42 protein-coding genes are annotated in these 57671 nt (G+C 41.9%); 17 read left to right on the top strand and 25 right to left on the bottom strand.

Annotation, left to right across the window (positions count from 1 at the left end; translation table 11 throughout):
• Positions 1–289: 289 nt before the first annotated feature.
• Positions 290–1195 carry a Cof-type HAD-IIB family hydrolase gene (locus tag F7734_RS21130; RefSeq protein WP_155746506.1) on the bottom strand — a complete coding sequence of 302 codons (906 nt, stop codon included), beginning with the start codon at positions 1193–1195 and terminating at the stop codon, positions 290–292.
• A 235-nt stretch (positions 1196–1430) separates the two neighbouring features.
• Here F7734_RS21130 and F7734_RS21125 point away from each other — a divergent pair, with 235 nt between their 5' ends.
• Both F7734_RS21125 and F7734_RS21120 read left to right on the top strand, forming a co-directional pair.
• Positions 1431–2300 carry a DUF4114 domain-containing protein gene (locus tag F7734_RS21125; protein WP_155746505.1) on the top strand — a complete coding sequence of 290 codons (870 nt, stop codon included), beginning with the start codon at positions 1431–1433 and terminating at the stop codon, positions 2298–2300.
• Between the two features lie 232 nt (positions 2301–2532).
• Entirely contained in the window at positions 2533–3105 is a 573-nt protein-coding gene (locus F7734_RS21120; protein ID WP_155746504.1) for a hypothetical protein, read from the top strand.
• Positions 3106–3246: 141 nt separating this feature from the next.
• Here the strand turns inward: F7734_RS21120 and F7734_RS66190 are convergent, their stop codons facing one another.
• The 4 genes from F7734_RS66190 to F7734_RS21105 form a co-directional block, all read right to left on the bottom strand.
• Positions 3247–4725 (bottom strand): IS200/IS605 family accessory protein TnpB-related protein, encoded by a 1479-nt coding sequence (locus F7734_RS66190; RefSeq protein ID WP_166481775.1) that lies wholly within the window; start codon positions 4723–4725, stop codon positions 3247–3249.
• A gap of 319 nt (positions 4726–5044) precedes the next feature.
• A complete protein-coding gene (locus F7734_RS21110) occupies positions 5045–5263 on the bottom strand; it encodes a hypothetical protein (protein ID WP_155746503.1) in 219 nt (72 codons plus the stop codon).
• 43 nt (positions 5264–5306) lie between these two features.
• Positions 5307–5438: a hypothetical protein gene (locus tag F7734_RS65440; RefSeq protein WP_279239747.1), complete on the bottom strand. Its 132-nt coding sequence runs from the start codon at positions 5436–5438 to the stop codon at positions 5307–5309.
• Positions 5439–5504: 66 nt separating this feature from the next.
• Positions 5505–6176: a hypothetical protein gene (locus F7734_RS21105; RefSeq protein WP_155746502.1), complete on the bottom strand. Its 672-nt coding sequence runs from the start codon at positions 6174–6176 to the stop codon at positions 5505–5507.
• Positions 6177–6731: 555 nt separating this feature from the next.
• Between F7734_RS21105 and F7734_RS21100 the strand changes: the two genes are divergently transcribed.
• Complete coding sequence (locus F7734_RS21100) at positions 6732–7535, top strand: DUF4114 domain-containing protein (protein WP_243146998.1); 804 nt, start codon at positions 6732–6734, stop codon at positions 7533–7535.
• A 79-nt stretch (positions 7536–7614) separates the two neighbouring features.
• Positions 7615–10614: a DNA polymerase I gene (gene polA, locus F7734_RS21095; RefSeq protein WP_155746501.1), complete on the top strand. Its 3000-nt coding sequence runs from the start codon at positions 7615–7617 to the stop codon at positions 10612–10614.
• Positions 10615–10744: 130 nt separating this feature from the next.
• Here polA and F7734_RS21090 read toward each other — a convergent pair whose 3' ends face one another.
• Positions 10745–11338 carry a class I SAM-dependent methyltransferase gene (locus F7734_RS21090; protein ID WP_155746500.1) on the bottom strand — a complete coding sequence of 198 codons (594 nt, stop codon included), beginning with the start codon at positions 11336–11338 and terminating at the stop codon, positions 10745–10747.
• A gap of 288 nt (positions 11339–11626) precedes the next feature.
• On the opposite strand from F7734_RS21090, the gene F7734_RS66185 reads away from it, so the two are divergent.
• Positions 11627–11800 carry a hypothetical protein gene (locus F7734_RS66185; protein WP_347566253.1) on the top strand — a complete coding sequence of 58 codons (174 nt, stop codon included), beginning with the start codon at positions 11627–11629 and terminating at the stop codon, positions 11798–11800.
• Between the two features lie 75 nt (positions 11801–11875).
• On the opposite strand, the gene F7734_RS21080 is transcribed toward F7734_RS66185, so the two are convergent.
• A complete protein-coding gene (locus tag F7734_RS21080; protein WP_155746499.1) occupies positions 11876–12151 on the bottom strand; it encodes a LapA family protein in 276 nt (91 codons plus the stop codon).
• Positions 12152–12469: 318 nt separating this feature from the next.
• Here F7734_RS21080 and F7734_RS21075 point away from each other — a divergent pair, with 318 nt between their 5' ends.
• Positions 12470–13297: a PD-(D/E)XK nuclease family protein gene (locus tag F7734_RS21075; RefSeq protein ID WP_155746498.1), complete on the top strand. Its 828-nt coding sequence runs from the start codon at positions 12470–12472 to the stop codon at positions 13295–13297.
• A 266-nt stretch (positions 13298–13563) separates the two neighbouring features.
• On the opposite strand, the gene F7734_RS21070 is transcribed toward F7734_RS21075, so the two are convergent.
• A complete protein-coding gene (locus F7734_RS21070; protein ID WP_155746497.1) occupies positions 13564–13905 on the bottom strand; it encodes a hypothetical protein in 342 nt (113 codons plus the stop codon).
• Positions 13906–14141: 236 nt separating this feature from the next.
• A complete protein-coding gene (locus F7734_RS21065; RefSeq protein ID WP_155746496.1) occupies positions 14142–14408 on the bottom strand; it encodes a hypothetical protein in 267 nt (88 codons plus the stop codon).
• A gap of 22 nt (positions 14409–14430) precedes the next feature.
• Between F7734_RS21065 and F7734_RS21060 the strand changes: the two genes are divergently transcribed.
• Complete coding sequence (locus tag F7734_RS21060; protein ID WP_155746495.1) at positions 14431–14634, top strand: hypothetical protein; 204 nt, start codon at positions 14431–14433, stop codon at positions 14632–14634.
• Between the two features lie 146 nt (positions 14635–14780).
• Here the strand turns inward: F7734_RS21060 and F7734_RS21055 are convergent, their stop codons facing one another.
• Positions 14781–16460, bottom strand: coding sequence for a transglutaminase domain-containing protein (locus tag F7734_RS21055; RefSeq protein ID WP_155746494.1), 1680 nt, complete (start codon positions 16458–16460; stop codon positions 14781–14783).
• A 239-nt stretch (positions 16461–16699) separates the two neighbouring features.
• Here F7734_RS21055 and F7734_RS21050 point away from each other — a divergent pair, with 239 nt between their 5' ends.
• Positions 16700–19639 (top strand): cation-transporting P-type ATPase, encoded by a 2940-nt coding sequence (locus tag F7734_RS21050; protein ID WP_155746521.1) that lies wholly within the window; start codon positions 16700–16702, stop codon positions 19637–19639.
• A gap of 159 nt (positions 19640–19798) precedes the next feature.
• Here the strand turns inward: F7734_RS21050 and F7734_RS21045 are convergent, their stop codons facing one another.
• Positions 19799–20068, bottom strand: a complete 270-nt coding sequence (locus tag F7734_RS21045; RefSeq protein WP_155746493.1) for a hypothetical protein — start codon at positions 20066–20068, stop codon at positions 19799–19801.
• Positions 20069–20140: 72 nt separating this feature from the next.
• On the opposite strand from F7734_RS21045, the gene recF reads away from it, so the two are divergent.
• Entirely contained in the window at positions 20141–21259 is a 1119-nt protein-coding gene (gene recF, locus F7734_RS21040) for a DNA replication/repair protein RecF (RefSeq protein WP_155746492.1), read from the top strand.
• 96 nt (positions 21260–21355) lie between these two features.
• Here recF and F7734_RS21035 read toward each other — a convergent pair whose 3' ends face one another.
• Positions 21356–21808: an MgtC/SapB family protein gene (locus tag F7734_RS21035; RefSeq protein ID WP_155746491.1), complete on the bottom strand. Its 453-nt coding sequence runs from the start codon at positions 21806–21808 to the stop codon at positions 21356–21358.
• A 159-nt stretch (positions 21809–21967) separates the two neighbouring features.
• On the opposite strand from F7734_RS21035, the gene F7734_RS21030 reads away from it, so the two are divergent.
• A complete protein-coding gene (locus tag F7734_RS21030) occupies positions 21968–24307 on the top strand; it encodes a putative PEP-binding protein (protein ID WP_166482043.1) in 2340 nt (779 codons plus the stop codon).
• A 57-nt stretch (positions 24308–24364) separates the two neighbouring features.
• Here the strand turns inward: F7734_RS21030 and F7734_RS21025 are convergent, their stop codons facing one another.
• From F7734_RS21025 to F7734_RS21015, 3 genes are all read right to left on the bottom strand, one after another.
• On the bottom strand, positions 24365–25045 hold the full coding sequence (locus tag F7734_RS21025; protein WP_155746490.1) for an Rpn family recombination-promoting nuclease/putative transposase: 681 nt from the start codon (positions 25043–25045) through the stop codon (positions 24365–24367).
• A 51-nt stretch (positions 25046–25096) separates the two neighbouring features.
• Positions 25097–25639, bottom strand: a complete 543-nt coding sequence (locus F7734_RS21020) for an ATP synthase subunit I (protein ID WP_155746489.1) — start codon at positions 25637–25639, stop codon at positions 25097–25099.
• 87 nt (positions 25640–25726) lie between these two features.
• Positions 25727–26548 carry a GDSL-type esterase/lipase family protein gene (locus F7734_RS21015; protein WP_155746488.1) on the bottom strand — a complete coding sequence of 274 codons (822 nt, stop codon included), beginning with the start codon at positions 26546–26548 and terminating at the stop codon, positions 25727–25729.
• Between the two features lie 618 nt (positions 26549–27166).
• Between F7734_RS21015 and F7734_RS21010 the strand changes: the two genes are divergently transcribed.
• Both F7734_RS21010 and F7734_RS21005 read left to right on the top strand, forming a co-directional pair.
• Positions 27167–27916 (top strand): hypothetical protein, encoded by a 750-nt coding sequence (locus F7734_RS21010; RefSeq protein WP_155746487.1) that lies wholly within the window; start codon positions 27167–27169, stop codon positions 27914–27916.
• 334 nt (positions 27917–28250) lie between these two features.
• On the top strand, positions 28251–44825 hold the full coding sequence (locus F7734_RS21005; RefSeq protein ID WP_155746486.1) for a DUF4347 domain-containing protein: 16575 nt from the start codon (positions 28251–28253) through the stop codon (positions 44823–44825).
• A 306-nt stretch (positions 44826–45131) separates the two neighbouring features.
• On the opposite strand, the gene F7734_RS21000 is transcribed toward F7734_RS21005, so the two are convergent.
• Positions 45132–46763 carry a 2-isopropylmalate synthase gene (locus F7734_RS21000; RefSeq protein ID WP_155746485.1) on the bottom strand — a complete coding sequence of 544 codons (1632 nt, stop codon included), beginning with the start codon at positions 46761–46763 and terminating at the stop codon, positions 45132–45134.
• 78 nt (positions 46764–46841) lie between these two features.
• Here F7734_RS21000 and F7734_RS20995 point away from each other — a divergent pair, with 78 nt between their 5' ends.
• Positions 46842–47501 (top strand): GntR family transcriptional regulator, encoded by a 660-nt coding sequence (locus tag F7734_RS20995; RefSeq protein ID WP_155746484.1) that lies wholly within the window; start codon positions 46842–46844, stop codon positions 47499–47501.
• Positions 47502–47583: 82 nt separating this feature from the next.
• Here F7734_RS20995 and F7734_RS20990 read toward each other — a convergent pair whose 3' ends face one another.
• From F7734_RS20990 to F7734_RS20955, 8 genes are all read right to left on the bottom strand, one after another.
• Positions 47584–47931 (bottom strand): hypothetical protein, encoded by a 348-nt coding sequence (locus F7734_RS20990; RefSeq protein WP_155746483.1) that lies wholly within the window; start codon positions 47929–47931, stop codon positions 47584–47586.
• A 167-nt stretch (positions 47932–48098) separates the two neighbouring features.
• Positions 48099–48356, bottom strand: a complete 258-nt coding sequence (locus F7734_RS20985; protein ID WP_155746482.1) for a hypothetical protein — start codon at positions 48354–48356, stop codon at positions 48099–48101.
• A gap of 111 nt (positions 48357–48467) precedes the next feature.
• Entirely contained in the window at positions 48468–48737 is a 270-nt protein-coding gene (locus F7734_RS20980; protein ID WP_155746481.1) for a hypothetical protein, read from the bottom strand.
• A 292-nt stretch (positions 48738–49029) separates the two neighbouring features.
• Positions 49030–49464, bottom strand: a complete 435-nt coding sequence (locus tag F7734_RS20975; protein ID WP_155746480.1) for a hypothetical protein — start codon at positions 49462–49464, stop codon at positions 49030–49032.
• Between the two features lie 49 nt (positions 49465–49513).
• A complete protein-coding gene (locus F7734_RS20970) occupies positions 49514–50686 on the bottom strand; it encodes a hypothetical protein (RefSeq protein WP_155746479.1) in 1173 nt (390 codons plus the stop codon).
• Between the two features lie 302 nt (positions 50687–50988).
• The gene (locus F7734_RS20965; protein ID WP_155746478.1) at positions 50989–51657 is read right to left on the bottom strand and encodes a DUF1361 domain-containing protein; all 669 of its coding nucleotides are present in this window, start codon (positions 51655–51657) and stop codon (positions 50989–50991) included.
• A gap of 288 nt (positions 51658–51945) precedes the next feature.
• A complete protein-coding gene (locus F7734_RS20960; protein ID WP_243147000.1) occupies positions 51946–53223 on the bottom strand; it encodes a hypothetical protein in 1278 nt (425 codons plus the stop codon).
• Between the two features lie 146 nt (positions 53224–53369).
• Positions 53370–55277, bottom strand: a complete 1908-nt coding sequence (locus F7734_RS20955) for an iron uptake porin (protein WP_155746477.1) — start codon at positions 55275–55277, stop codon at positions 53370–53372.
• Between the two features lie 270 nt (positions 55278–55547).
• Here F7734_RS20955 and F7734_RS20950 point away from each other — a divergent pair, with 270 nt between their 5' ends.
• The 4 genes from F7734_RS20950 (at position 55548) to F7734_RS62155 (ending at position 57012) form a co-directional block, all read left to right on the top strand.
• Positions 55548–55715 (top strand): hypothetical protein, encoded by a 168-nt coding sequence (locus F7734_RS20950; RefSeq protein ID WP_155746476.1) that lies wholly within the window; start codon positions 55548–55550, stop codon positions 55713–55715.
• 107 nt (positions 55716–55822) lie between these two features.
• Positions 55823–56239, top strand: a complete 417-nt coding sequence (locus tag F7734_RS20945; RefSeq protein ID WP_155746475.1) for a XisH family protein — start codon at positions 55823–55825, stop codon at positions 56237–56239.
• Positions 56227–56562 carry a XisI protein gene (locus F7734_RS20940; RefSeq protein WP_155746474.1) on the top strand — a complete coding sequence of 112 codons (336 nt, stop codon included), beginning with the start codon at positions 56227–56229 and terminating at the stop codon, positions 56560–56562. Before F7734_RS20945 ends, F7734_RS20940 begins: the two co-directional genes overlap by 13 nt.
• 144 nt (positions 56563–56706) lie before the next feature.
• Positions 56707–57012, top strand: coding sequence for a hypothetical protein (locus tag F7734_RS62155; protein WP_207714163.1), 306 nt, complete (start codon positions 56707–56709; stop codon positions 57010–57012).
• A gap of 33 nt (positions 57013–57045) precedes the next feature.
• Here the strand turns inward: F7734_RS62155 and F7734_RS20935 are convergent, their stop codons facing one another.
• Positions 57046–57522 (bottom strand): hypothetical protein, encoded by a 477-nt coding sequence (locus F7734_RS20935; RefSeq protein WP_155746473.1) that lies wholly within the window; start codon positions 57520–57522, stop codon positions 57046–57048.
• Between the last annotated feature and the right edge of the window lie 149 nt (positions 57523–57671).

The following is a 57671-nucleotide window of genomic DNA, read 5'->3' as shown; positions in this document are numbered from 1 at the left end:
TCCTCGTTTCCTTTTTTTAGGAAAAATATAAAACTTCTCAAAAGACTATTGACACACCAAGAAACATAGTGTATATTTCTTGATGTGTGAGGAGCGAACCAGCGAGAGCACCGAGACGAAACACGGCCAGTCGTCGGTGCTCTTTCTGATTTTTAGTTAGTGGTTAGTGGTTAGTGGTTAGTGGTTAGTGTTAGTGTTAGTGGTTAGTGGTTAGTGGTTAGTGGTTAGTAGGTAGTAGTAAAAACAACTAGCAACTAACAACCAACAACCAACAACTAACAACCAACAACTAACAACCAACAACAACAACCAACAACCAACACCAACAACCAACCTTTTTAAAAAAGTAAAAATTTTCAATGGCAACAGCTACGCCATCTTCCTCTACATCAGGAGCTACCCATTGAGCTAAACGTTGTACTCCTGCTGGCGCATTACCCATAGCGATACCAATGCCAGCATACTCTAACATTTCCGCATCGTTAAAATTGTCACCAACACTCATCACGTTTGCTCTTTGCAGCCCTAGCAGTTCTTCAGCTAAATAACGCACTCCAAGTCCCTTATTGGCAAGCGGATGAGTTGCTTCAAAGAATGTAGCAACAGAAGTGGTGAGATACAGTTCTGCAGGCGTGTACTGACGGCGTAAATTTCCCAATAACTGCTCGATGACACTTTTGTCATCGCACAAAGCTAAGACTTTTGTAGGTTTATGGTGACAAAAGAGGCGTAAATCGCCTACAGCGATAGGAGTTATACCCGAACGTTGAGCGTAAAGTTTCGTTTCCTCTGTTACCTCTCTAACATAAAGTTGGTCATCAATGTAGAAATGTACGGATAAAAGTTGGCGTAGTTCGGGTTGTTCAAAATAATCTAGAAGTTTGAGTGCAGTGTGTTCGGAAACAGGCAAATGACTGTGAAGGTGTTGGGTAACGGGATCTTGAATCCAAGCGCCTTGGTAAGCTATTAATGGTAGGTCAGAACAAATTTCTTGATGAAATCGCAAAGCCGAACGATACATACGTCCTGTTGCGATCGCGACTTGAATTCCCCGCGCTTGCACTGCAAAAATTGCCTGCTTGACTCTTTCGCTGATTGTATTAGATTTTCCTGCAATGGTGCCATCAACGTCTAAGACAAGCAGTCGAATATCAGAAGCAGCAGAAGACTCAGTGCTAGGTGATGCTAAATCCATAACTGATAAAGTCTGAAATATAAAGGATAAAGTATAAAGTAAACTCCACTTAGATATATTTAGGGAGTAGAATAATATTTTCTTGAAACATTTTATCCTTCATCCTTGATACTTGTTACTTTTTATAGATACTGAAATCAAAGTGATTAATTAACGTAAGATACTGGAGTCAAAGTTAGCGCTCCAATTAAGCGAACAACTTTGTTACCTTGTTGCAAAACACAAAAGGGGTTTCATGAAAAAAAATTGCTTAACAGAGGTTTTTGCTGCTATAGCTACTGCACTTCCTATCTTTTCCGTGGTAGCGCCCGTCAGTGCAGCCTCATTGAACAATACTTCGGAATGGAATAACTTGGTAGCAAATCAGGTTCAACCAAGAGCAACCGACGTATCAGGCTTTCAAACGCTCATTCCGCAATTTCAGCAATTTGTGCAACCAGAAGGAATGTCGATACCCGACAATCAAGTCAGAAGGTTAGACCCCTCTAGATTACAACTAAAATCGGACAGTAATGTTCGTGTTTGGTTTCTCAACGAAGGTGCTTTTTATCGCAATCAATTGGCTTACGAAGCTATTCAAGGTTCAAATTATCAAGCAGAGTTGGTTTTTCAAGATGCTTCATGTATTAGTGGAAACAACAATAACTGCGAAAAGCCTGAGAGCAATGGGACTTTAAACGTTGGGGATTATGTTGATTTGGGAACAGTCGCTGGAGGTTCGCATCTCAATTTTTGGTTAAGAACAAATGGAGCTAATCCGCAAGACACAGGTGGTACGAACCCAGTCACAAATGTCAAAAATATTTACGGTGAAGATGCGACTCAGAATCCGGATGGTTTGAATCATATAGTTGCTTATGAGTATAACAATTACCTTTTAGTCGGATTTGAGGATCTGTTTGGACCGCAGGGTTCTTTAGCGGGAGGAAATGGTACTATTGCCAGCGATCGCGATTTCAATGACGTGGTGTTTGTCGTTGATGTAGGTAAAAACAATCTAGATGATAAAGCTTATATACCAGAACCCACAAGTGCTCTTGCTCTTTTGGGCGTAGGAGCAGTGGGATTGCTAAAACTAAAGCGTCGCGTTAACAGTGAGCAGTGACCAGTGAGCAGTGACCAGTAATAAAATTTACTTATATAGGGGTGCTTCTACACTTATAAATAGTTAAGTAAAAAAAACTTTGTGAAACTTTAGGAAAACAATACTGAAATTTGTGTAAAACTTCTATCAAAATATGATAATGAGGTTTACAAAACTACTGCAATGCTTGGGGGAAAAATGTCTGGTTTGAACAAGACTTGGACTGGCTGGTTCTTACGCATTGCAGTAGGGAGTGAGTGTTCCCATTGGTTTGCAGTATGGGAAGAATCCAGAAAGCATACTCAATCAATCTCAAGCAAAGAATAGCAGTGGTGAAATTGTTGGTTTACAGGTGCAGCCTGGGAACACATTAGCACTCGTAGGCGGTGATGTCAGGCTTGATGGTGCAAGATTACGGGCTGCGGGTGGAAGAGTGGAGTTGGGCGGCTTGGCAGAATTGGGAATAGTGGGGCTGTTTGTCGATGGCAATAATTTGAGTTTAAGTTATCCTGCATCCGTACACAGAGCAGATGTATTACTTTCCAATGGAGCACAAGTCGATGTCAGCGCGTCTGGTGGAGGTAGTATTGCTGTCAACAGTAGAAAGATAGATATTGTAGGAGGAAGTGGTCTTTTAGCTGGGGTCAGAGAAGATAGAGGAGCCGTTGACAACACAGCAGGAGATGTTACGCTCAATGCGACTGATGCGATCGCTCTTAAGCTGTCGAGCGCGATCCAAAATTTAGTTAATAATAATACAAAGGGGAATAGTGGCAATATTAAGATCGCGGCTCAGTCTCTAGATATTAGCGATCGCTCCACTTGATAAGTGCTGTAAAAATACCTAACAAAGTTGACAAACCTTATCAAATATTTCATCTTAATTGGCCTTTCTGATACACCCAAGCATAGACGACCGAACTGGCGGCTACTATATTGATTGGGTATCTAGTAGCAATTAGCTAGACTACAGCGCACACCAACTGGGAATCAGCACAGTTCCCTTGGCATCAGGCAACGGCAACCACGCCACACAACCCGATGCCAAACCAGGGTGTTTTAGTACCACAGGCTTTTTAAACTTGCCGACTAGATATTTTAAGGCGATGTTTCTAGCGGCGTTATCCCCAGAGTCATAAATTTTCCCCTCTGGAGTCTTGACCAACTTTCCTAAACCTCTCTCGCTCCACAAATATAAGTTTAAACTTCCGACTTGAGAACCACGTAGGCATTTCCCACCCAGAAACGCATCAGTGATTGAAGTGTAAGCAGGGTTAATGCGTGTTGTATAAATCGAATAACGTGCCAGCGCTTTGTGTTCAGTTCGTTTTTGAATTTTCTTTGCTATCCAGTTTGAACGCTTGATATTACTCCGATGTGAGTATTTACCTTTGAGAGCTTTTAAACTTTTTAAGTTTTCAAAAACGATTAACTGACACTGATATTTTAGAGCGAACTCTACAAGAGTATTTGAGATTTTTTCAATCAAATCTTTCTCAAGATTTTTGATTCGCTCCCACAAAGTCGCACACATTCGCTTTGGCGGTGAATTCCCTAACTCTGTATGCGTATTCGTGAGCTTTTTAGCTTTGGCAATTAGTCCTAGGTAGCGCTTCCTAAGATGAGATAAGCGATTGTTTCCTTGAAGGCGAAGAGTGGTTATTTCTTCAACAACGCCCGTATCTTCGTACCCTTCTAGCACCTTGGCAACGACGATTGGGTCGGATAAATTTAAATCGATGCTGAGAACTCGGAGTTTGCCATAAGCTTGAATTTGCTCATCTAATTTCCCCTGACTTGGAGTGAGTTTTTGAATCACCCAACATATGTTAAGTTTCCCATTTGATATCATCAGTGACATTGTACTTTTTTGATACCCCGATGGTAATTCTCGACACTTGTAGAGGAATTTTTCTTTCACCCAACTTGATCCAGTCCACAGCTTTACAACTATAGAGTCGCCTGTATCTTGCCCAAACATCGAAGAGTAAAACTGTGTCGGGAAGTTAGTTGATGTCGGTAATGTTGGCGGTTTTCCTGCTTTCTTTTTGAGTCGAGTTTTTTTCTTGAGTGTTTTAGCTTGATTTGCTCTCTCAATGCGTTGTTGCCAACGTTTTAAATTACTATCATGAGATTTAACAATGCCGAACGCTTTTTTGATGGCAGCACGTCTGAAATCTTTGGGAACATCTTTAAAAGGTATCGGATGTGGCACCTCAGCCCGTTTTTTATTTGTAATAGTTAGAGATTCATAGACTTGGTATAAATCTGATACGGATACACTCAGGCATTTTTCTACATCTACTCCCATCACCTTCACATAAAACATCACAACTGAATTAAATAGCTTTTGTGTTGCCTCTACATAACCAGGGTGTTTTGTTTCAATTACACCGACCATGGCTTCATTAATCAAGAAATGTCCCTTCTGTTTTCTGAGTGCCACGCTATTATCACCTCCTGTGTTCATACTGCTTTGACTGTAGAAATTTGATTTTTTGTAATGAATCTATCTCATTTTACACCGATTAGCAAAGAAAACATAATGGATATTTACAATTCCATCATCATCTCAAATATTTTACTACCTCAACTTAGTCATGCTTCTGTTTTACATTTAAGATTTCTCAGAGCTTTAATGTCATTTATTTAAAGCTCAACTAGAAATTAATTATATACAAATCATACCGCACTCCACGTAGATTTCACAAAAATGACATGATTTGTACTGAAAGTGCCGTTTGAGACGGCAATATCCACAGAACTTAACGCTCGTAAGAAGGAAGAGGGAAGAGGGAAGAAGTATCCCCATCAATAAATTGAGGGGATTTGAAATGGCAAGAACAAAATCTTACTTTTCCATCAATAAATTGAGGGGCTTCTACCTTAGGAAGGAGGAAGAGAGAAAGAGAATCAGGAAAATTCTTTCCAACTTCGGTCTTTCTTCTTCCTCCTTCCTTATTTTCGGTGACATGATTTCCCATAATTTGAAAGCTTTATAGATGTTTGTGAGGTTTAATAAACAATTTAGCCACTTGGTAACACCTCCGCTAACACTTCTCCTCCTGAAATTGTGGAAGCCAAAGGTTGGATAATTGATGCCAACAATAATGTAACTTTGGTAGCGGCTGCACCCACTGTGACGTCTGATAGTGCCAATTTCAACCCGACTTCTTGCGACGCTTATTCAGCAAGCTTTCATCGATAATTTTTTGCTAGCAAAAGCTAAGCCACAGTGAGAACCGTCTGCTGAAATTTCTCTGCTAGTAACAAAACTGCCTCTTCCATGACAAAACGTCGCGGCGTCCCATTTTGTTTGCTCAGTTGTTCCACAACCAAGCCCGCGTTTTCAGAAATTCTGGGAGGTTGGTATTCTCTACCTTGACCCACGTATCTCCATGGCGTTGGCTCTTTTTTGGGTTGGTTATCTTTATATTTCTTAGTTTCAACTTGAATATCTTTCTTCGATACCGCTTGGGTATATGCTTTTTCCAGCACCGACTTGATAACATCAATCGGTGTGCGACCTGTTGCTAACTTATAGAGTGCTGAGAGGGAGAGGTTGTGATTGATTTTATCCAGTTGTTTAGTCGTGAAGCTTCCAAGTATGGGTGCTAGCTTCAACAAGTGGTTGGCAATACCCGCTATCCATCCCAAAGAGTCAGCTAAAGCTTCTTCATACTGTTTGGGTTTGAGTTTTTCTTGAAGAAAAAGCAACAATTGACCAACTTTGGCGGCTCCAAGTAATGTAACGGGGTTTGTGTAGCCAATCTCGCTGATAACTTCCTTTATCAAGTTTTTCCCCGGTTTAGCGAGTCTACGGATGAGATATTGAACTTCTTGTGCAACTGTTTCAGAAAAATTCCCATCAGGAGCTGTTGCTGGCGCTTTAGTCATGCTAAGATTACTCCAGTAATTAATGTTTTTATTAATTTTACTAGGAAGTGCTCCTGAGCAAGATGAGCGCTTCCTTGTTTATTCATAATACAATAATCCGGAAATTTTTCTTGTAAATTTTCTATAGAATTTTTCGACTTTTTCAGAGAAAAAATTGGTTGCGATTGAGTCCACCTCGTTGCCTTATCCACCTCGTTCCCAGCTCAAACTGGGAATGCCTTACGGGAGGCTCCGCCGACTGTACTCTACTATAGAGTGCGAGGCGGAGCCTCGCTGTCTGCATTCCCAAGCGGAGCCTGGGAACGAGAGTAGGGGTTGCCTTAACTTCACGTAAGACAGTTTTAATTTCGGAAATCTACACTCAGTTTACATAATTTTTTCAGTAAAACCCCTAGGGATAAAGACTTAGCGAAGATAAATTTTAAGTGTAGACATAGAAAAACACGGGCGTAATAATAATAAGTAACGCTTAAACATTAAGTAGAAATCAGTAGCCCAAAAGCTTAAATTTATAGTTCCTTAACCCAATTCTAAATAAATTATCAAGGAAGTTTTATGATGAAGAAAAATCAGCTAAAGAGACTTATAGCCACCGCCGCCACAGTTACTGGTGTCTTTTCTGCTGTTGCTCCTGCAAGTGCTAGCACATTCACTTGGGGTGATTGGACAAAAACTTATGAAGTACAAGATAAGTCCACTGACACCTCAGGATTTCAATCTCTGATTTCTGAGTATCAAAAGTACGTACAGCCAGAAACTCTTGCTATTCCAGAAGATAAATTAAATAAACTAGACCCTACAAAGCTTCGTCTGAAAAATGACACCAATGTTCGTATTTGGTTTCTCAATGAAGGTGCTGGTTTTAGAAATCAACTTGCCTATGAAGCGCTAAAAGGTAATGATTATCAAAAAGGGTTGCTTTTTAATGATGTATCCTGTGACATTTCTCAAGCAGCTAATTCAGCATGTCAGGTTGGCGAAAACCCAGGGACATTAGATATTGGAGATTATGTTGAGATAGGTAAAGTAGCAGGTGGTTCGCAACTCAACTTTTTTATTAAAGCAGATGGATCGAGCCATCCTGATGGACCCATTTACGGTGCAGATCCAACAAAAAATCCAGATTTATTAGAGCATTTGGTTGCTTATGAAATCGACGATCGCGTGTTATTAGGTTTTGAAGATTTACCCGGACCGGAAGGAGTTTCTTCCGATCGCGATTTCAATGATGTTATGTTCGTTGTTGATGTTGGCAAAGACAACATCGAATCCGTACCCGAACCTGCAACTGCGATGGCATTGTTAGCGGCAGCAGCTGCAGGTGTGATGACATTGCGCCGTCGGGAATCAGCTGACTAATGACCAATGACGTTCCTTGTAGAAGCAACTGGTTAGAATAGATGTATCACTCAAACATCAGTTCGCTTCCAAACCTTTGATGAAAACACACCCCACATTCATTCTTGTAGATGGGCATTCCCTAGCCTTTCGTTCCTACTACGCCTTTGCCAAAGGAAAAGACGGTGGCGGATTGAGGACGAAGACAGGGATACCCACGAGTGTGTGTTTCGGCTTTCTGAAATCTCTGTTAGAGGTTATGGCAACGGAACAACCCCAAGCAATGGCAATAGCCTTTGACTTGGGGTTGCCAACTTTTCGTCATGAAGCTGACGACACATATAAAGCAGATCGTCCGGGGACGCCAGAAGACTTTATTCCTGACCTGAAAAACCTGCAAGAATTACTGGATGCGTTGAATCTCAAAATAGTCACCGCCCCTGGTTATGAAGCAGATGACGTGTTGGGAACTTTAGCACAAAAGGCAGCAGCATCGGGGTATAAAGTCAAAATTTTGACAGGCGATCGCGATTTATATCAACTTATTGACCCCAACAAAGACATTAGCGTTTTGTATTTTAGCCCAGATGCGCTCAAACGCAACACCAACGCTGGTATTAGCGAGTTTGGTGTAGAACAAGTCAAAGAGAAATTGGGAATTGAACCATCCCAAGTTGTGGATTACAAAGCCCTTTGCGGTGATAAATCAGACAATATTCCTGGAGTCAGAGGAATTGGGGAAAAAACAGCAGTTCAATTGCTCAAGGAATATGGTTCTCTTGAAAAAATTTATGCTTCATTAGGACAAATCAAAGGTGCAACTCAGAAAAAACTAGAAGCAGGTAAAGAAGATGCAGAAAAATCCCACTATTTAGCAGCAATTGTTCTAAACGTTCCCTTAGAAATTAATTTAGAGGAATGCATTCTCAAAGGATTTGATACCAAAAATATCATCCCAATTTTAGAAAAGCTAGAATTTAAAACTTTTTTAGGCAAAGTTAACGAACTCCAACAAAAGTTTGGCGGAACAGTTGAAGAAGCACCAGAAGCCACAGAGGAACCAGAAGAAACAACTTCGCCACTCCCTACTCCTGTAGAGATCGAGTATGATGCGTCTCTACCACTCCCCACCTACGAAGGAGATGATGTGTGGTTTTTTAGTCCTGAAGATACAGAAGCATTTCAACAAAATCCGACAAATTCTCTAATTCAGCCCAGAATTGTAGATACTCCAGCAAAACTGACAGAATTAGTCAATCTGCTGCAAAACTTTACCGATGCAAAATATCCTGTTGCATGGGATACAGAAACCAGCGATTTAGAACCAAGAGATGCATTTTTAGTAGGAATTGGTTGTTGTTGGGGAACCGAACCAGATGAAGTCGCCTACATTCCCCTCGGTCATAAAACTGGAGAAAATTTAGATCGAGAAATTGCTTTAGAAGCACTCCGCCCAATTCTTGAAAGTGCAAATTACCCTAAAACTTTGCAAAATGCTAAGTTTGACCGTTTAGTCTTGCGCTGTCAAGGAATAAAACTTGCAGGAGTTGTCTTTGACCCCATGTTAGCAAGTTATGTTTTAAACCCAGACGGAAACCACAATCTTAGTAGCTTAGCTCAACGTTATTTAGGTTTAATAGCAACAAGTTACTCCGAACTAGTTCCCAAGGGAAAAACTATCGCGGATTTAGATATCCCTTCCGTAGCAGATTACTGCGGTATGGATGTTTACACCACATTTCAATTAGTACCAAAATTGCGTGAGGAACTAGAAAAAATTGATGAAAAAAATAGCCATGTAGAGGCGAGAAGGAGCAAGTCTTTACAAAAATTATTATTAGAAATAGAACAACCCCTAGAACCAGTTTTAGCAGAGATGGAGTATCAGGGAATTCGTATAGATACTGCTTATTTGCAAGAACTATCTCATATATTAGAAACAGATTTAGCCAAGTTTGAACAACAGGCTTACGAATTTGCAGGAGAGAAATTTAATTTAGGTTCTCCAAAACAATTGAGTCAAATACTATTTGACAAATTGAAGTTAAGCACCAAACATTCCCGTAAAATCCAAACAGGTTATTCGACTGATGCAGCAACACTAGAAAAATTGCGAGAAGTTGATACAACTGGAATAGTTGATGCCATTGTTGAGTATCGTACCTTATCTAAATTGAAATCTACTTACGTAGATGCATTACCAGAACTCGTTCGTTCGGATACTAAACGAGTACACACTAGCTTCAACCAGACAGCAACATCTACGGGACGGTTGTCTTCTTCCAATCCAAATTTACAGAATATACCAATTCGTACCGCTTTTAGCCGTCAGATTCGCAAAGCCTTCATACCGGAATCTGGTTACTTAATGGTAGCTGCTGATTATTCACAGATTGAGTTGCGAATATTAGCCCATTTGAGTCAAGAACCCATATTAGTTGAAGCTTACCAGAATAATGAGGATATCCACAAAGTTACAGCAAAGCTAATTTTTGAAAAAGAAAATGTGACACCAGATGAGCGAAGGTTGGCTAAAACTATCAACTTTGGTGTAATTTATGGAATGGGTTCTCAGAGATTTTCCCGTTCCACTGGAGTAGAGAAAACTGATGCTAACGAATTTATCAAACGATTTAACAACCGCTATCCTAAAATCTTTGAATATCTAGAGTTTGTGAAAAAGCAAGCTGTCACCCAAGGGTATGTAGAAACTATCTTTGGGCGGCGGAGATACTTTGACTTTACCAGTCATAGTCTGCGTAATCTTAAAGGTAGCAATCCTGTAGATATCGAGCTCAGCAAATTTAAAAATCTAGGTGCATATGATGCAGGATTGCTACGTGCTGCAGCCAACGCACCAATTCAAGGTTCTAGCGCCGATCTTATTAAAGTTGCAATGGTAAAACTGCACGAAATTTTGCAGAATTACAAAGCACGCTTGTTGCTACAAGTTCATGATGAACTTGTATTTGAAGTTCCACCAGATGAATGGGAAGAACTGCAACCCCATATTAAATCTACAATGGAAAGTGCAGTATCTTTGACTGTGCCATTGCTTGTAGATGTACGTGCAGGTGAAAATTGGATGGAGACGAAGTAAGTTGGATAGTGGATAGTGGATAGTGGATAGTTGTTAGTGGATAGTGGATAGTGGATAGTTGTTACTATGGACAACCAACAACTAACAACCAACAACTAACAACTAACAACTAACAACTAACAACTATCCACTAACCCTTAACATAAAAATTATATGTATGCTTGTCTGATTCGTCGGTCAAGTTGATGTAAGATGTATTAGAGAGCGGGGGAAAATAATAAGGTTGAAACTGCTTTAAGCTTTCACAAGTTTCTAGTGGAAACGGTTTTCTCTCTGGAACGTCATTCCAACCAATAATTAAAACACCACCTTTTCGTAAAGATTGATAGCAACCTGCAAATGCTTTTTCTACTTCTTCTCGCTCGTTTAATCCCCACCCAAAAACACCATTGCAGAAGATAACATCCAAATCGTTTTCAGTGAAATGGTTGCTTAGTTCACTCATGGAACTAACAATGTGGTTTTTCGCTCCATATATTGTCTTCACTGGGTTAATATCAATTGTCCAGTATTCTTTGTTTTTAAACCATTTTTCATAATGTTTTGTATAGGGAGCGCATCCTACAAATAAAATTTTTGCGAACTCTTCTCTTTCAAGAAAATAAGGAATTATTTTCTGCTCTAAGATATAGCGATCGTGAGTTTCTAGAGGCATTTCTTTACCAAGAACTGTGTTGGTAACAACCTGCAAGCGTTTCAAAATCATTTGGGGGTTAGTCAACATAACGGAATACACTACTGATATGAGAGTGAGTTTGTAAAGTATGTAACCACTTACGTAGCCCGTACACGTACATTAGACACGAGGAACTTAAAGTTTCTCGTAAGAAAAGATTAATGTTTGTTTAAAAATCTAAAAAATATAAGATAAATCGTGTTTTTAATCTTATAATAAGAAAGTTTATAGAATATATGGTTTATACTCAGTAAACTTAATTCCGTCAGTCTTACGGTTTGACAGATAGTCGGCTAGCACTGTTTGGAGTCAGTATGGGAGTTTTACAAGCTGGCTATGCTTTTACTTTTACGGCGATTGGAGATCGATTGCTGGGAACAATTGGTCATACTAACTTACAGTCTTTTGGCAAAAGCTCGCATCGTTTGCGTTCAAGATGCACGTGCTTGCGCGCAACGTTTTCCCGATGGAGCTTGTTATGTTGTTCTGTGGATTGGGACACAGCTATAGAAATGATGGGCAAACATTTGTTGACCATGTGCGTTATTTTTTGATGACACAACTAGAAGATTGGCGGGGATAATTTCAATAATCTTCATCAGCAAAAAATTCAGCATCATCTTCCGAGTCAGAATTCCTTTGCCTAGAAGCTGCAAGACCCCATAAAGGTTGCAGTAGTGCCGTACCGATTATTCCCACAACAGCGCAGAAAGCCAGAACTAGACCAACTGGAATTTGAACAGACCTAAAATTAAGAAATCTTAATGATACAGGTTCGGCGTTTTGTACCGAAAGGATTGCTATACTCATGACCCAGGCAGCTACAATAATTGATGTCAATAAATTTGCTAGAGTTTTCATAGTGCTATTTGTGTATTAATGTAAAGTTAGCAGTGGGCATTCACTACATTTAACTAAGTCTTTATTTATCGTAATAACTTTTAATGCACTGCTCTCGATTCGGCAAGAAGCACGTCAGTTACACATACTCTGGGTTAGGAGAGAACATAGAAATGGAGTCAGAAAGGTTACTAGATCCTGACACAGCATCTGATACCTCTCTAATAATTTGCCACAATAGTATCAGTAATTTCTGAACTCACAGAATCCGCATGGTTAGCGAGGGATTTTATCTCGCTTGACCTTGTTAGATTTTTGCTTACAGCCCAAGCCAAAGCAATGTTAATCTCAGAGCAGCCTTTTGCCAGCTATCACCTTTGGTCTTTAATTGCCCCAGCTGTGGGGCAACGTTCCCATTGCCAAATGAGACGCGGTTTTATTAAAGCACGGCACCACGAACCTCAAGTCAAAGTTCTGATGGCAAAAGCAACGGCTTCTCAACGCATTGGCTTGCTTGCACAGAAAGGTGTTTATGAATTTCATCACCAGATACATTTGTTAAAGCAAACAGATGGCGTACAAAAAGTTGCTCAACTGCTGAAATTAAGTCACTTTACAGATGAAGTTAAGCAACGAGTCCTGCAAATTTTGAACAAATATCACAGTACGCCTTTGCTTTCAGGCAAACGTATTATTTTATTAACGCGTGGTGATGAAGGTTTTCCCAAACCAATTTTTGTGAAACAGCAGCATTATTGTTTCCGCTTGTATGCTGCTATGGATTGCGTATTTATTGAGTCCGATCGCACTTTACATATTGTAGACTTTAAAACCGGAAAATCTGCCTTTGACCGTCGGCAGGCACTAGTCTATCTAGTAGCAGCTCGTTATCTTTATCCTCAGTATGAAGCGATCGCCTCATTTTACAATTTAGAACTTTGTAAAACCTCTGAGATTATCAGTGTGTCTAAGAGAGAGTTAGACGTTATTGAACGTGAATTATCAGAAGTCGCTAGAAAACACCAAAAAGATTTGCAAAAATATCAAGAAAAACACAGTAAGTTTAGCGATATTTTCCCACCTACTCCGGGTTATCACTGTCGGTTTTGCCCGTTTAACTCAATTTGTGAATTTTCTGCAGTAAAACCTTTGGAAACTAGGGATTAGGGGTGAGTGGTGAGGGGTTATTCCCTAACCCCTCACCCCTCACCTCGTTCCCAGCCTCAGGCTCTGACCCCCCACCTCGTTCCCAGCCTCAGGCTGGGAATGCCGTCTTTGGAGGCTCCGCCTCCAGTGTGCAACTAGTACAGCTCGGCAGAGCCTCTTGTTATGCATTCTGTGGTAGAACCACCGGAACAAGAGAGTAGTGAATGAGGGGCGTCATTCCCCATTGACCACCTGTAGCCTTTAAAAAGTCGGGTATCTAGCGGTTACTAAAGAAATCTCCCTTCATCAAGGAGTTTATATCCTACAGATAAAGCTGAGAAAGCAACAAAAAAATTCCATAAACTTGTAGTTTTGAATATTACTCCTCCACTTAACAAAGCTAGCACTATAGCTATTCCCAATAAAATCCATCCTAAATTATCGGTATGCTTGGGAAAGAAAATTAATGTAAAAATACCAGAAATCAGTGCTAACATTGAACCAGTCGCAGGGATGCTTTTAAAAAAATATCCATAGTATCTACTAGCAAATATAATATTTTGACTGAGATAGTAAATGCAAACTAGTAGTAGAATCAATCCTGTAAGTTTGATAAACGCTCTACTCATATATTTAGTGGTTAAACAAGCTAATTTTGATATTATTTAGCTTCAACCCGTATATGCCTGCGAAATTGTACGTATCTTTTCCTGAAGCTCCCTCGACGAATAAAATTCGCAACTATACAAACAAAGTCTACCTACGTGGAATTTATTAAAATAACCTGCGTAGGCAAGTCAGCACGCGATCGCTTTTACTACCGTGATGATAATTTTTTGTGACAAAGAAGATTGCTTTACTCTCTTCAATATTCACTGTTTTTCCTAGGTTCTATCTCTTCAATTTCTAGTTCTGGAAACTCCCCACGTCTCATGCGTGTTATGTATTCCTGAGCATCCATCCCTCCTAAGTGATTTGGTGCGATTCCGGCAAATTCCATCACATTATGGCGTGGTTTAGATGTAATTTCACAAAGACTTAGTTTTTGTAACAAATATGAGATTAAACGCAACTGCTCATCAGGTGTTAGTGTTTCCACTTGTTTCTTTAAATCGTTTAATTTTTGGGACATTTTGGACTATCCTCACTTTTTTGTGCTTTTTCTTTTAGCAATCAATCCAGGAATCTGGGGAAAAGGCGAACCAATTCTCGAAATTTCAAGGCGTTTATCGTACTACATTAGGACAAATAATTTTCATCTGCCAGTGAAAGTAGAAAATATGACAAATAGCATTGTTTTGACTACCGTAAATATCAGCATCAAGATGAAAACAGCGATCGCTGCTAGTGATTGCTAGCCCAACTTCTTCAAATAAAACAAAGCGGACCGAAATTAAGTCAAGCCAACCGATTGCTGCAAGGCTGCCTACGAGGATAACAGACAGTCCTCACATAATCCATCACGTGATGCGAGTAACTGCGATCGTGAGTCACTAGTCACTGGTTACTGCTCACTGAAAGGAGGTAATTCTCCCAAAATTGTAAAGCGAATGTGATTGATAGCCAACTCCCCAATAGAAACATCTTCTTTTGTCAGCTTTGCACCTTTACTCGTCAAAGTTTCAAAAGAAATACCTTTGCCAATTTCAACATGATACCAGCCCAAACCCATAAAAAAGCGGGTGGGATAAGGTCCGCCATAACCCATATCATCAGGATTGGATTCCATTGGTAACCAACCAAAACCGGGTACGTAGAACTCCAGCCAAACATGATTGTACTGAGGCTGCATGGGAACTTGCTGGTATTCAGCATAACTTGGGCATTTATACCGACCTACAGTACGGCAGAGAATACCGTTTAATCGGCACAAGGCAAGCAAAACACCTACGTATTCACCACAGGAACCTACACCCCTTTCTAAAACAATATCTGGTGTATCTATATGAGGTTTAATACCATAAGACAACTCATCATAAACGTAGTTGCGAATGCTATACATTTTTCGCAGCAAGTTGGTTTCCGTACCTACGGCTTCACGGGCGGAGCGACGGACAATATTGGTATCCATTGCCAAATCGTCATTGTCTACCAGATAACGCTCTTGTAATTCAGGCGTTGGTTCGGCAATATCTTCTACATCTGACGGGGTGAGGCGATACTTAATTCCGCGTACTTCTAAGATTGCCTTCCAGCCAAATAAGTGTCGTTCGCCCGGAGTGAGAGCATCAAATTTAAAAACTGCAACTCTTTGCCCATCCACTATCTCTTCTGTAAAAGGTAAACCAATAGGTTCGACGTGTTTCACCTTTTGGCGTTCGGTTTCTGATGGCAAAGCAATGCGCCATTCTACCTCTGGTACGTAGACTTCATCTAAAGGCGCGATTTCCTCTACATAAGACATCTCTAGGAGATAGCCGTTAGAGAGGGCATAGCGTTTTTCTGGATTGTAATGGTAATGTAAAGGATGAATAAAAGTCCGATCGCGATATGATAGCTCGTGACTTGGGTCAGCATTTGGATTATCTCGGACATAAGGTTCCTCAGAAGCATAGGCGACGTAAAGCCTTTTCTCCCCTGTTTCCGGATTTTTGTAAATTGCTATACCTGAAGGCTCATCAAACGGCGTCAGTACGCTAAATTGAACTTTCCCAGTTGCTCGATCGATGGAGTAGACAGTTTGCTCGGTGCGATCGCAAACCCAAAGCGTTTCTTCATCCACTGCCAAATTTTCCACTCCCACCCCAGGTGCGTAAAACTTAGTAATTTGTTTGCGCGTATTGCGGTCAAAAATCAATATATCCCCCTGCTTTTGAGAACTGACATAGATAGTGGATTCCCAAACAGCAATGCCATCAGCTGTATACGGCAAAGTGACAAAGTGCTCCAATCCCAACGATGACAATTTACACAAATACACACTATTGTCCCGAGTCACCCAAAGAGTATCATCCCATACTGCTAAACCTGTAACTCCCGTAAATTCACGATTTTGGTGGGGATTGAGAATTTTTGTATTATCGGAGCGGGGGTCAATTGAGAGCAAATGACCTTTGGCAGTATCAATAGCAATGAGTGTATCCTGGATAAAGGTGATGCCACAGAGGGCTGCAGCGCTATGGGGTCGAATTGTCCTTTGCCCAATCATTTGATTAGTAAAAAAACTGGGGAGTGCAAAAGTCATATTAAACTAATTTATTCAAATGTTTAACATCTTAGGAATGAAATTGTTATGAGTAGGTGGTATGAAAATAGGGGGTAGAGGGTAGGGAGTAGGGAAAATAACTTAACGCCCTTTTGCCCAATTCCCAATTCCCAATTCCCAATCCCCAAAGGCTAACCCAATGTAACTTTATGTTGATGGTTTTCCAGCCCTTGCTCATCTATGATCGAAGTTTGTAACCATTTCCTGTGACCAAGACGATGTCCGCTCATTCTCTATCTGAAAAACCCGCCGCTTGGCATAGTTTAGAAGTTGATAAGTCGCTAGAACTGCTGAAAACCAGCTCGGAGACTGGTTTATCTCCCCAAGAAGTACAGCAGCGATTGGAACAATATGGTCCAAATGAACTAGAGGAAACTGGTGGACGCAGTGCTTGGCAGATTCTGATAGATCAGTTCACAAACATCATGTTGTTGATGCTGATTGCTGTAGCCATTATTTCTGGGGTGCTAGATCTAATAGCTTGGCAACAAGGCACATTGAAACCAGGGGAGTTACCATTTAAAGACACAATCGCCATTCTAGCGATTGTTGTACTCAACGGCATACTTGGTTACGTTCAAGAAAGTCGTGCGGAAAAAGCCCTAGCAGCGTTGAAAAAACTAGCATCACCCAACGTGCGAGTCCTGCGGGACGGTAGACTAGTAGAGGTGCCAGCTCAAGAGTTAGTCCCAGGAGATGTGATGCTAGTAGAGGCTGGTGTTCACGTGGCTGCAGATGGTCGTTTGATAGAAGAGTCAAACCTGCAAATACGGGAATCGGCACTGACAGGTGAAGCGGAAGCAGTAAACAAGCAGGCAAAAGTTACACTGCCAGAAGAAACCTCCTTAGGCGATCGCGTTAATCTAGTCTTTCAAGGGACTGAAATTGTCCAAGGACGTGGCAAAATTCTAGTGACTAACACTGGAATGCAAACCGAGTTGGGAAAAATTGCTGCCATGTTGCAAGCAGTAGAAAGCGAACCGACTCCCTTGCAACAGAGGATGACTCAACTCGGTAATGTCCTGGTAACGGGTTCTTTAATTCTAGTTGTCATCGTTATTGGAATTGGTCTTCTCCGTGGAGGTAACTTACAAGAATTATTGGAAGTTTCTCTCAGTATGGCAGTTGCTGTAGTGCCAGAAAGCTTACCCGCCGTTATTACCGTTACCCTGGCACTGGGAACTCAAAGAATGGTACGCCGCAACGCCTTAATTCGGAAACTACCTGCGGTAGAAACTTTAGGTTCCGTCACAACCATCTGTTCCGATAAAACTGGGACTCTTACACAAAACAAGATGGTGGTACAGTCAATTTACACAAATGTTTCTGCTCCAAGTTCAAGCCCCAGTAACAATTTGATTTTTGAAGATGGAAACCGCCCACCTCAATCTCAAGAAAATACAAATAACCAATTTTTGAGCGTTACAGGTTCTGGTTACGATCCTGTGGGAGAGTTTCAACTTCAAGGTCAAAAAACTGAACCACAAGAGTATCCAGCACTCCAAGCACTACTTGTTGCCTGTAGCTCATGTAATGATTCCTTTTTACAACAAGATAAAGGACAGTGGAAGATTTTAGGCGATCCAACAGAAGGTGCTTTAGTGACACTGGCGGCAAAAGGAGGAATCGAAAAAGATCAATGGGACAGCAAGTTACCTCGTGTTGCTGAGTTTCCCTTCTCCTCAGAACGCAAGCGCATGAGTGTAATTTGTAAAGTCGAGCCAGTAGAAACAGGAGTATCTGCCATCAATGAAGTTGACCCCATCATCAGCCACTTGGTGCAACCGTCAGAACGTTACTTAATGTTTACTAAAGGCTCACCAGAGTTAATACTTGCACGTTGTACTCATATTTACCAAGGAACTAGCGCAACCCCAATCAATGAGGGGCAACGCAGTGAAATTCTGGCAGAAAATGACACAATGGCAAGTAAAGGTCTGCGGGTTTTGGGTTTTGCTTACAAACCTCTTGCCGAAATCCCAGTAGAAGGTTCAGATGAAGAATCCGAGCAAGAATTGGTATGGCTGGGGTTGGTAGGAATGCTTGATGCACCCCGTCCAGAAGTTAGGGCTGCAGTGCAAGAATGTCGAGATGCGGGAATCCGTCCCGTTATGATTACTGGAGACCACCAACTCACCGCACGCGCCATTGCTGTGGATTTGGGTATCGCTCAAGAAAGCGATCGCGCCCTGACAGGTCAAGAATTGCAGCGCATGAGCGACAAAGAACTAGAAGAACAAGTCGATTTGGTAAGCATCTACGCTCGAGTCGCCCCCGAACACAAACTGCGGATTGTTCAAGCACTGCAACGCCGGGGTCGATTCGTCGCCATGACAGGCGATGGTGTCAACGATGCACCAGCTCTCAAACAAGCTGACATTGGTATTGCCATGGGTATCACCGGTACCGATGTCAGTAAAGAAGCGAGTGACATGGTACTCCTTGACGACAACTTTGCGACAATTGTCGCCGCTACAAAGGAAGGTAGAGTAGTATACACCAACATCCGCCGCTTTATCAAGTACATACTTGGTAGTAATATTGGCGAGGTCATCACAATTGCTGCAGCACCCATTATGGGATTGGGAGGAGTACCTCTCACACCACTGCAAATTCTGTGGATGAACCTTGTAACAGACGGGTTACCAGCTCTGGCGTTAGCTGTGGAACCCGCAGAACCTGATGTGATGAAACGCCCGCCCTTCAGTCCCCGTGAAAGCATTTTTGCCAGAGGCTTGGGTTCTTACATGATTCGGATTGGTATTGTCTTTGCCATCATTTCTATTATTCTCATGGCATGGGCTTACAATCACGTTAAAGTCGTGACTGGTGACGATCTCAGTCCAGAGCGGTGGAAGACGATGGTATTTACTGCATTATGTATTGCTCAAATGGGTCATGCATTAGCAATTCGCTCTAACTCCCAACTAACTATTGAAATGAACCCCTTCTCAAATCCATACGTATTAGCAGCCGTTGTTGTGACATCCATTCTGCAACTGTTGCTAGTTTACGTACCACCTCTCCAAGCTTTCTTTGGAACTCACTACTTAACTTTGCAAGAGTTAGGAATTTGTCTTGGCTTTAGTGCCTTGATGTTTGTATGGATTGAAGCAGAGAAACTTTTCTTCCGATTAACGGGTAAGAAAATTGTTTAGGGGAGTATATTGCTAACAACTTTCTTCGCGAGCTTCGTGTCTTTGTGGTTCTAAAAATAATTTTTAACCGCAAAGACGCAAAGCTCGCGAAGGTACAAAGGCAAACAAAGAACATGAAAGGGAGAAGTTTATTTAAGTATTGTAAAGTTCCTAATATAATTATGAGTTGAGCAATTTCTTTTGAACTAAGAGATCTTCCAGTTGTTTTATAGTATTCCAGTCAATGGCAGCAACCCATAAATTTTCTTCTGTTAAGTATTGCACTACCCCATCAACTTCTAAATCCTCACTATATAGCGTAAGCAAGCGACCATCTTGCAACTCAATGTTTTGACTAGCTAAGTCCTCAATTGTGCCAATACAATTGAGGCGCAGGCGACCCTGAAGGTCAGCGTTATGAAAATCTGCAAAAACTCGATCGCGGTTCATTTGTTGGCTCCCATAATTAATTTTGATAGTAAATGTTACCCAGTGTAAAAGTGAACCAATAACCCATTCCTCATGTATTTGAAAACTCTTCTCCTCCGACATTTCCGCAACTACAAAGAACAGCAGGTTGAATTTACGGCTCCTAAAACAATACTAGTAGGTAATAATGCTCAGGGAAAATCAAATTTGTTGGAGGCGGTGGAATTACTGGCAACATTACGATCGCACCGCATGGCACGCGATCGCGATTTAATTCGAGATGGGGAGGAAATATCTGTACTTGTAGCATCTTTAGAGCGACAAGCTGGGGTCAGCGATTTGAGTATAATCCTACGCCGGAATGGTCGTCGTACTGTTTCCCTCAATGGTGAGAATCTCAGACGTCACATGGACTTTCTTGGTGTTCTGAATGCAGTACAGTTTTCTAGTTTGGATTTGGATTTAGTTCGTGGAGGACCTGAAGTTCGCCGTCATTGGCTAGATACGCTTTTAATTCAACTTGAACCTGTCTACGCTCATATCTTACAACAGTACAATCAAGTGTTGCGCCAGCGCAATGCTTTTTTAAAACGCGTTCAGCAGCAAGCGATTAGTCATCAACCAAAAGAGTTAGCTCTTTGGGATGCACAGTTAGCAACCACAGGTACGCGGGTCATAAGACGACGCGATCGCGCCTTAACACGACTTGCTCCCATAGCGATCGCATGGCATTCTAGTATTAGCGGTAGTACGGAAATTTTACAACTTAAATACTCGCCTAATGTTCCTTTAGAGCAAAATAATTTAGAAGAAGTACAGCAAGCTTTTTTAAACAAAATTCAACAGAAAACTGTAGCCGAGTTAAATCAAGGGACTACCCTTGTCGGTCCCCATCGCGACGAAGTAGAGTTAACAATCAACCATACACCAGCCCGTCAATACGGTTCTCAAGGGCAGCAGAGAACATTAGTTCTAGCGCTAAAACTAGCAGAATTGCAACTGATAGAGGAAGTTGTTGGAGAAGCGCCTTTACTTTTGCTTGATGATGTTTTAGCTGAGTTAGATTTATCTCGACAAAACCAACTTCTAGATGCCATTCAAGATCGTTTTCAAACTCTAATTACCACCACTCACTTGGGTTCTTTCGATTCACAATGGTTAAATTCTTCCCAAATTCTTTCTGTAAATGCGGGTGTAATCAAAAGTTGTTAGTGGTTAGTTGTTAGTGGTTAGTTGTTAGTGGTTAGTTGTTAGTGGTTAGTTGTTGGTTGTTAGTTGTTGGTTGTTAAACTGGTCACTGGTCACTGGTCACTGTCTTTCAAATCGTTTAAAAACATTTAAAACTAACAAACACAAGAACGCTCCGATTAATCCAAACTGCCACAAACCACAAGCCGCAGCAATTCCAAGAGCGGCGGAAACCCAAATAGCAGCTGCTGAAGTTAGCCCTTGGATTTCAGTTTGGGTTGATTCGTGAGGAGATTGACGCAAGATTTCTCCTGCACCAATAAATCCTACACCAGCTGCAATGCCCTGAATGACTCGTGATATAGGTTCAGCATTTGGAGACACATTGAACTGTAGAACTATTAAACTGAACAGAGCAGCACCAAAACTCACCAACATATGAGTTCTCAAACCTGCAGGTTTATTGCTCAGTTGACGTTCTATCCCAACAATTCCCCCGACTAGCAAAGCAAGGCAGAGCCTGAAGGTTAAGTTTAACCAATCATTTGGTGCGACGTAGTAAGCAGTGGGCAATCGTAGAATCCTTTTTAATCCTTGCTCAGAATTTAGTATACTACAATGACCCCCGCACCTAGTGGTAATATCCTGATAGATACTTTTCAGCTTGAAAGTACTTTCATCACCATCGTTCCTATTGTCCTTAACAGATCTATCAATAAATTACGTAATTGAGTGGACAAACTCTATTGGCTTAATCAAATTAAACTGCAAGACCGCACCAAAGTTGGTGATAAAGCATTTCAGTTGAGCAAATTAATACAGCGGGGATATCCAGTGGTTCCCGGTTTTGCAATCCCAGCAGGGATTCTACAGGAATTTTTGGAAACTCTCAATAGTTCAGAAGCGCTCGTTGCTGACTTACCTCACTCTTCCTTTCACCTAGATGTTGCTAACTGGCGTCAACTTCAACAAGTAGCTAGGCGCTTTCGTCAAGAAATTACTCAAGCCAATTTACCTCCACGTTTGCTTCGCTCTATCTTGGAAGCGGTGAGAGAACAAGAAGGTACAAACGTTAATCTCATTTTGAGACCCTCTGTTTTCGCACCAACTGCAAAACAGAGATTGAGTAATATATCTGGACTGCTTGAATCCCATGTTTGTTCGTATGACGAACAAGCTATCGCATTTGCTTTGAAGCAAACTTGGAGCCAAATGTTTCGCGCAAAGAGTTTACTTTACTGGCAGTGGGCGGGAGTCGATCTCAGACAAATCAATTTAGGAGTTTTGGTACAACCTTTCAGAAATGCGATCGCTAGTGGCGTACTTAATGCTACTGCTTCAGAATGGGAGATTCTAGCGACTTGGGGGTTGGGAATGTCCATCTCTCAAGGAGAAGTTCTACCAGATGCTTTCTACATCCAACCAGATACTGGCAATGTACGAGAACGGGAAATAGGTAATAAAACCATAGCTTACCGAACTTCTAATACAGCATCAATTATGATGTCTTATTCTTCCTACATTGTAACCGATCTGTTAGCAGAAGAGCAACAAAAACAATATGCACTGACAGAGGAATATTTACAGCAACTCGTTCATTTAGCGAGTCAGCTAGTGAAAGAAATCGGTGCAAACTTCACAATAGAATGGACGATTTCTAATGAAACTCCAACAGGAGTGCTGTACATAACTCAAATTAGCACCCCTCAATCTGCTATTGCCAATGTCTCCTCAATCAAAGGACTGGGCGCTGCAACAGGACACGTGTCCGCAAATGCTCATGTTATTGCTCATTCACAACCAAAACCAGAAAAAATACCAAAAGGAGCAATTCTTGTTTTACCAAATATAACGCCCGATTGGTTATCGCTTCTACAACATGTTGCAGGTATTGTCACAGAACAAGGAGGGTTAACCAGTCATGCTGCTATTCTTGCGAGGGAATTAAGTATTCCTGCAGTTGTTAGTGTAAAAGATGCGACAAAAATCATTCAAAGTGGGGAACGATTGCAGATAGACGGTGATAAGGGAGAAATTTATCACGTTGCACGCCCAGAAGAAGAGGTAAAACAAGAGGACGCATCAGTTCAAAATTCAAAATTGAGCATTGCTCAGACACTCCCTCACTCTCTCACTCCTTCACTCTCCCCTCACCTACCCATTATTGCGACTCAACTGCTTGTGAACGTGAGTCAGCCAAGCGCGCTCGCAAAAGTGCATTTTTTGCCTGTGGATGGTGTAGGGTTATTAAGATCGGAACTGATGGTTCTCAACATATTGGAAGGAAAGCATCCTAGTGTTTGGATAAGGGAAGGAGAACGCGTACAATTACTGGAACGGTGGTACGATGCGATCGCGCAGTTTGCCAGTGCTTTTGAACCAAAACCTGTTTTTTATCGCTCTTTGGATTGGCGGGCGCATGAACTGCGATCTCTGGAAAACAGTTCAGCGACTGCTGTACAATCTGTATTGGGAGAACGTGGCACCTATAGCTACCTGACAAACCCTACAGTTTTTGAGTTAGAGCTAGCAGCGTTAGCAAAGGTACAGAAAGCGGGTTACAGCAATATTCATCTTTTGTTACCTTTTGTTCGGACAGTCGAAGAGTTTTCATTTTGCCGCCAAAAAGTAGAGCAGGCGAAGTTAACCGAAGTCAGGCAGTTTCAACTGTGGATTATGGCGGAAGTCCCAAGCATTCTTTTCTTGGTACCAGAATATGTGAAAGCAGGCGTGCAAGGAATTTCTATTGGTACAAATGACCTAACCCAACTTCTACTGGGAGTCGATAGAGAACAAGGACATTTAGCAAAAGCGTTTAACGAAAGCCACCCAGTTGTCATGGATGCAATAGCTCAACTGATTCAAATGGCACAAAAGGCAAACATTCCGTGTTCGCTGTGCGGACAGGCACCAGTATTGTATCCGGAAATTATTGAGCAACTGGTGCGATGGGGTATTACTTCCATCTCTGTAGAACCGGAAGCAGTAGAACGGACATGTAGAGCGATCGCACGGGCTGAGCAAAAGGTGATTTTGGAAGCAGCACGGCGCTGGCTGAAGGATAAAGGATGAAGTAGAGGCAGTTTGTTCAAAAGCGCCTTTTATGAACAGCTTATTATCAAGCAATTTTTACTGTTGAGCGTTTTTTCTGACAGTTTCCACGTCCAACTTTAAGCGTTCGGCAGTCTGCTCAATAGTTAACCCCAACTCTAATAAGATTGGAATCATTTCTATCTTATTCCTCTGTATACCTTCTTGTATACCTTCAAGTTTCGCTTCTTGATAAACTCTGGTATTTTTCAAGGACTCCAAACCTAGCATAGCTGCAATTTCCTCCCGACTCAAGTTAGTAAACTTATCAATGACCACTGTTTGAATAAATTCTAAAACCTTTTCCTTCAAGATGGCATTGGTGAGCTCTTGTTGAGCTTGACTCATGAGTTGTCTGGCGAGTTCTCCTGTTTTTGAAGGCGTTTTCTTTTCCACTATTAACCGCATGACTCCCACCGCTAGCAATTGATTGGGAGTTTTTGCCAACTCATCAAGGTAGAAGCATCGTAAATGCGCTTTAAAAAAACTTAAATATTCTGGGAAAGTTCCTTCATTACTTTTCGTATTATAAATGACGACAGCGTACCATTCTTTATTGGGAGGTTGATATTGAGTTAAATAAAGAATGACTTTTGCCACAAACTGGTTGTAGAAATTATCATCTTTATATGACTGCGCTTCTATAAAGTAGATTGGCTCCATAGGATAAGTATCGGGAGTTGAAAGCAGCCCATCTAAACGAAACCCCGACTTATCCAATAAGTCGGGGTTCTAGACACGGCGAGCTTTGAACTGCTTACAATGGGCAATTCAACGCAAGAAAGACGGTAAGGAAGTCCTAATCACATAAAGCATGATTGTGATTTTATAGGTAAGAAAACCCAAAAATATAGGCAGGATTTCCAATTGCTCTAATCGGCTTGCCAATACACTCAATCCTATCAACAAAGCGAAGCGAGCTTTGCTGAGTTGTTTTTTTTCTGAGCCTAATCGCTCTACATCTTTAACTAACATCCTCAAGTAAAGTAGTCCAGCGCAAGCCCCAATCAAATAGTTTAGGGCAATGTTGGCAGAATAAAAAAACCACACGCAACCAAAAGAAATTCCTATCAATCCAAGGGTTATCAGCAGCAACTCTTGCACAAGTTGGTAAAACTCTACCATTGAGGAATCTGTGTCTGTTATCTCGTTAGAAACAGATTCAGATTCGGCATCGATTTTTGGTGTTGGTTGAACGTCTTCATGTATGATGCGATCGCTTTTAGCAGCCCGATCTGTATTAATTGTATTAACTTTGGTAAAGCCCTCTAACTGTAATTGCTCTAACTCGATTAATGAAGAGCGTTCTAGCATAGCACTGTGGAGTCTTAACATAATTAGGGGTAGGGGTAGGGAGGTAGGGGTAGGGAGGTAGGGGGTAGGGGTAGGGATGAGGGTATATTAAAGTATATCTTTTAGAGCGCGAGTCCACATTTCGGCAACAAACTTATTGCCCTCATCATTAAAGTGAACACCATCACTATTAAAAATCTCTCCTTGATTCATTCGAGTTACGATCGCACTATGCATATCCAAAAAAACGATTCGCTTGCCTTGTTTTGAAAGTTCCTTGACACGATTCTTCAGAAATGCGTTGGCTGTAGTTCTAGTTTTATTGGCATCAACGCCATTTTTAATATCCCATTTAAAGGGGGGAATTGAGGCGACCACAATTTTGGCTTTGGGACGTAGCACGAAAATGTCATCAATAATCCCTTGAAGCGATTTTGTGAGAACGTCAGAGGTATTATCCCCTCTTATATCACTACCAAAGAAATCATTGGTGCCAAGCATCATCAACACTACATCAGGTTGAGTTTCTTGTACCCAGTTCCGAATGCTTCCTGGCTTTCCCTCCCACGAGGGAAGACGAACATTTACCCCTGGTTGTTGCAAAACTTGCGCTGCCGACCAACCACCATGACACTCATGGTCTGGGTCTTTTTTATATGCACCGTCTTTTTTGGTTCCTACCCAATTTATGGTAGAGCCAAATTTGGTACTGGCTACCTTGGCACGTAGAACAGCAATATTGCCCGCACACAAAGAGTCTCCTAGAGACATTACTTTTGTAGCCGCACTAGCAGTGCTAATCGGGAGAAAACATAGTATTGTGGCGGCTAAACTGAGATGAACCCACTTAGCGCTAGGTGTTTTTTTATCTACGCACTTGTTATTCGTGTTTGTGTTTAACAAATAACGAGCTTGTTTTTGGATCGTCATTACAGATGTTTCGGTATACTCTCCAATAAATAAATTATCTAATATGAGTAAATTTTTCCATTGAGCAAGTGCAGCAAATTTATTCGAGACGGAGCCTCCCAGACTGCATTCCCAGGCGGAGCTACCGGATCGAGAAAGAGCAGATGATTAATTCAGTAAATTCTCGTATATTTTTTCTCGTTAGAAGTGCTAAAACTGAATTGCGATCGGAATATATGCAATCACTGCATTGGAGTTAAGTAAGCTTAGGCTGCATAAGGCTATAGTAAGGCTTTTTAAATCGAGCTTTCCTGGCATCGTGCATTTTACAGCAGTTTTCAGGTAAATGAACCACATCTTTTTTATCTCACGCAAAGGCGCAGAGGCACAAAAGAATTAAGAGTGTGGTCTAAATAAGTGAAAACCGCTGTAAAGAACTGTAGCGCTTGCATAAATTCTAATATCCATATCTAACTCTCAAATTATCAACCTGAACTGACAAACAACGACTTTAGTTGTTGAAACGTGCTATGCAGTAGAGGCATAACAGGTATGACTATAGGTGGAGAAAGAGCAATTGGCAACGACTAATGTGTTGAGAATAAAAAAATGGTTGTTTAACGAGACAGGGTAAAAAGCATGAACCAAAGATTAGTTATTGAAGATTTAGTAATTATTATTGCAGCTAAAAACCATTCTTCCTTAATATTGAATCCAGATTTTCTTAAATGCAGTGGGATTATTCCCAAAGATTGGAAATTGGCTCGCCAGCCAATTTCTAATAATAGTTTTGCTCGATTAGATTTTAGTAATGGTATTGCTATTAGCGCTGAATCTAATAGAGTCGTGTTTATTGAACCAATAGCTGATAAAAAAATTGAGTCGCTACAAATCGCAGAAATTGCTCGTAAATATACACAAGCATTGCCCAATATGGAATTTGAGGCTGTAGGCATCAATTTCAGAGGATATGTTCCTTTTGTTGGTTCTCATGATGCTGCCCGCACCTATATTAACAAAACCTTGCTGTCTCCTGGTGCATGGCAAGAGGAAGGGGAAGCATCAGTACAAGCCTCACTCAACTTAGTTTATAAACTGAATCGCACGTCCTTCAACCTTAGCGTGAATGAAGGAACATGGCTCCAAGATGATGAGACAAAGACTCCTATTGTAATGTTTACTGGTAGCTTTAGCTATGAAGTCAGTGGTGAAACAGAGGCACAAAAACTTAGTAGTCTACATCAATCTCTTGAGAATTGGCAAACAGATTTACAAACTTACTCTGATATAATCAGTAATAAATTCATGGCTAAAATGCAGTTTGACACGGTTAGAATTCCAGATACAGTAGCTATTTCCGATATATTTCCTATGAGTGTAACTCCCTAAATTTTACTTTTTGATTTAGCAAAAATTTAGGGAGCGTCTAGCAGTCTGCTGGCGGAATTGTCAAAAAAATTATATTAGGTAGAGACGCGATTGCTATTGCGGCACTGTCGGAGAAACCGCCTACAGTGCTCTCTGATTAATCGCATCTCTAAAATATGAGTTTTTTTTTACATTTCAAATCAGTAAAACTTCATGGTAATTGGCAGACAGAGCAATCTATCTGTCTTTTTCCGTGCATGACAAACCTAAAATTGTGGTTTTTTGTAGGCTTTTTTAGGAAATATCTAATAATTTTGTTTTTTTGGCTTTTTTATTACTAAGTAGGAAGGGTGACATGGAAGAAAATAAGATTAATACGAGCCAAGCTTTGAATGAAAAAACACATTTTGCGAGCATTTCTAATCTTGAATTAGACCCCTATAATATAGGTCAGACAACACAAGTACAGACTCCTGGCACGTTGGCAGTATCATTAGACCTTAGCCCCACAGTATCAGAAGTCCCTAGGTTTGTTGAGCAAGGTATATGGAGTTCTGAAGCAGTTGCGCCAATTGACTCAACCATTAGCACAAGGGCACATGGTGTTGACTCATTAACAAATTTGATGCCTGATGATGTTCTAGTTGGGGCTAACGGCATTTTTAAAGGCGAACGAATTCATGAAATTGTTTTTGTAGATGCTAATGTAAAAGGCTATGAAAACTTAGTTAAGCAGTTCCAGCCTAATGTTGAAGTTGTGCTGCTTGATGCTGGCAGCGATGGCATTGCTCAAATTAGTGAAGTTCTAGGGCAATATCGTCAACTGCAAGCAGTTCATATTATTTCTCATGGTGAGTCTGGTAGGTTGCAACTAGGAACAGCGGCTTTGAGTCAAGAGACTCTCAATCACTACCAAGAAGCTTTAAAAGCTTGGAGTCAATCATTTACATTGAATGCCGATATTTTGATTTATGGCTGTAATGTTGCTGCCACACAAGCTGGTCAGGATTTTGTAAAACAGTTAGGCGTCTTAACAGGGACTGATATAGCAGCTTCGGATAACTTGACAGGAAATGCTGCTAATGGCGGTGATTGGAAGTTAGAAGTTGCAACTGGCACCATTGAAGAGGATAGTTTAAACTTTGGTTCTGAGTTTCAGGGAGTATTAGGTAATGTTGCCATTAATAATGAAGAATTAAAGTTTACAGATAGTAATGAGCAAATAAATTTTTTAAAAGTATCTTTCGACTCAACTAATAAGAAGTTAGTAATAGAGGACATAAAGGCTCCAATTAATATCAGTGGCAATGGATTAACGCAAATTAGCGCAAATAAAATTCAAGCAGATACAAACTTGTTTTCGACTGTCACAATCAACACAGGTGCTAGTCATGACTTTGTTGAGTTGGGAGGACTAAGTTTTAGCAAAAAGATGTCTCTCCTAATTGATGGAGAAGAGGGTCAAGATACTGTTATATCAAACTTGAATTCTTCCATAAATACTTTAGATGGCAATTTAATAGTTCGTGCTGAAAAGATCGATGTTGGTAGTAACACAAGTATAAACACTGGAACTGGCAAAATACTTTTAGAGGCAAAGAGCGAGGAATCTACGATTAGCGCTGTAGGCTTCGTGACTTCTAATACTGAGATTAATCTACAAGGAGCGACACTCAAAGGTGGAGACATTAATATTACAGCGAATTCCACGAGTAAAGCACGCTTTTTAGAATCTGATAGCCTTATCTCTACAACTTTAAGATTCTTTAAAACTGACATTGAGGGATTTATTGGGTCTTACCGCAAAACAGATGCTTTCGCTAAAGTTAATGTGAACAACGGTACCCTAATTGATGGCAGCAGTGTGACTTTAACTGCTAGCTCAAATTCTGACGCTAAATCTGCTCCTATGGGAGTTATTCTTGGATTAGCAGCTGGGATAGCAAATGCCGAGACGAAAGTAAAAATTGCGGACGGTGTTACTATTAACACCAAGGGATTTCTTGAGATTAAATCAAATAGTGATATATCTTTAGACGTTTTTGCTAATACCAACACTCAACTTAAAAATCCTGCTGCTTTGGCAATTACACTTGCTTATGGTGAATCTAATGTCCTAACTACTACTGAAATTAATAGCGGTGCAAAATTAAATGTAGGTGGCGATCTAAAAGTGTCAGCAGAGACCAAGCGTGCTTTGTCAGTGGAGGGGCTTGGTGGAGCCTATGATGACGGCAGTGTTGGCTTAACAGCGGCAGTTGGGGTATTTGACCTAAAAACAACGGCTTCTTTAGGTGGAGAAGCAACAGTTAAGGGAAGTACTCACATCACATCAGAATCCACTTTAGCGAAAAATGAAAAAGGTGAATATGAGGAAAATAAGGTTGCAGCAGAAGTTGGTGTAGCAGAAGCACAACCATTTGCACGGGATGTTACACGATTAGTTGGCACAGGTGCCGAAAAATTGTACGGGTGGCTGAAAAATAAAAAAGCTGAAGCTCCATCTGACTCACGTAGCGAAGGTAGTGGTACCACTAATGAAATAGGGTTCGGGGGAGCAGTAGCAGTTTCTGTATTTAAAGAAGATGCCACTGCTAGCATTAGCGAAGGTGCCAAGGTGAAGTCTGACAGGATTGTAAGCGTAGAAGCGAACGTGGCGGATAAGCCCCAAGTTCAATCTGTTAGTGGAGTCGAGAGTGGCAAGGAGAGTAATGAGAATCAGGTTAAAAACGCTGTAAGTATTGCTGTCAATATAGGAGATTTTTCCCATACAGCTAAAGCTTATATAGGATCTGCCGCCGAAGTTGATGCAAAAGGAGCACTAATAACTCAGGAAGACATAGCAAAATTATCTGAAGAAAAAAAAGCAAAATTATTTGATGCAGCAAAAGCAAAATTAACTCCAGATGAATCAACTGAGGTAAAAATCATAAAATTACTTCAACCACAAATAGCAGAGTTAACTCCGGTAGAAATAATATTAAATGTGGGAGAAATCAAAGAATTAAATTCTCAAATAAAATTGATTGAGAAAGATTTAATTCTAAAAAAATCAAATTTCACTCCAGAAACAATCGCAACATTAATTCAGCAAATCTTACTTGCTAAAAAAATAGCAAATTTCACTCCAGAAAAAGCAAAATTAACTGCGGAAGAAATCACAAAATTTATTGATATAGAAATAAAACTCATTGAGCAAAAAATAGCAGCATTAACTCCTCAAGAAATAACAAAATTACTTGAGCCTGGAGAAAATAAATTAACTGTTCAATCTAAATTTGAAATTCCCTCGTTGTTTGCGCCTTGGGGTGCAGGTGGAGAGGATAAAACTTGGTGGGATGCACTTAAGAACATTGGTGGCAATATACTAGACATATTATCTCAAGATGCTTTTTCCTCGTGGGCACAAGCTACGGCTGTAGGGACAAAGGTGGGAGTGGCTGGCTCAGTAAATATTATCTCGATGGATAATCAAAGCCTTGCTTACATTGACCATGATGCCAAGATTAATCAAAATCTCAATTATCGGAGTGACAATCAGAACGTTAGTGTTAACGCTCTTAACACTCAGGAAACCATGTTACACATGAGCGGCAACTATGACCCTAATGCCACGATTACCAACGCCGCTCAGTTAATTGTGCCAAAGTTAGGTGGTGCAAAGCTCAAAACTGCGACAGCCGGAGCTGGAGTAGCTTCCCAGTTTCTCTTTTTCAAGAATACGACCAAAGCCAAGATTGAGGATGGAGTAAAGCTGTATGCGAAAAAGCTAGAAGTCAATGCAACTCAGGAGACAAACTCAGTAGATTTAGTAGCTTCTGGAAGTGCAGCACCGGCGGTTGGCTCTTATGGAGCAGCAGTTACTTTCTCGTTAGTCAATCAGAAGGATATTACGCACGCACAAGTTGCTAGTGGAGCAGCGATCGCTGGTGATAGTGTTAACGTTACCGCGAATAATGATATTACGCACTTCAATTTAATAGGAGGCTTCATCAAAGCAGAAAATGTAGGCATTGGTGCCTCTGTTGGTATTAATGAAATTGAACGAGAAACTCTTGCTTTAATTGAGGACGACAGCGACACACCCTCTAGTAAAACGAGCAGTATTGAAGTTACAGGTGACCTCAACCTTAAAGCTAACTCTACAGGAAAAGTTACAGTCGTGGGACTGGCGGGAGCAATAGCTTCTTCCTCAAAAGCCAACCCTCAACCTTCAACAGATACGCCCCCTCAACCAACGTCTACATTAACTAAAGATATACTACCTAGTAACACTAATAGTACCCCTCCTCAAACCTCAGAAGCATCTCAAAGTAATACTAATAGTACCCCTCCTCAAACCTCAGAAGCATCTCAAAGTAATACTAATAGTACCCCTCCTCAAACCTCAGAAGTATCTCAAAAAGCAGAAGGAAAGTACGGCATCGGCATTTCCGGTGATGTAGCTTGGAATACAATTACTGATAAAGTCAAGGCTCGCATCAATGATAAAGGAACTTTCAAAGCCGATCGGGTAAGGTTATCCAGCGAAAATACAACAGACATAGTTGCTTTGTCTGGTTCAGTTGCTTTTGTCAACAACTCTAGCTCCGATAAAACGTCTGTAGGTCTTGCTGGTTCCTTTAGCAGGACAAAATTGGAGGGAGACACCCAATCAACGATTACGGGTGCCAATTTACAAGTTAACGAGCTGGATATTACAGCCTATCGCAAAGGTGAACTTTCATCTTTCAGTGCTGGTGGTTCGGGTACTGTAGGTGAGAAAGGCTATGCTGTTGCTGGTTCTGTGTCGATTAATCTAATTAAGAACAACACAGTAGTTCTATTAGATAGCGCCCAAGTAAAAGGGAATAACGCTTTAAGGTTGCACGCAGCTGATAAGGCAAATTTACTAGCTATTGCTGGTGCTGTCTCTCTCGGTGGAAAGGCTGGGGTTGGGGCGGCTATTGCTTATAACAAGACCGAAAATAACACCCAAGCAAGAGTTAAAAAATCAACTTTAACGAATCAAGCTTTGAGTTTAACCGCTACCAATACAGGGGAAATTAACGCTATAACAGGCTCTGTTGGTGCTGGGAAAACAGTTGGGGCTGCTGGCACAGTATCGGTAAACTTTATCACTAACAACGTTAACGCTGATATTACTGATGATAGTCAGGTCAACAAAGTAACTACTGTATCTCTGTCAGCACAAGCAACAGGAAATATTTCATCGATCGCTGGGGCAATTGGCGCTGCAAACAAAGGAGCCTTTGGTGGTGCTTTAGCTTACAACGATATTAATAATAAAGTCGAGACAATCCTTGACAAGTCTAGCATTAGCAATGCTTCGAGTCTGAGTTTGGATGCTAAGTCTACTGGGAAAATCGAGACGATTTCAGCTGGTATAGCAGGTTCAGACAAAGTAGCTATTGCAGGTAGTGTGTCCCTCAATTACATCAACAACAAGGTGAGAGCCAATATTACCAACAATGCTAATGTTACCACCACCGGCGCAATCAGTCTCAAAGCTGAAGATACATCTACGATCCGCTCGCTAGCTGGTGCGTTAGCGGTAGCAGATAAAGTTGCGGTTGGTGCTTCCATTGCCTACAATGACATTGGTAATACTGTTGTGGCATCGGTTGACAATGCAACAGTATTATCTATGAGGGGCGAAGTCACCTTAAATGCCGAATCTAACGCCACTATTGAAACGATTTCTGCGGGAGGTGCAGGGGCTGATACTTTTGCCTTGGGCGGCTCTATTTCGATTAATGACATCAACAACCAAGTAGAATCCTATTTTGATAAAGCGACGATCGCAGCTAAAGGTTTAGCCCTAACAGCCCAAGATACATCCAAAATTAAATCCCTCGCAGGTCAACTTCAAGGGGCTGAGAAGACTGCAATTGGGGCGGCGATCGCTTATAACTCCATCCGCAATGGCATACAAGCATTAATCAAAAACCAATCAAAAGCCACGGCACAAAATGGCAATATCGATTTAAAAGCAACCTCAAAACCGAATATTGCTAGTCTCTCGGCTGGAATTTCTGCTGCTGGTAAAGCAGCAATTGCTGGCTCCGTTTCTTGGAACAAGATTCAAAACAGCATTAATGCCCAGATTCAAGATAGTACCGCTACTGCTGGCATCCCCTATGGTGACTGCAACATAACGCTACTTGCACAAGAAGCACCTTCTGACTTGCAATTGCAAGAATTGCCTTCAGATGTACTTCCACTCATGGAAAGGTACAGTATTTTATCAGCAGCAGGGCAGATTGGCGTTGCCGGAACTGCTGCTGTAGGAGCAGCCGCATCTTATAACGAACTCAGTAGCACTATACAGGCAGGAACAAATAAATCAACCCTAACAGCTACAGGAAACATTGATGTCAGAGCTTTCTCATCAAGTGACATTGCTACTGTTGCTGCTGGTGGAAGTATTGGCGGTACGGCGGGTGTGGCAGGTTCCGTCAATGTAAACTTGCTGAACAACAATTTGCAGGCAACATTCATCAACTCTACAGTCACAGCAGAAGGTAGTGTATTATTATTTGCCAACACAACAAACGAGCTAGATATTTACGCGGGAACCCTCTCTGGAGCTGGAAAAGTTGGTGTTGGTGGAACAGTGGTAACAAATATATTCAAAAATCAAACCGAAGCTGCGGTTAAAGACAATTCCACTGTCACAGCTAGAGGAAATACAAGGATTTTTAATGTAACTAACGCAGATGGCACAGGTACTACAGAAAGTCTACAAGGTCTTGCAGTCATTGCCACCAGCAAAGAAACGGTAGATACTTGGACGGGTACTGCCTCTGGTAGCGGTCAAGTTGGAGTTTCCTTAACTGCCTCTATAGCTACCGTCGAGGATAAAACTCAAGCGTATATCCAAAATTCTCAAGTTAATTCAGACTTAGCAACGGTAAACCCAGGTGCAAAGGTGAAGGTACTAGCCTTTAACCTTACGGATTTAGATGTCAAAGCTGGTAGCGTATCTGTAGCTGTCAATGACAAAGTTAGCGTTGGTGCTGGGGCAACTGCTGATGTTGCAGTCATAGCTAATACTACTGCAGCCTTTATTGATAATGCAAAAGTCAATGCTCGTGGTGGTGTAGATGTTACTTCCTATACACAAGAGCGCCTCAATGCCATTGTTATCAGCGGAGCATTAGCCCTTAGTGGCAAGGGTGTCGCTATTGCGGTTGCTGGTAGCGTTAAGGTTATTAAGTTACAAAACACTAACAATGCTTATATCAGCAATTCCACTGTTAACTCCCAAGGAACGCTGAATGTTATTGCTGATGATACCGTGCTGTTGGGCATTCAAGATGATAACAGCAAAGGTGGTATTATTGGCGGAGCGGCATCAGTTGGACTCACCGTGGGCGCTGGTTTTGGTGTAGGAGCTACGGTCATTGTCAACCTGTTGGAAAACAAAACCAAAGCATACATCACCAATTCAACAGCTAATGCAGTTAGTAAGCTACAGGTCAAAGCTAACTCGAAAGAGGATATAATTACTACAGCAGCGGTAGGTTCGGTAGGTGTTGTTGGTCTTGCTGGTGCGACGATTGTGAACTCGATTAAAACTACCACCCAAGCGTTTATAGAAGAGGTAGCAGGAGGTAACACTCGCATTAATCAAGATGCAGGTTTTGATACCATCAGTGAGGTGCAAGTAACAGCACAAGATACAGTTAGTATCAATGACACATCGGGGGGTGTTTCGGCTGGCTTGGTTGGTGTTGGTGCCTCTGTTGATGTTACCAGTATTCAGAATACAACAACTGCCTACATTGGAGATGGCGTAGAGGTAAGTACCCGTAGAAACATTACGGTGGAAGCCAAGGCTACGCAGTCAGTAGAGTCAAAAGTAGTTGCCGCTGCTGCAGGTGCCGGCGCTATCCAGGGGGCTATTTCTATTCTTAATTTAGGGAGTGCGAATTCTGAAGATGCCGAGAAGGCATTAGGAAGAGTAGACCAATCGATAAATAGCCAGGTATCCGATAATCAGGCTAGCAATGCGCTGGGTAATTCGAGTTTGGCAAATCAAGCAAAAACCATACTCAGTGATAAAGTTAGCAGCATTTCTGTAGGAGAGGTATTTGACCGAAACGCAAAAATTAGCCAAGGAACCACTGCTTTTATTGGCGCTAACGCTAGAATTACTGCCAACGATAACATTATTGTTAACGCCGAACACATCACAACAGTCAAAATGACTTCAGGTGCTGCAGGAATAGGTGGTATATCTATCGGCGGTTCGGTAGCAATTGCTAATATCAACAATAATACTGCGGCTTATGTCGGGCAAGGGGCTAATCTAACAGCGCAGGATATTAACATCACAGCAAATAGCAAAGCCCAGGATCTGACAGTTAAAGCAATTGCAGGTGGAGCCGGTGGTGTGGCATTAGGAGCAGCCGTAGCACTTATCGATTCAAAAAATAATGCTCGTGCGTACACGACAATAAATACCAATATCAATAGCGACAGAAACTTAAAAATTCAAGCGGAAACTACATCTAACCTGACAGCGGAAGGTAAAGGCAACCAGTATGGAGGTGCTGCAGTAGGGCTAGTATGGGGTCAAGCAGGAGAATCTGGGACTACCGAAGCATTACTCCTAGGTAATATCCGAGCAGGAAACTTAACGGTAGTTGGACAATCAAACAACACGATTCAGGCTGATGCTACTGCTTCGACTGGTGGAATCTTCTCAGGTAGTGGTGCGATCGCCAAAGCAAAGGTAACCCCCATAGTTAAAGCTTGGGTGGGCGATGATGACCAAAATACTGCGGACAACATAACCTTGAGCGGTGGAGCTAATATTTGGGCTTTAGCTACTGGTACAATCAATGCAAACGCCAATGGTAGCAGTGCTGGTGGTGTATCATGTGGTTTATCCGAAGCCGATGCGACTTGGCAACCAACTATCGAAGCAAGTATCGGTAACAACACAACTTTCTCTGCAAAAGAGAGTGTGATTGTACGTGCTTTAAATAACTTAGATCGATCTCTGAATCCAAATGGCTCGATAGCGTCAAAAGCTACATCTTCTAGCGGTAGCTTAATTGGTAGTTTGGTAGGTTCTTCTACAAAGACCACAGTCTTGTCCAAGATTACCGCAAAAATTGGCGACAACGCTCTTCTTACCACTGGCGTAGATATCGACATACAAGCTCAATCCTTCAACAAAACTGATGCCGATAGCAATGGTGATGCCCTCGGAGCTTTTCTTGCGTCGGGTTCAGCTACAGCTGGCTCGATTATTACCAATACAACGGTAGTGCAAATTGGTACTGCTAGCAGACTTACGGCGGGTAGAACAATAAAATTGATGAGCGCTACAGACAATCGCGATGGTATTATTTCCGCATTGACTAGTCCTAAAACCCTTGTTTCAGGTGGTAGTACATCGGTTTTACACGGGTTAATGAACAACAATTCTGTAAAACTAGGGGATGACAGCCAACTTAAAGCAGCACAACTTGTAAGTTTACAAGCACTCAACAGAACCAACCTTGAAGCCAGTGCTGCACAGAAGGTTAAGGGCTTAATAGGGATGAACTTAGGCTTGAGCACAATGAACGTTACCTCGAATACTACAGCCGAGGTCGGAGAACGTGTATCCATAAATACAGATAAATTTTCTCTACAGGCTAAAGACAATGGCTCTTCTCTGAAGAATAACAGCTACGCTGAAACTTCCGGTGCTCAGGCTAACAGCAATGCACAAACGTTGACAAATGCAAATTTTAACGCAACGGCACGGGTGCAAGATAACGCTATCATCTTTGGTCGTAACAGCGTTAATATTGAGGCTATACAAGATGATGTGCTTTCTGATACTAATGCTAAATTAAACTTATCGACCTGGTTTGACATAATAAAAACAGCTGTAGCACAAAATAACTTGACTGTATTATCAACTGCGGAAACAGATAGCACTTCAGCAGTTACTACCAATTCCTTTAATCAGAATTCTTCTGCACGTAATTTGCCGAACGATTACACGGGTAGAGGTTACATTGATTCCGAAATACCCCTAAAGGGTACAGAAAAGCGGAACAATATAAACTATAGAAATGCACAAGTTGGATTGGCAGATATTCAAATAAAACCTACTTCAAGCCTCCCTAGTATTAATGCACAAGCATTGCAGAATGCTATTGCTCAAATTGGCATAGGAGGTACAATAACTTTCGCAGATAGTCTAAAAAATCAGGTCATTCAGGTTGGCAATATTGTCATTAATAAAGACCTCACTATTGACGGTAGTCAGCAAAATATCACCCTCCGTGGAAACAATAATAACCGTATCTTTTTAATTGATGATGGCAAGTCCGATCGCCAACGTAATGTCACATTAAAAGGGTTGACAATCGGCAATGGTCGAGCAGACTTTGGTGGTGCCATTAGTAATGCTGAAAATTTGACGCTGGAAAATGTCACCTTTACAAACAATCAGGCAACTAAAAATGGTGGGGCTATCAGTAATAGTAGGACTGGAACAATCTCCATTAATAATAGCCGTTTTGCTAATAACAGCGCAGTTGGTGTTGGGGGAGCTATAAGCAACCTTGGTACTCTCAACATTGTTAACAGCACTTTTGAATTCAACAAAGCCACAACTCATGGTGGAGCTCTTGAGAACTCAAATATGTTGGCAAAACTCACGGTTGCAGACTCAACTTTTGCTAATAATACAGCAGATAATCAAGGCGGAGGTATTTTTAATAATGGTAATGCCTCCATTGTTCGGAGTACGCTATCAAGTAACACTGCTAAACAGTTTGGTGGAGGGATTAGCAACAAAGGGATTTTAAGCCTCAGCAATAGTACCCTTTCTGGTAACCAAGCAACTGTATCCGGTGGAGGGCTTTATAACCAAACAGGTGCTATAAATGCCAAGATTAATAACTCGACAGTAACGCTGAACCAATCTGCTACAAATAGTGGCAGTGGAATTGCTGATGCCGGTTATGGTGTTTTCTTAACTTCCAGCATTGTTTCTGGTAACGCTAACAATGATGATTTTTCAGGCGCTCCTGGCTTTAAGGGGCAACTCCAAAGTCGAGGGAATAATTTAATCGGTGGTACTAATGCAGTTCCATCTTTAAATTCCCAAGCAACTGACAAACTCGGCATCACCGACCCTAAACTCGCACCTTTAGCAAACAATGGCGGTTTAACTCAAACTCACATGCCCTTACCGGATAGTCTCGCTATTAATAATGGTAAAAATTCAGATAACCTTAGTACCGACCAGAGCGGTGGCAGCCGCTCGAAAATGGGTGGTGTTGATGTGGGAGCAGTTGAGTACTCCGTAACGATAACCAAGTTGGAAGCAAACCGTACTCAATTAGACGAAAGTCAGCCAACTCTTACCTCTCGAATTACGGTGATGCTGGATAAGCCTGCTCCAGCAACAGGATTGAGAATTGCTTACACGCTTGAAGGCAGCGCGGAACTCGATAAAGACTACCGTATATTAGGCCCACAGCCTGGGGTAATTACCTTTGGTGCTGGAAAAACTGAAGCTGCCTTTGAAATCCAAATCTTGGATGATAAAGAATTTGAACCTTCTGAAACTATAATTCTCCGACTTAATGCGAGTGGTGACTACACTCTTGCATCTAATGTTGTTCCCCTAAACTTGAATTTGTTTGGTGATGATACAGAACCCGCAAAAGAAGTGAAAACAGCAGGTATAACACTGACTGGAGATTCCAGACGCAGTGCTCAACCTCAAGCTGTAGTGCAGGCTGATACTGCTACTACTCAACCTCAAGCTATGGTGCTAACGGATAGTGCTATCGATGATGGTAAGGAAATTATTTTACCCAAAGAAGATAAATTAATCGGTACAAACGGGAACGATACACTCATCGGTGGCTTTGATGATGATATTATGCAGGGTCTACAAGGCAATGACCGACTAGAAGGCAACTATGGCAACGATCTACTTATAGGTGGAGCGGATGACGATAATCTGTTGGGTGGCTCCGGTCAAGATACCTTAAAGGGCGAAGCAGGCGATGATGAACTTAAAGGCGGTGATGGTGCCGATCGCTTGGAAGGTGGTATTGGTATTGATGTACTCTATGGTGATGCTGGCAATGATGATTTGCAGGGCAATGACGGCAACGATTATCTCCTAGGGGATGATGGTGCAGATCTTTTGGAAGGTGGAGCAGGTAAAGATGTGTTACGTGGTGGACGTGGTGAAGACAGCTTCCTATTTGCATCTCCTGACTCGGGCATGGATAGAATTTTAGATTTTAATGCGTTGGAAGGCGATCGCATTCAAATTTTGGCTTCTGGTTTTGGCATTGAAAATGGTGATTTAAGTGGGTTCAAATTTGAAAATGGTACTTTATTTTACCAAGAAAAACCTTTGGTGCTAATTGAAAAATTTAGAGAAACAGCCCTTGATTTTTCTATCAAAGCGCATTTAGAACTTGTGACGGAACGCCAAGTCAAGGCAGAAGCAACTGAGACACCATTTACGATAGATGCTTCGACTTTAGCGCCCATAACTCGACCAACTTCAGATACAAACAACACCGCACTACCTACAACCAACACAACTGGTATCAATCTTCTCGAACAAATTCGTTCCAGAGGTTATATCAAAGTGGGACTAGTGCTTGGTGACCCTGGCTTTGCAGTCGAGAAAGATGGGCGTCTTAGCGGTTTTAGTGTAGATTGGGGAAGAGCGTTAGCAGCAGCTTTATTTAACGACCCGAATGCAGTGGAGTTTGTCATTCAAGATTTTCGTTCTGGGTTCTTTAATGTTGCTTCAGGAGTGGTAGACGTTGCTTCCATCGGCGCTACCCATAACTTAGCAAGAGACACCAGCTTAAATCTTGACTTTAGTCCGGTTGTGCTTTATGACAGCCAAGGTGTGATAGTACGTGCAGACCGCAATATTAAGACACTTTTAGACCTGAAAGGGATGACGATTGGTACCCTCGCTGATTCTACTTCAACCCAAAACTTGCAAAATTACCTGGGTCGTTTAGGACTTCCCTTTGTAGGACGCACCTTTGCAAATACCGATGAGCTATTCGCTGCTTACGAGCGTGGTGAAATTGATGCTGTTTCGATTGACAGTACTCTCCTCAAAGGACGGATACCCACTTTATCGAATCCCAATGGGCACAAGATATTAGATGGTGAGTTATCGAAGGAACCTCTAGCTTTGGTGTTACCCGAAAACCAATCAGAGTGGGCAGATGTTATCCGTTGGGTTACTTACGCCACAACTCAAGCAGAGGAATTTGGTATTAATTCTGCCAATGTTGATGACTTCATTGTCAATAGCACCGACTCAGCTATCCGTCGTTTCTTAGGTGTAGAAGGGAATTTAGGTGAAGCGCTAGGACTAGACAAAGACTTTGTGGTTGATGTTATCAAAGCTGTGGGTAACTATGATGAGTTATACAAACGCCACTTTGGTGAACTTGACCGCACTCGCAATCATCTCTGGACGAACGATGGTTTGTTGTACTCATTGCCATTTAGTGGCTCAACAAACGTTGAAGCTAATTTAATCAACAATGATAATCGCAATCAACTACAAGAAATTAAGCAGCGCGGTGTATTGAAAGTAGGTCTTACTGGCGATTCCGCCGGTTTTGGATTGAAACAACCAGATGGCAGTTACAAGGGCTTTGACATTGACCTCGTGCGGGCTTTATCTGCCGCCCTGTTTGGCAATGTAAATCAAATAGAATTTGTGCATCAGAAATTTGAGGATAGTTTCACCAATGTTGCCAATGGTGTAGTCGATATAACAGCAGACTCAATTACCCATAACTTAATGCGAGATGCCTTGCTTGGGGTGGACTTTAGCCCGACCTATATGTACACCGGACAGGGAATCATGGTCAGAAACAGTAGTGGCATTAATAACTTACCATCACTTAATGGTCGTATAGTCGGAGTATCAAGCGGCACGACTTCCGAGCAAAACTTGCAGGATGCTTTAGCAAAATTTGGAGCAAATGCGATAATTCGCACCTTCGCTACTGCGGAAGATTTATTTGCTGCTTATGAACGTGGCGAAATTGATGCTGTTTCCATTGACCTTGCAATTCTCAATAGTCGCATTTCCACATTATCGAATCCAGGCAGCCATCGTCTTTTAAATGATGTCCTCTCTAAAGAGCCACTCAGCCTTGTATTGGATGAAAACCAATCTGATTGGGCGGATGTAGTCCGGTGGGTGGTAAATGCGCTGGTGCAGGCAGAAGAGTTTGGTATTACCTCCCAAAACATTGATGAGTTCATTGCTACTAGTAAAGATGTAGACATCCGCCGCTTTTTAGGTTTAGAAGGAACTTTGGGACAAGACCTGGGATTACCCAATGACTTTGTTGTAAAAGTCATCAAAGCTGTTGGTAATTACGGAGAAGTTTACAATCGCCACTTTGGCTCAAATACATTGCCTCGGGGCGAAAATCAACTATCAAGAAATTTTGGGCTACAGTATGCCCTACCATTTAGCGGTACTGCGATTACCCCTCCACCCCCAGTACCACCAGTAGAACCGCCAGTAGAACCGCCAGTAGTACTCCCCATAGAACCGCCAGTAGTATCGCCAGTAGTACTCCCCATAGAACCGCAGCCAGAAATACTACCCCTAGTACTTATAAAAAATCCGCAAGGTGAAAATCTACTAGAAATAAACGGAGATGTATCCAAAGCTACGCTCAAGTTTACCCTTTCTGGAAAACATCTTGAACGCGAAACCATTCACGAAATCGGCGTGTTTGTAGTAGATGATACACAAGGGCGTGTTAATGGCTTATTACCCAGTGACCCAGGCTATTTACAAGCTGCACTTCAACGAGGAAAAGTTATTTTCTCCCTCATCCCTGATAATTTTGTTTCTGACCCCAGTCGCATCCTACAAGGGTTGAATTCTCCGTTATTAGCGTTCTACTTAGTTCAGAAAGGCAGTACCGACGATGTGCTAAACGGTTCTGGACATCGTGTTTTATTTGGTTCTATGGCTGGTGCCAATGGTCTAAGCGTTTTACAGATTAATGATTTAGGCAGTGGAAATTTTGAACTAGCCTTTGAAGACTTACTTGGCGACACTGCACGAGATATAGTCCTTAAAGTTAATTTGACAGACGAGCCAATGCCTATAGGTACCAGCTTGCAAGGACAACGCGAGCGGGAAATCTTTGATTTGTCCGATCTCAAAGGTCTGCAAGTGCCAGTGTTATTCCCAATTATCGAAAGCGAAGCAGCATATAACAACACTGTCGGCTTCTACCGCCTTGAAGACAGCCAAGGAACAGTACGTGACCCAATGACAGGACAATTGTTCAAACCGGGCGATCCTGGTTATACTAAGGCGGCGGCCCGCAACAGTAAAGCTTACGGCGTCAGCTTTGACCGCAATAGTCGTGGTTTGCAAATCAATTTAGAAGGCGGTTATCTATACGCGCCCTTTATTATTGCTAACAGTACTCTTGAGAAGCTACTTGACGACGATAACACCAACGATCCAGCCGTTTACTTTATTTATGCTCGGGCGAATCCTGACCGAGTTGACCACATTCGTCTCTTGGGAGATAATACCTGGGGCTTTGAAGATATGCCAGACGGAGGCGATTTGGACTTTAATGACATGGTAATCCGTCTCACAGTGCCTGAAACATTTACTTCTATGCTTGCCTCGCTGGCGAAAGGCCTAGAACCTGAATTTGAGAATCCCCAAGCAGCTGCAAGCCCGTCTCAAACGACTGCAATTACACCCCAAAATTTAGAGTCAGCAGAACTCAATCAACCTAACAGTCAAACGGCAAATTCTCAAAATACTGGCACCCAAACCACTAATAATTTGGATGACCAATCAAACGATCGGGCACCAGCTAGTGAAATTCAATCTGCCGCAGAAAATGCAACGGCAACAGGACTCACTACTAACACCCAAACTCAAGAAACACCAACCTACGATTCAAAACGAGGATATGGTGAGATTGATGCACAAAAAGCAATTGCCTTGGCGGCAGTTGGGGCACCAACTTCTGTAGCTTCTACCACATCAACAGTTCAGAAGAGTAGTGATGAACCCTTAAACCAACCAGATGTTGCAGATGGGCAACAAAATTACACTGGTCAGGGAGTTGTGGTAGCCGTTATTGATGTCGGTATTGACCGCAAGAACAGAAACCTCGCAGGTTCTTTATGGGTAAATACGGATGAAATTTCTGACAATGGTATCGATGATGATGGCAATGGCTTTACTGATGATGTACAGGGGTGGGATTTTGTCGATGACGATCCAGATGCTTCACCTGACAAAGAAGATTGGCATGGTACTCATGTGGCAGGAATTATTTCAGCCGCCAATGATTCAGACGCAGTGACTGGAATTGCTCCTAGTGCCAAAATTATGCCACTACGAGTTCTCAACCAAAGCACAGGAGGGACAGAAGATGATATTGCAGCTGCTATCTGCTATGCCGTAGATAACGGTGCCCAAATAATCAACCTCAGCTTGGGTTTCCCTGTATTCAATGGCGAACCCGAACAAATACGGGCTGCATTACAGTATGCAAAGGCACAAGGAGTCATGGTTGTTGCAGCAGCAGGCAATCGGGAAGACCAGGTAACTGAACCACTCTTCCCCGCTCGTTTTGCTCAAGAACGCCTTGTAATTGCTGTTGGCGCTGCAGATGAAAATGGCAATCTAGCAATTTTCTCAAATCCTGCTGGTTCTGAAGAGAGTGTCTTTGTCCTTGCTCCTGGTGTAGGCATTAACTCTCTTGGTTTAGAAGAAAAAACCCTTGAAAGCAACGGCACATCAATGGCAGCAGCCTATGTCACAGGTGTAATTGCCTTAATGAAAGAGGCAAATCCACATTTAAGTCCGGATGAGATAATGAATATCCTAACCAGCACAAGCAAAATGTGATATCTCCTGCACCAACCTCCCCGAACTTCGGGGAGGTGTCACAGGCGGTGGGGTTCTTTCTATGCGTCTCCGTAAATAATTGCCTGGGTCTTTAGATGCAACGTCTTTTTTGGTTCCTACCCAATCTATGATAGAGCCAAATTTGGTACTAAGTACTTCAGCACGTAGAACAGCAATATTGCCCTTACGCAGAGAGTCTCCTAGGTGTTTTTTTATTTACGCACTTTCCACTGAGCAAGTCTACCAAATTTATTCGAGGCGGAGCCGAGCAGACTGCATTCCCAGGCTCCCCCTGGGAACGAGCGGTTAGATGAGATACTGTATTGATGCTCTGGAAGATGAACTCAAAGGCTCATTTCCTCTAACAGATTGTAGGTAACGATAAAGACGATTGACTGCATTGATATAGGCGTAAGCTGATGCAACAACAATGTCGGTGTCGGATGACTGTCCGGAGAAAATTCGGTCTTGATGACGCAGGCGAACGGTGACGGTTCCTAAAGCATCAATTCCTTCGGTCACAGATTGGACGGAAAATTCAACTAATTGGCTGGATATGTGTACCATTCGAGCGATCGCTTTATACACTGCATCCACGGGACCTGTACCTACCGCAGCATCAGTTAAAATTTCTCCACTTGGGGTGACAATTGTGATAGTTGCTGTTGGACAAGTGCAATCTCCACAGGTGACTTGTACGTGTTCTAACTGAAAACCGCTTTCTACTTGAATTTGGGTTTCGTCTCGCACTATTGCCTCAATATCCCAATCGGACATTTCTTTTTTCTTGTCAGCAACTTCTTTAAACCTGATGAAGGCTTTGTTAAAGTCTGCTTCGTTCAAGTCAAACCCCAATTCTTGCAGCTTGCTTCGGAAAGCGTTGCGTCCCGAATGCTTACCCAATACGATCCGATTTTCTGGCAACCCTATGTCCGCAGCATCAATGATTTCGTAAGTTTCTCGATGCTTAATTACACCGTCTTGGTGAACGCCTGATTCATGAGCAAAGGCGTTAGCTCCAACGATCGCTTTGTTTGGCTGTACTGTGATACCTGTCAATTGGGAAACCAAGCATGAAGTTTTATAAATTTCTTGAGTTTTGATATTGACAAGCGGTGCATCGCTTTCTACAGGACGGCCCAAGTAAGGATTGTAATAGGGTTTGCGAACCTGCAAAGCCATAACAATCTCTTCTAATGCAGCATTACCAGCACGTTCTCCAATACCATTAATTGTGCATTCTACCTGGCGCACTCCATTTTCAATTGCTGCAAGTGCATTGGCTGTGGCTAAACCCAAATCGTTTTGAGTGTGAACGGAAAGAATCACCTGGTCTATATTGGGTACGTTCTTCCGAATCCCTTGAATCAACTTTTCCATTTCTTTTGGCGTGCAGATTCCAACGGTATCGGGAACATTAATTGTGGTAGCACCTGCAGCAATCGCTTTGGATATGACTTGGTAAAGAAACTCTGGCTCAGTGCGGCTTGCATCCATGGGTGAAAATTCCACATCTTCCACGAAGGACTTGGCATAAGCAACCATTTCTTCAGCTATTGCCAGTACTTGGTCGCGAGTCTTTTTCAACTGATGTTTGAGATGAATATCTGACGTGGAAAGAAAAACGTGAATTCTGGGATGAGCCGCTCTTTGCAATGCTTCTGCTGCAGCTTTAATATCCTCGCGAATGGCTCTTGCCAAACTGCAAATGATGGGTCCACCTGGTACCCCAACTTGTTCGGCTATGGTTCTGACAGCTTCAAAGTCTCCCGGACTTGCGATCGCAAATCCGGCTTCAATGACATCAACTCCCAAAAGAGCTAGTTGGTGAGCGATCGCTAACTTCTCTTCTACATTCAGTGTTGCTCCAGGTGATTGTTCGCCATCCCTAAGTGTGGTGTCGAAGATAACGATTCTGTCTGTGGAGGAAATGCTCATAACTAGCTCCAAGAGTCTCAACTTTGTATATTGTATACAAAAAATCATATACAATATACATTATGCATGAAAAACATTATGAATTTAAACGACCTAGCAGCTAACGTGCTGCAACAACAACGCAGTACACCAGATTTAATTGCCGACACCTTACGAGAAGCAATTCTGCGGGGAATTCTTCAGGAAGGGCAATCTCTCAGACAAGATGAAATCGCCACGCAATTTGGAGTCAGCCGCATACCTGTAAGAGAAGCGCTGCGACAACTAGAAGCAGAAGGATTGGTCACGTTTCATCTGAATCGAGGGGCGATGGTATCAGTACTATCACCAAATGAAGTGCAGGAAATTTGTGAGATTCGTTGCGCTTTAGAGGTGACAGCAATTCAACTCGCAATGAGCAACCTGACTGAATCCGATTTAGACAAAGCAGCGATGATTTTGGATGAAATCAATCGAATCACAGATGCGACTCACTGGGCAAAGCAAAATTGGGAATTTCATGCAGCACTCTACACCCTAGCAAATCGACCTCGATTGTTTAAAATGATTCAAAATTTACATACCAATCTTTTTCGCTATGCCCACCGGCAGATGAGACAGGTAGATTATTTGGAACGCACCCAAAAAGAACACTACCAACTTTTAGATGCTTGTCGGCAAAAAGATACAAAAGCTGCTGTTAAGATACTAAAACGACATATTGATGCAGCTGCAAATCAGTTACAACCTTCAGCCTAACCTTGTCATTGGTCATTAGCCATTAGCCATTAGCAATTAGCCATTAGCAATTAGCCATTAGCCATTAGCCATTGGTCACTGGTTACCGTCTTCTCAAAGCCATTGCAAGGCACAAACAGATTGAAAATGTAGCGATCGCAAAACCGGGTGACAGATTCCGAGAAAGGATTGCTACGCAACAAATAACAGCCCAGCTGAAACCTGTTTCAGCCCAAACAACATATGGTGGTTCGTAGTAAACGTTTTGATAGAGAACTGTATACTTTTTAAGTAATGACACGTAGATGCAAGCGAGTGTAGGAATAACTATATTCATTGCTGTGTCAACGAATACAGCCGTTACATGAACGGGTATATTTGTGAATATTTTAACAATATTTCCAACAAAGAGAATTGCAGATAACTGCAGCCAAAGCTTTGTATCAAACATTACCCCTCCTATAACTTTCTGGCGCATCTGTAAGGCATACTTGAACAATCGTTAGTATTCCCTAGTTATGGTGGAGAATAACAACAACTACAAGATTCCCGACAACTTCTGCGGATACATCTAAGTCAATAGGAGGTCAGCTTACTGTGCTTTGCAAAGTAGCAAAGCTATCGCACGTGATGACAATGAAAATTTTCATCCTCTTTTGAGGAATTAGATAATTGATACGGTTTGTGTTTCTGTAAATCTCGTATCTGTCTGAGTAAGTCTTCTGTAATTCGATTATGTCGTTCTTGTTCTTGACGCAAACGGTCTATCTCTAAACTTATTGAATTAAACGACGCTTTAACAAAGTCTAGAAGAAATATATTAATTAAAACTAGACTGACTATAATGACAGTAGATGCAAAAAAGTAAAAAAGCATTTTTAAAAATCCGAAACATTGATTTAGTACAACACGATGACTTATGGAATTGATTGTGAAAGCTCGTAAGCCTTCAGCCGTAAGCATTAGTGATGATTTTCCCCAATAGGTCTATTTTATGATTAACAATGGTATTCTCGTCGTTTCAAGAGATTCAGATAAGTAGCCATCCACCAAAATTCCTAGATTCAATTGTTTGCAGGATTTACACCAACAAAAATAATCAGGCTGATGTGCGTTCAGTGGAATGCGCCCAACATAGTAATTTTCATCTACAGTATGTCTCGCTATAACCCAAAACCGCTCATACACTAAACGTCGATCTTCTTGTTTAGATGCTGCCTCATAAGAAAAATTCTTGAACTGCAAACGGTTTGACATTGTTAAAGCTGCTTAAAACATTAGTAAAACACACTACTAGATATGATGTTCCAAGCGCAGCGATCGCCATCACTGTGACTGTGATATCTGAACAACATACAAAATTACACTTACACTCATTTCAAATTTGAAGTGTGATTGCTTCTGCCTAGAGAAATATAATGACTTCACTCTATAGATAGATGCATAAATTTGTAAAATTACATATTTGCTACTGATTTTAATCTTTAATTTGATAGTAAACAGGACAAACAACTGCTGTATTGGAAACTGCCACAATCAAAATTTATAATTAACGGATATAGCCAGTTTCACGTAAAAATTTACGTAAATCGGCAAAATAGCTGTTGCGATCGCGTCCTTTATAAGCCTGTCTCACTTGCATCCAACCGTCTTCACCTTGACCCAACATATACTTATCTGCCAAGTAAGCCGCTAATACGCCTTTACCATCTTCGTACTGTTTCCCTTCCTTAAGGTAAAACTGCCAAAGTTCGGACGCATGATTTTTAATGATTTTGGGATAGCGACTGCCTGCACGAATAATTTTTAGACGAACATTTTTATACTGATAATCCTGAGCTTTTTCGTAGGAGATTTCCGCCCGGACATTACCCGATTGTCCGGTTATGGTCTCTGCCGTGGCAGGTTGAGGAAACACGGTTGCCACGGTCAAAAGCCATAAAGCGATAAGAGAGTTCCAAATTGGAGAACAAGTAGCGTTCATGGTCAGTGTTGTATAGAAGCTCGTTCTACTTTATACAACACCTAAGAGATTAATATCGGAAAATTGCTGCTACAGGTGTACTAAATGGGATTTGTTCTGAGCCAATAGTGTAAACTGTTCCACCGTTGAGCAAAGTGTAGGCGGCGGCAAAATCCAATAAATCATCATCGCCAGTTTCTTCTTCTTGATGCAAGAAAACTGTATCTGAGGAAGGGTCAAACAGTCCCCATTGCTCTCGGTTGGCTGCAACTATTAAGGAATCAATTCTTTGGTAATAAGCTGCAGGGATAATTTCTTTCAAGTCGTTGGATGCTTTGCCAGTGTTGGAACCGTAAAGCATATTAAACCTTTCCACAACCTCTTGCTGTGATTGATAAAACAGAGGCTCAACAATAGGCCAAGCGCGTTCGTGCAATTGGTCTGCAGTTAAAATTTCTTGATTCCCAGAGATACCATCTTCTATTAAATGCTGGTAAGTATTTGCCTCTCTGTACAATGGCATTAAGTACTCTACCCCAGCCAGCATCAAAGGCGCGGTTTGGTTTCGGAGTTTCTCTTCCAATGCACCATTCACAGCATGGAAGAATTGCAGGATGCTTTCTTGGTGCTTATCCCTGTCAGGGCTACCTTGTCCGTGAAACGATCCGGGCTGTTGAAAAGAATTGGCGGTTCCCCCTTTTGAGGTCGCAATGCGGAACTGACCATCTTGAGCAGTTTCATCGTAGTTGAGGGCTTCGTCTAAGCTCTTCGGCATATTTTCTACCTCAACTTCTTGGAGACCGTAGCGATCGCCCTCAAAGAACCGAACATCTTTTTGACTCAAAGCCAAGAGGTAATAACGCCCATCGCCATTTAAAATTGGTAGCAGTGGCTTAATATGAAATCTGTCTGTTACCACAACCATCTCATCAAATTCTAGAGGCAAGGTATAGTAGCGAAAAACATTATTAGAAATAAAAACTGCCAGTCCTTGGTCTCCTGTTTGCTCCCAAAAATCTGTTCGATCCAGTGAATGGGATTGTGCTAGTAATGCCACAGCATCATTATGCTCAATACCAGCATCAATTAAGCGAGCTTCAGCATCTTTCACCAAATTTTTAAACCGAATAGAGTTTTGTCTCACTTCTGGTCCGGCTGTTTGCATTGGCATATAAATTGAAACAGAATTTTGTCTTGGCAGTTCTAGTAATGTCTTGATTTCCTCTCTAGAAATTAATGTCATGCTATATACCTCCTAAGAATGAAAACAGACACCCCAAATTAGACCGCTACTATGCCAACGGTCTAATGGAATGTTTTTCCTAGATTGCTCTATCTGGCTTTATTTCAAGCCAAATAAAATGAAGTTTCATCTTTCTTATGGTAGGCAATAGATGTGATACTCTTTCTTAAAAAAGTAAGTAGGTAGGGCTAAAGCCCACCAACACAAAACGAGAGACAATGCCCTCCCTACTACTTACCTCCAAACTATTTTCTTCCAAAAATACCTTTTGCTATCTGCCCTCTGCCTTACCAAAAATGCTGTTAAATATTAGGCGTATTTGGGTTAACGTGCTGTTGGTTGATAATTATATCACTTTTCCCTTGCCTGGTAAACCCCAAAGTCACGCGTTTCATAATCCAATGCAACACTGCTAGTACTCCAAAAGTAATAGCAATAATAACCAAAGGTTGTTTGCCCAAAATTTCTTCTATACCCTTAGTCAGCACAGTATCCAATTGAGTGACAAAATCCCAACTATTAAAGCGCAAGAATCGCCCCCAATACACGCCAATGGCACAGAGAGCATGAGTCGCCATCTCAACTCTTAAAATCCATTGGCTCTTGCCTATCCTATGTAGGTAATAACCTAAGTTAATTAAAGATATAACGTAAGCTTCAAATCCTGCTAAGATGACTAATAGATACAGGGGTATTAGTACAAGAGTTATCATCCATACGGATTGGATTGTACGGATATCGTCTATCAAGTGGATGACATCGGTTAACAAGTAAGGTGCATTAGGCAAAAAAGCAAAGAAAACTAGGAATCCCAACCACCAAACCCAAGATCGTCCTCGCTTAATGCGAAATAGCCAAACACTCAAAGCCAATGGTATAAATGCCAGAAATAAATTCCAAGTCATCCAACGCATATTGATTTGCAGGACTTGTATGACTCTGGCTATCAATTCAATCAGTTCCTCTTTCATAGGTGCTTCCCTAAAAAGCGTGTAATAAATGGTTTACAAACTCCGTGTATTTTTAAGCTAGCCGATGAACTGACAAAACGTCATCAGGTAGTTGGGTACTGGGTATTGGTTGAGAAAACCTTTTTCTTGAACTACCCGCACTTCCCTTCGTGTAGGACGTGAGGCTTCTGCCCGATTTAGCTAACCATAAGGACAATTATGCCAGAGTAAAAGTTTCATCTCTGGAAAATTGCCCTTACACTGGTTGTTATATTACTTTATCACCACTTAATCGGGTTCCTGAAAGCGTCAACGGAGCATCACTCGACTGCGCGGACCGATTGATGGCTTGGGGGTAGATAATATTTTTTTACCACATTGGGCTGAATTTTTCGTGTTGTTTCTCGAACATATAGCGGAAGCAAGGGTAGAGGGGTCAGTTCGATTCGTGTTTAGGGAATTTCCATTGCTGAACTCAACCTGAGGCAAAGTAGAGGGTGATGGAGAATTAGGCTCATTGACATCTATAGTCGGTGTGGGCGAAGGTATCACATTGCTGTTGTCAACAATGGGTGTGGTAGGTGCTGGTGCGGGATTGCTAACAATAGGTGTGGTAGGTGCTGGTGTGGGATTGCTAACAATAGGTGTGGTAGGTGCTGGTGTGGGATTGCTAACTGGTGGTGGGGGTGGTGTGGGATTTGTAGGAGGTTGTGGGGGGGGTGGTGTAGGATTGTTAACTATTGGTGTGGCGTTTGCAGGTACTTTAATGGTTAATCTCACTAAAGGGCTGTTTGTCATCTTTAAGGACGTGACGGTTGGTTTACCTGGTATGTCGGATCTGAAATCAAAGACTGTGGGGCTTTGACCACCGTTGCGATCGCTATATCGAGGTCCTTGTCCGTTAACTTCAAATGTTCCTTGATACTGCTGTCCTGTTTTTGGATCTGTCACAACACCAGTGTAAAAAGCTTTTGTCAGTCCAAACTCATCTTGAACAACACCTTGAAATTTGGTTTCTGGTATTTTACCTTGGTAGCTATAGGGTTCTAGCTGGCCGCTTGATAGTGCAGGTGAAGAGAGAATGCCATCCAATGAGATGACGGGAATTCCTTTAAAATTAACGTAGTATCCCAGGCTCCCATCAGCACGGGTTTCAATTTTTACGTACTTAGAAGTGTATACGGAAACAAAATTAGGATTTTTCGTGGTGCCTATATTTCGCATATAAGTACCGTTGGAGTCAGTATCTACACGGGTGACCCTGTTGTTGAAGTTAGGGTTAAAGCTGGGAAGTTGAATAGTGCCTGAGAGTGTGCCGGTGCTTTGAATTGTTAATTGTGCGGCGGCTTTAGAAGTTCCAAGACCAATGATGGCTGAAGCTAGGCTGCAACTGCTAATGAGGAGGAACCCTAATTTAGAGATTTTGTTTTTTGAACCGCAGATGGACGAGGCAGTGCGTTGCTCTGGTTCCCAGAGTTGAAGCACCTGCCATGCAGATGGACGCGGATAGTTTGAATCTGCGTGTTTTTGCGGATATATGGGGTTGCCGTTTTGAATTGGTTGTTGACCAGACGTTTGGAAGTACATTGAGAATGTGTTTCTAGATTATAAAGTCACAAAAGTCACGTCTGATTCTATGGGGTGTGTTGGTATCACCCTTGTTGCTTGTTGATTTGTTGCTGATTGTCTAAGTATGCTTGAAAGCATATGATTACATTTACACAAGTATTAACTTAAAACCGGAAGGTTGCTCTCACTGTTCCAATGACTAAAGTGTCGTTGGCTGAGTTGTGATCTGGGCTGAAAAGAAGTAGTAAGCCGGGGGTGATTGATAAATACTCGTTCAATTGGGCGCGATAAAAAAGTTCTAAGTGTAATGCACTGTCACTGCGTCCTCCTGGTGTTCCTCCTTCGGAAAAGTTGGGAAGATTGTATCCTTCTGGTAAGGTGCTGGAGGTAATTTTGGGTGGTTGACCGACGAGAATTCCTCCCAGATTACCTTGACGGAGTAAGTTGGGGAATGCAGCAAATACCATCCAGTTGGTTGTTTTTACGCTTCCAGAGAGTTCTTCTGGATTTGAAAAAGTCCAGCCCCCCCAACCACCTAACTGAAAGTTGGGAGTGATGCGCCATGCTACAGTTGCTCCCACAGCATGAGTGTTGAAGGCAACAGGTGGTGCAAAAGGAGAGATTAATTGAGCATCGCCGACACCACTTCCTAACAAGCCATCGGGAGAGTGGGAGTAAAGATAGTGGACTCCCACATCTATATTGTTGGTTGGTGCAAGGCTTAATTGAGCACCAGCCGTATATCTACCACCAAAGAGTCCTCCAGCTTGAGCGTTATTGGGAAAACTGGGAATTTCTGCACTGTAAACTCCTTGCAAACTAATGCGATCGCTGATTTGCCAGTCAAAACCTATGCCACCCGTACCGTTACCGATTGCCAAAATAGGATTGCGCTGACCAAATAAAGAGATAGCTCCTTCTCCAGAACCTTCCAAAGGGTTAATACCACGGAAGGTGTTAGTTGGGTTAACACCTGCTGTACCAACGACAATGCCAAAGTTCTTGGAGACAGGGAATCGGTAAGACAACTCGTTGAGCACTAAATCTTTGTTTGTATCTAGTTCATAACCCAAGCGTCCCATATTGGTAAATACAAATGGTGCATTAGAGCCTGAGTTACCTGCAGCTAGACCAGTTAAGAGTAAATCTCTTCCTGTAAATGAAGTCGCAAGTGTTAACTGTACGTTATTTGCAAATGTGAGGTTTGTTTGTGCGCTGCGTTCTGGTATACCATCTCTAGGAAACAAGTCAACATCGGCTTTGTTGGAGCCTTGCAAGCCAAAAATGACTTGTCCAACAAGTTTAGTTGTTGTGGAAAACTGATTTTTTGCCACTTGCGATGTTCTACCTTCCAAAGAAGTCACACGCTCTTGAATTGCGTTTAACTCCGCCTGAAATTCCAATTGCAACTTTTCTAGTAAAATTAAATCCTCATGAGTAAGAGCGTTTGCAGTGCTCTTACCAATCAATTCCTCGATCGCTTCTAAGCAAGCTGCCAATCCCGCAGCAAATTCATAACGATTGATAGCGCGATCGCCTCCATAAGTGCCATTAGGATACCCAGCAATACAGCCATAGCGTTCTACTAAAGATTGCAAAGCACTGAAAGCCCAGTCAGAAGGTTGGACATCACCCAGTTGCGATACAGAGTTGACTTGGGACATCGGATCGTCTTCTGGGGAAGGGGTAGACAAGGAAGAGGGGGTAGACAAGGAAGAAGATTCTACCTTGTCCCCCTTGTCCTCCTTGTCCTCCTTGTCCCCCTTGTCCCTCAGTGTTTCTACTGCCTGTACCAGACTATAGGGGGTTTGAGGATATCTTTTCTCAGTAAATTTACCAGTTACTTTTTTACTTTTGATTTTTATAGCTAAAAGGGTAGATTGAGAACTACCATCCAGTGGCATAAATTCGGGCGGTGTCATTTCGGCAGATGGAATAACTTGAGTTACCTCAGATATCGCCGCTAGGTTCACCGCTTCTTTTGCTTTGACTGGTGGCTGCTCTGGCACTTTTGGGGCAGATGGTAGCCCTGCTGCCAACACGCCCGCCATTAGCAGACCAATGTCGTTCATCGTGCTTCAACATAAATTAAGACTTACATTTCTTTTGACAGGAAGAATCTTTGTCAATCCGGAACATTGCTTATTAAAAAGTATTAATTATTACTATTAAATTTGTAAGCAGCCAGATAAAAACGTAAGAATTCTAATTTAGGATCTACGCATAGCCGTATGCAGGAATGAATATCACAAGCGTTACTGGTTTGACACAATCTGAAAAATCTACGCTCAAAGCTTTGGGTGCAGTAGAGGACGAGTAAATTCTGCTCAAAATGAGCTGCGATGACAAAGCTTCCACCTACAGCGCGATCGCATCTTCCAAGAACTATATCTACTGCTCCCAATCCAGCTCAATCCCATCCAACCAAGGAAGCAGCATCTTCCCAACCATCTCAACTTCAATCCCATCCTCTTGACGGCGGAGTATGGCATAGGGAGTGTAAGCTTTAAAGGCGTGGATATAAAGTTGTGTATCCTGTTAATTCACAGATGTTGTCGTTTACGTTATATAATGGTCAAAGGTAGTTTTTACCCGTCCGGTTGCACATTCAATCACCATGTCTGTGAGAGATGCATTTCATGATGCGGTCAGGCGAGCACTCGAAAAAGATGGTTGGACAATTACGGATGATCCGTTGCGCCTTCTTGTTGAGGAAGTTGAACTGCTAATTGATTTGGGAGCAGAGCAACTGCTGGCTGCAGAAAGGTCAGGAGAAAAAATTGCGGTAGAGATTAAAACCTTCCTACAGGCATCAGCCATTTCAACTTTTCATACAGCCTTGGGACAATTCCTCAACTATCAGGAAGCTTTGGAACTCGATCAACCAGAACGAATATTGTATTTAGCTGTGCCAAAGCAGGCTTATAAAAGCTTTTTTGAAAAACGCTTTGTGCAGAGAATGGTACATAAGTATAGCATAAAACTTTTGATTTACGATCCCAAGCAGGAGGTCATTGTAGAATGGAAAGAGTAGAGAAATATAGAGAGTTAGTGAAACAAGTTCTAGAAGAATATGCAAGCTATAAATTCTCATCAGGTGAAATTGAAGTGATGCCTGTTTTTGATTTAGAACGAGATCACTATCAAGTTGTGAGTGCAGGATGGAAAGACGAGCGTCGAATTTACGGGTGTTCGGTACATATCGATATTAAAGATAGCAAGATTTGGATACAGCATGATGGCACTGAGATGGGATTTGCGGATGAATTTGTAAGGCTAGGAGTTGCAAAAGACGACATTGTGTTGGCATATCACTCGCCGTTTATGCGGCAGTTTGATGGTTTTGCAGTTAGCTAATGAACAAGTTTTGTACCTTTATACCTTTGCTTTATAAATCACAAAATTTTTTGAAACTTATTGATTATCGAGAGAAACTTGAATATTAGACGTTGAGCCGAGAACCGTATAAAAACCTACATTCCGGGTATAGAAAAGCTTGCTATGTCTGGCTTTCAAAGATTTCGGGGGGAAGATGAATTATTGCTCAATCGTGCGTTACAGCTTTACAATGAGCGTCTTGATAAAACTTGGGGTTTGACCTACTGTATTGGTCGTTTAGCATTGCTTCGTGTACAGTTTTTCTTCCTCCTCTCAACTTCGCTGCTCTACTCAATCTCTCCGTGTCTCCGCGTCCCTAAGTCTCCGCGTCGCACTTCGAGCGTGCCATTCGCAGCAGTGCCCAAGTGTATTTTCCAACCGTATGGATTTAAAGTAAAACGACAGGGTGGAATTAAACGTCCAAAATGAGCTTCGGTTGCCAAAACTGAGGGCAGTCTGCTTTTACTCAGGCTGGTTGCAGTACTTATTCAAGTCTGATGCCGCACCATCTAACTCCTTGGCAGCAGTTGCAGCTCCTGTCAGGGCTGTATCGATATCTCCTCTTGCCTTTTGAATTTTAACTCGACCTTCTGATGAGTTGTTTGCTACTTTAGCAGAACCCAAAGCTTGGCCTGCTTTCGCAATGGATTTGCTCACAGTCTCAAACACCTTGACAAAACGGTTCTTAAATTCCTGTAGCTTCGGATCTTTGAAGTTCTGTTGGTCAATCTCTTGACTCACAGCTTGCAAATCCTTCGATAGTTGTATGCTGGTTATAACCTGCTGCCCTTTGTTCTTATCAATTAGCTCAGATCCTTTGTTAACCACTTCCATCAACCGTTGGCATTGATTAACTTTGCTTTCATTGCAAGCAGTCATGAGAACACCAAGACTCAAGCTAACAGGAAAGATAACAGTATATTTACGTAAGACAAACATATTTAGTCTCATTATATATCAAACCCAGATAATAATACCCAAAAATTTCATGGTTCTCACCATTGTTCCTATCATTGTTATCAATTAGCGAGCAAGTTCCTATAACGAAGGTAATTCTTTGTTTATCCCCAATCCCCAATCCCCAATCC

The organism is Scytonema sp. UIC 10036 (assembly GCF_009725235.1).
The sequence above is the reverse complement of the archived record's forward strand: the minus strand, read 5'-3'. Positions and strand labels throughout refer to the sequence as shown.

Excerpts from the sequence above, each read along its gene's own strand:
- F7734_RS21130 (WP_155746506.1), bottom strand. The coding sequence starts at position 1,195 with ATGGATTTAGCATCACCTAGCACTGAGTCTTCTGCTGCTTCTGATATT.
- F7734_RS21125 (WP_155746505.1), top strand. The coding sequence starts at position 1,431 with ATGAAAAAAAATTGCTTAACAGAGGTTTTTGCTGCTATAGCTACTGCA.
- F7734_RS21110 (WP_155746503.1), bottom strand. The coding sequence starts at position 5,263 with ATGGGAAATCATGTCACCGAAAATAAGGAAGGAGGAAGAAGAAAGACC.
- F7734_RS21105 (WP_155746502.1), bottom strand. The coding sequence starts at position 6,176 with ATGACTAAAGCGCCAGCAACAGCTCCTGATGGGAATTTTTCTGAAACA.
- F7734_RS21100 (WP_243146998.1), top strand. The coding sequence starts at position 6,732 with ATGATGAAGAAAAATCAGCTAAAGAGACTTATAGCCACCGCCGCCACA.
- polA (WP_155746501.1), top strand. The coding sequence starts at position 7,615 with ATGAAAACACACCCCACATTCATTCTTGTAGATGGGCATTCCCTAGCC.
- F7734_RS21090 (WP_155746500.1), bottom strand. The coding sequence starts at position 11,338 with ATGTTGACTAACCCCCAAATGATTTTGAAACGCTTGCAGGTTGTTACC.
- F7734_RS66185 (WP_347566253.1), top strand. The coding sequence starts at position 11,627 with ATGCTTTTACTTTTACGGCGATTGGAGATCGATTGCTGGGAACAATTG.
- F7734_RS21080 (WP_155746499.1), bottom strand. The coding sequence starts at position 12,151 with ATGAAAACTCTAGCAAATTTATTGACATCAATTATTGTAGCTGCCTGG.
- F7734_RS21075 (WP_155746498.1), top strand. The coding sequence starts at position 12,470 with ATGTTAATCTCAGAGCAGCCTTTTGCCAGCTATCACCTTTGGTCTTTA.
- F7734_RS21070 (WP_155746497.1), bottom strand. The coding sequence starts at position 13,905 with ATGAGTAGAGCGTTTATCAAACTTACAGGATTGATTCTACTACTAGTT.
- F7734_RS21065 (WP_155746496.1), bottom strand. The coding sequence starts at position 14,408 with ATGTCCCAAAAATTAAACGATTTAAAGAAACAAGTGGAAACACTAACA.
- F7734_RS21055 (WP_155746494.1), bottom strand. The coding sequence starts at position 16,460 with ATGACTTTTGCACTCCCCAGTTTTTTTACTAATCAAATGATTGGGCAA.
- F7734_RS21050 (WP_155746521.1), top strand. The coding sequence starts at position 16,700 with ATGTCCGCTCATTCTCTATCTGAAAAACCCGCCGCTTGGCATAGTTTA.
- F7734_RS21045 (WP_155746493.1), bottom strand. The coding sequence starts at position 20,068 with ATGAACCGCGATCGAGTTTTTGCAGATTTTCATAACGCTGACCTTCAG.
- recF (WP_155746492.1), top strand. The coding sequence starts at position 20,141 with ATGTATTTGAAAACTCTTCTCCTCCGACATTTCCGCAACTACAAAGAA.
- F7734_RS21020 (WP_155746489.1), bottom strand. The coding sequence starts at position 25,639 with ATGCTAGAACGCTCTTCATTAATCGAGTTAGAGCAATTACAGTTAGAG.
- F7734_RS21015 (WP_155746488.1), bottom strand. The coding sequence starts at position 26,548 with ATGACGATCCAAAAACAAGCTCGTTATTTGTTAAACACAAACACGAAT.
- F7734_RS21010 (WP_155746487.1), top strand. The coding sequence starts at position 27,167 with ATGAACCAAAGATTAGTTATTGAAGATTTAGTAATTATTATTGCAGCT.
- F7734_RS21005 (WP_155746486.1), top strand. The coding sequence starts at position 28,251 with ATGGAAGAAAATAAGATTAATACGAGCCAAGCTTTGAATGAAAAAACA.
- F7734_RS21000 (WP_155746485.1), bottom strand. The coding sequence starts at position 46,763 with ATGAGCATTTCCTCCACAGACAGAATCGTTATCTTCGACACCACACTT.
- F7734_RS20995 (WP_155746484.1), top strand. The coding sequence starts at position 46,842 with ATGAATTTAAACGACCTAGCAGCTAACGTGCTGCAACAACAACGCAGT.
- F7734_RS20990 (WP_155746483.1), bottom strand. The coding sequence starts at position 47,931 with ATGTTTGATACAAAGCTTTGGCTGCAGTTATCTGCAATTCTCTTTGTT.
- F7734_RS20985 (WP_155746482.1), bottom strand. The coding sequence starts at position 48,356 with ATGCTTTTTTACTTTTTTGCATCTACTGTCATTATAGTCAGTCTAGTT.
- F7734_RS20980 (WP_155746481.1), bottom strand. The coding sequence starts at position 48,737 with ATGTCAAACCGTTTGCAGTTCAAGAATTTTTCTTATGAGGCAGCATCT.
- F7734_RS20975 (WP_155746480.1), bottom strand. The coding sequence starts at position 49,464 with ATGAACGCTACTTGTTCTCCAATTTGGAACTCTCTTATCGCTTTATGG.
- F7734_RS20970 (WP_155746479.1), bottom strand. The coding sequence starts at position 50,686 with ATGACATTAATTTCTAGAGAGGAAATCAAGACATTACTAGAACTGCCA.
- F7734_RS20965 (WP_155746478.1), bottom strand. The coding sequence starts at position 51,657 with ATGAAAGAGGAACTGATTGAATTGATAGCCAGAGTCATACAAGTCCTG.
- F7734_RS20960 (WP_243147000.1), bottom strand. The coding sequence starts at position 53,223 with ATGTACTTCCAAACGTCTGGTCAACAACCAATTCAAAACGGCAACCCC.
- F7734_RS20955 (WP_155746477.1), bottom strand. The coding sequence starts at position 55,277 with ATGAACGACATTGGTCTGCTAATGGCGGGCGTGTTGGCAGCAGGGCTA.
- F7734_RS20950 (WP_155746476.1), top strand. The coding sequence starts at position 55,548 with ATGACAAAGCTTCCACCTACAGCGCGATCGCATCTTCCAAGAACTATA.
- F7734_RS20945 (WP_155746475.1), top strand. The coding sequence starts at position 55,823 with ATGTCTGTGAGAGATGCATTTCATGATGCGGTCAGGCGAGCACTCGAA.
- F7734_RS20940 (WP_155746474.1), top strand. The coding sequence starts at position 56,227 with ATGGAAAGAGTAGAGAAATATAGAGAGTTAGTGAAACAAGTTCTAGAA.
- F7734_RS62155 (WP_207714163.1), top strand. The coding sequence starts at position 56,707 with ATGTCTGGCTTTCAAAGATTTCGGGGGGAAGATGAATTATTGCTCAAT.
- F7734_RS20935 (WP_155746473.1), bottom strand. The coding sequence starts at position 57,522 with ATGTTTGTCTTACGTAAATATACTGTTATCTTTCCTGTTAGCTTGAGT.